General features: G+C 60.6%; 49 protein-coding genes (2 of these 49 running past the window's edge). 38 read left to right on the plus strand and 11 right to left on the minus strand.

Annotation, left to right across the window (positions count from 1 at the left end):
- From mltG to nusB, 8 genes are all read left to right on the plus strand, one after another.
- Positions 1-341: the 3' portion of an endolytic transglycosylase MltG gene (mltG, locus tag ABIB48_RS12280; protein WP_354213127.1), read on the plus strand. Its footprint begins 1,009 nt before the window's first position; 341 of the gene's 1,350 nt are visible here — the last part of the coding sequence; its start codon lies beyond the left edge, outside the window; the stop codon is at positions 339-341.
- The gene (locus ABIB48_RS12285) at positions 329-1,252 is read left to right on the plus strand and encodes a shikimate dehydrogenase (RefSeq protein ID WP_110106409.1); all 924 of its coding nucleotides are present in this window, start codon (positions 329-331) and stop codon (positions 1,250-1,252) included. Before mltG ends, ABIB48_RS12285 begins: the two co-directional genes overlap by 13 nt.
- A gap of 5 nt (positions 1,253-1,257) precedes the next feature.
- A complete protein-coding gene (aroC, locus tag ABIB48_RS12290; protein ID WP_315913689.1) occupies positions 1,258-2,457 on the plus strand; it encodes a chorismate synthase in 1,200 nt (399 codons plus the stop codon).
- On the plus strand, positions 2,457-3,029 hold the full coding sequence (locus ABIB48_RS12295) for a shikimate kinase (protein WP_110106411.1): 573 nt from the start codon (positions 2,457-2,459) through the stop codon (positions 3,027-3,029). Before aroC ends, ABIB48_RS12295 begins: the two co-directional genes overlap by 1 nt.
- A 3-nt stretch (positions 3,030-3,032) precedes the next feature.
- Positions 3,033-4,157 (plus strand): 3-dehydroquinate synthase, encoded by a 1,125-nt coding sequence (aroB, locus tag ABIB48_RS12300; protein ID WP_110106412.1) that lies wholly within the window; start codon positions 3,033-3,035, stop codon positions 4,155-4,157.
- A 1-nt stretch (position 4,158) separates the two neighbouring features.
- Positions 4,159-4,659, plus strand: a complete 501-nt coding sequence (locus tag ABIB48_RS12305) for a tetratricopeptide repeat protein (protein WP_110106413.1) — start codon at positions 4,159-4,161, stop codon at positions 4,657-4,659.
- 237 nt (positions 4,660-4,896) lie between these two features.
- Complete coding sequence (efp, locus tag ABIB48_RS12310; RefSeq protein ID WP_110106414.1) at positions 4,897-5,460, plus strand: elongation factor P; 564 nt, start codon at positions 4,897-4,899, stop codon at positions 5,458-5,460.
- A complete protein-coding gene (gene nusB, locus ABIB48_RS12315; RefSeq protein ID WP_110106415.1) occupies positions 5,460-5,900 on the plus strand; it encodes a transcription antitermination factor NusB in 441 nt (146 codons plus the stop codon). Before efp ends, nusB begins: the two co-directional genes overlap by 1 nt.
- Before the next feature lie 66 nt (positions 5,901-5,966).
- On the opposite strand, the gene ABIB48_RS12320 is transcribed toward nusB, so the two are convergent.
- Positions 5,967-7,358 carry a PrsW family intramembrane metalloprotease gene (locus tag ABIB48_RS12320; RefSeq protein ID WP_354213128.1) on the minus strand — a complete coding sequence of 464 codons (1,392 nt, stop codon included), beginning with the start codon at positions 7,356-7,358 and terminating at the stop codon, positions 5,967-5,969.
- A 147-nt stretch (positions 7,359-7,505) separates the two neighbouring features.
- On the opposite strand from ABIB48_RS12320, the gene pyrR reads away from it, so the two are divergent.
- The 13 genes from pyrR (at position 7,506) to ABIB48_RS12385 (ending at position 22,760) form a co-directional block, all read left to right on the plus strand.
- Positions 7,506-8,117 carry a bifunctional pyr operon transcriptional regulator/uracil phosphoribosyltransferase PyrR gene (gene pyrR / locus ABIB48_RS12325; RefSeq protein ID WP_110106417.1) on the plus strand — a complete coding sequence of 204 codons (612 nt, stop codon included), beginning with the start codon at positions 7,506-7,508 and terminating at the stop codon, positions 8,115-8,117.
- Positions 8,114-9,124: an aspartate carbamoyltransferase catalytic subunit gene (locus tag ABIB48_RS12330; protein ID WP_354213129.1), complete on the plus strand. Its 1,011-nt coding sequence runs from the start codon at positions 8,114-8,116 to the stop codon at positions 9,122-9,124. Before pyrR ends, ABIB48_RS12330 begins: the two co-directional genes overlap by 4 nt.
- Complete coding sequence (locus ABIB48_RS12335) at positions 9,121-10,446, plus strand: dihydroorotase (RefSeq protein ID WP_354213130.1); 1,326 nt, start codon at positions 9,121-9,123, stop codon at positions 10,444-10,446. The genes ABIB48_RS12330 and ABIB48_RS12335 overlap by 4 nt, the downstream gene beginning before the upstream one ends.
- Entirely contained in the window at positions 10,446-10,970 is a 525-nt protein-coding gene (locus tag ABIB48_RS12340; RefSeq protein ID WP_245932194.1) for a PH-like domain-containing protein, read from the plus strand. The genes ABIB48_RS12335 and ABIB48_RS12340 overlap by 1 nt, the downstream gene beginning before the upstream one ends.
- A 17-nt stretch (positions 10,971-10,987) precedes the next feature.
- Positions 10,988-12,184 carry a glutamine-hydrolyzing carbamoyl-phosphate synthase small subunit gene (gene carA / locus ABIB48_RS12345; protein WP_245932195.1) on the plus strand — a complete coding sequence of 399 codons (1,197 nt, stop codon included), beginning with the start codon at positions 10,988-10,990 and terminating at the stop codon, positions 12,182-12,184.
- Positions 12,184-15,495: a carbamoyl-phosphate synthase large subunit gene (gene carB / locus ABIB48_RS12350; RefSeq protein ID WP_354213132.1), complete on the plus strand. Its 3,312-nt coding sequence runs from the start codon at positions 12,184-12,186 to the stop codon at positions 15,493-15,495. The genes carA and carB overlap by 1 nt, the downstream gene beginning before the upstream one ends.
- On the plus strand, positions 15,485-16,399 hold the full coding sequence (pyrF, locus tag ABIB48_RS12355; RefSeq protein WP_110106422.1) for an orotidine-5'-phosphate decarboxylase: 915 nt from the start codon (positions 15,485-15,487) through the stop codon (positions 16,397-16,399). The genes carB and pyrF overlap by 11 nt, the downstream gene beginning before the upstream one ends.
- A gap of 121 nt (positions 16,400-16,520) precedes the next feature.
- Positions 16,521-16,841, plus strand: coding sequence for an integration host factor, actinobacterial type (gene mihF / locus ABIB48_RS12360; RefSeq protein ID WP_110106423.1), 321 nt, complete (start codon positions 16,521-16,523; stop codon positions 16,839-16,841).
- Positions 16,838-17,452 carry a guanylate kinase gene (gene gmk, locus ABIB48_RS12365; RefSeq protein ID WP_110106424.1) on the plus strand — a complete coding sequence of 205 codons (615 nt, stop codon included), beginning with the start codon at positions 16,838-16,840 and terminating at the stop codon, positions 17,450-17,452. The genes mihF and gmk overlap by 4 nt, the downstream gene beginning before the upstream one ends.
- Positions 17,453-17,520: 68 nt before the next feature.
- The gene (gene rpoZ / locus ABIB48_RS12370) at positions 17,521-17,778 is read left to right on the plus strand and encodes a DNA-directed RNA polymerase subunit omega (RefSeq protein WP_038462701.1); all 258 of its coding nucleotides are present in this window, start codon (positions 17,521-17,523) and stop codon (positions 17,776-17,778) included.
- 26 nt (positions 17,779-17,804) lie between these two features.
- Positions 17,805-19,169: a bifunctional phosphopantothenoylcysteine decarboxylase/phosphopantothenate synthase gene (locus ABIB48_RS12375; protein ID WP_354213148.1), complete on the plus strand. Its 1,365-nt coding sequence runs from the start codon at positions 17,805-17,807 to the stop codon at positions 19,167-19,169.
- Between the two features lie 80 nt (positions 19,170-19,249).
- Positions 19,250-20,452: a methionine adenosyltransferase gene (metK, locus tag ABIB48_RS12380; protein ID WP_354213133.1), complete on the plus strand. Its 1,203-nt coding sequence runs from the start codon at positions 19,250-19,252 to the stop codon at positions 20,450-20,452.
- A 136-nt stretch (positions 20,453-20,588) separates the two neighbouring features.
- Positions 20,589-22,760: a primosomal protein N' gene (locus ABIB48_RS12385; RefSeq protein ID WP_110106426.1), complete on the plus strand. Its 2,172-nt coding sequence runs from the start codon at positions 20,589-20,591 to the stop codon at positions 22,758-22,760.
- Positions 22,761-23,339: 579 nt separating this feature from the next.
- Here ABIB48_RS12385 and ABIB48_RS12390 read toward each other — a convergent pair.
- Genes ABIB48_RS12390 through ABIB48_RS12410 form a run of 5 tightly spaced genes read right to left on the minus strand, consistent with a single transcriptional unit; the run spans position 23,340 to position 29,816 of the window.
- A complete protein-coding gene (locus tag ABIB48_RS12390) occupies positions 23,340-25,844 on the minus strand; it encodes a hypothetical protein (RefSeq protein ID WP_354213134.1) in 2,505 nt (834 codons plus the stop codon).
- Positions 25,841-26,899 carry a glycosyltransferase family 4 protein gene (locus tag ABIB48_RS12395; RefSeq protein WP_354213149.1) on the minus strand — a complete coding sequence of 353 codons (1,059 nt, stop codon included), beginning with the start codon at positions 26,897-26,899 and terminating at the stop codon, positions 25,841-25,843. The genes ABIB48_RS12390 and ABIB48_RS12395 overlap by 4 nt, the downstream gene beginning before the upstream one ends.
- 53 nt (positions 26,900-26,952) lie before the next feature.
- Positions 26,953-27,969: an alpha/beta fold hydrolase gene (locus ABIB48_RS12400; protein ID WP_354213135.1), complete on the minus strand. Its 1,017-nt coding sequence runs from the start codon at positions 27,967-27,969 to the stop codon at positions 26,953-26,955.
- Between the two features lies 1 nt (position 27,970).
- Positions 27,971-28,804 (minus strand): aldo/keto reductase, encoded by an 834-nt coding sequence (locus tag ABIB48_RS12405; RefSeq protein ID WP_354213136.1) that lies wholly within the window; start codon positions 28,802-28,804, stop codon positions 27,971-27,973.
- A gap of 49 nt (positions 28,805-28,853) precedes the next feature.
- Positions 28,854-29,816: a sugar-binding transcriptional regulator gene (locus ABIB48_RS12410; RefSeq protein ID WP_110106431.1), complete on the minus strand. Its 963-nt coding sequence runs from the start codon at positions 29,814-29,816 to the stop codon at positions 28,854-28,856.
- Between the two features lie 167 nt (positions 29,817-29,983).
- Between ABIB48_RS12410 and ABIB48_RS12415 the strand changes: the two genes are divergently transcribed.
- The 8 genes from ABIB48_RS12415 (at position 29,984) to holA (ending at position 42,099) form a co-directional block, all read left to right on the plus strand.
- Entirely contained in the window at positions 29,984-31,780 is a 1,797-nt protein-coding gene (locus ABIB48_RS12415) for a glycerol-3-phosphate dehydrogenase/oxidase (RefSeq protein WP_502914133.1), read from the plus strand.
- Positions 31,781-31,865: 85 nt separating this feature from the next.
- Positions 31,866-32,609: an MIP/aquaporin family protein gene (locus tag ABIB48_RS12420; RefSeq protein WP_110106433.1), complete on the plus strand. Its 744-nt coding sequence runs from the start codon at positions 31,866-31,868 to the stop codon at positions 32,607-32,609.
- Between the two features lie 48 nt (positions 32,610-32,657).
- Complete coding sequence (glpK, locus tag ABIB48_RS12425) at positions 32,658-34,172, plus strand: glycerol kinase GlpK (protein WP_110106434.1); 1,515 nt, start codon at positions 32,658-32,660, stop codon at positions 34,170-34,172.
- A 234-nt stretch (positions 34,173-34,406) separates the two neighbouring features.
- A complete protein-coding gene (gene leuS, locus ABIB48_RS12430; protein ID WP_396334212.1) occupies positions 34,407-36,911 on the plus strand; it encodes a leucine--tRNA ligase in 2,505 nt (834 codons plus the stop codon).
- A 184-nt stretch (positions 36,912-37,095) separates the two neighbouring features.
- The gene (locus ABIB48_RS12435) at positions 37,096-38,097 is read left to right on the plus strand and encodes a DegV family protein (RefSeq protein WP_354213137.1); all 1,002 of its coding nucleotides are present in this window, start codon (positions 37,096-37,098) and stop codon (positions 38,095-38,097) included.
- 60 nt (positions 38,098-38,157) lie between these two features.
- The gene (locus ABIB48_RS12440) at positions 38,158-39,072 is read left to right on the plus strand and encodes a helix-hairpin-helix domain-containing protein (RefSeq protein ID WP_354213138.1); all 915 of its coding nucleotides are present in this window, start codon (positions 38,158-38,160) and stop codon (positions 39,070-39,072) included.
- Positions 39,069-40,967 (plus strand): ComEC/Rec2 family competence protein, encoded by a 1,899-nt coding sequence (locus ABIB48_RS12445; RefSeq protein ID WP_354213139.1) that lies wholly within the window; start codon positions 39,069-39,071, stop codon positions 40,965-40,967. The genes ABIB48_RS12440 and ABIB48_RS12445 overlap by 4 nt, the downstream gene beginning before the upstream one ends.
- Positions 40,968-41,091: 124 nt before the next feature.
- Entirely contained in the window at positions 41,092-42,099 is a 1,008-nt protein-coding gene (gene holA, locus ABIB48_RS12450) for a DNA polymerase III subunit delta (protein WP_354213140.1), read from the plus strand.
- 1,577 nt (positions 42,100-43,676) lie between these two features.
- On the opposite strand, the gene rpsT is transcribed toward holA, so the two are convergent.
- Entirely contained in the window at positions 43,677-43,937 is a 261-nt protein-coding gene (gene rpsT / locus ABIB48_RS12455; RefSeq protein WP_110106440.1) for a 30S ribosomal protein S20, read from the minus strand.
- 178 nt (positions 43,938-44,115) lie between these two features.
- On the minus strand, positions 44,116-44,703 hold the full coding sequence (locus tag ABIB48_RS12460) for a type II toxin-antitoxin system PemK/MazF family toxin (protein ID WP_315913702.1): 588 nt from the start codon (positions 44,701-44,703) through the stop codon (positions 44,116-44,118).
- Positions 44,704-44,889: 186 nt separating this feature from the next.
- On the opposite strand from ABIB48_RS12460, the gene lepA reads away from it, so the two are divergent.
- Both lepA and hemW read left to right on the plus strand, forming a co-directional pair.
- Entirely contained in the window at positions 44,890-46,746 is a 1,857-nt protein-coding gene (gene lepA, locus ABIB48_RS12465) for a translation elongation factor 4 (RefSeq protein ID WP_179442422.1), read from the plus strand.
- Positions 46,743-47,972, plus strand: coding sequence for a radical SAM family heme chaperone HemW (gene hemW, locus ABIB48_RS12470; protein ID WP_315913703.1), 1,230 nt, complete (start codon positions 46,743-46,745; stop codon positions 47,970-47,972). The genes lepA and hemW overlap by 4 nt, the downstream gene beginning before the upstream one ends.
- Positions 47,973-48,051: 79 nt before the next feature.
- On the opposite strand, the gene ABIB48_RS12475 is transcribed toward hemW, so the two are convergent.
- Positions 48,052-48,480, minus strand: coding sequence for a DUF4870 domain-containing protein (locus tag ABIB48_RS12475; protein ID WP_110106443.1), 429 nt, complete (start codon positions 48,478-48,480; stop codon positions 48,052-48,054).
- Positions 48,481-48,500: 20 nt separating this feature from the next.
- Positions 48,501-49,349, minus strand: coding sequence for a DUF3097 domain-containing protein (locus ABIB48_RS12480; RefSeq protein ID WP_110106522.1), 849 nt, complete (start codon positions 49,347-49,349; stop codon positions 48,501-48,503).
- 329 nt (positions 49,350-49,678) lie between these two features.
- On the opposite strand from ABIB48_RS12480, the gene hrcA reads away from it, so the two are divergent.
- Genes hrcA through ABIB48_RS12495 form a run of 3 tightly spaced genes read left to right on the plus strand, consistent with a single transcriptional unit; the run spans position 49,679 to position 52,668 of the window.
- Complete coding sequence (gene hrcA / locus ABIB48_RS12485; RefSeq protein ID WP_110106444.1) at positions 49,679-50,692, plus strand: heat-inducible transcriptional repressor HrcA; 1,014 nt, start codon at positions 49,679-49,681, stop codon at positions 50,690-50,692.
- A gap of 33 nt (positions 50,693-50,725) precedes the next feature.
- Positions 50,726-51,868 (plus strand): molecular chaperone DnaJ, encoded by a 1,143-nt coding sequence (dnaJ, locus tag ABIB48_RS12490; RefSeq protein ID WP_110106445.1) that lies wholly within the window; start codon positions 50,726-50,728, stop codon positions 51,866-51,868.
- A gap of 5 nt (positions 51,869-51,873) precedes the next feature.
- Complete coding sequence (locus ABIB48_RS12495; RefSeq protein WP_110106446.1) at positions 51,874-52,668, plus strand: 16S rRNA (uracil(1498)-N(3))-methyltransferase; 795 nt, start codon at positions 51,874-51,876, stop codon at positions 52,666-52,668.
- A 224-nt stretch (positions 52,669-52,892) separates the two neighbouring features.
- Here ABIB48_RS12495 and ABIB48_RS12500 read toward each other — a convergent pair whose 3' ends face one another.
- The gene (locus ABIB48_RS12500; protein ID WP_110106447.1) at positions 52,893-53,894 is read right to left on the minus strand and encodes a GerMN domain-containing protein; all 1,002 of its coding nucleotides are present in this window, start codon (positions 53,892-53,894) and stop codon (positions 52,893-52,895) included.
- Positions 53,895-54,235: 341 nt separating this feature from the next.
- Between ABIB48_RS12500 and ABIB48_RS12505 the strand changes: the two genes are divergently transcribed.
- The 4 genes in view from ABIB48_RS12505 to era are tightly spaced (each overlapping or abutting the next) and all read left to right on the plus strand, a layout consistent with a single transcriptional unit that may run on beyond the window.
- Positions 54,236-55,309 (plus strand): PhoH family protein, encoded by a 1,074-nt coding sequence (locus ABIB48_RS12505; protein ID WP_110106448.1) that lies wholly within the window; start codon positions 54,236-54,238, stop codon positions 55,307-55,309.
- Complete coding sequence (ybeY, locus tag ABIB48_RS12510) at positions 55,306-55,779, plus strand: rRNA maturation RNase YbeY (RefSeq protein WP_110106449.1); 474 nt, start codon at positions 55,306-55,308, stop codon at positions 55,777-55,779. The genes ABIB48_RS12505 and ybeY overlap by 4 nt, the downstream gene beginning before the upstream one ends.
- On the plus strand, positions 55,776-57,134 hold the full coding sequence (locus ABIB48_RS12515; protein WP_354213143.1) for a hemolysin family protein: 1,359 nt from the start codon (positions 55,776-55,778) through the stop codon (positions 57,132-57,134). The genes ybeY and ABIB48_RS12515 overlap by 4 nt, the downstream gene beginning before the upstream one ends.
- Positions 57,127-57,671, plus strand: the 5' portion of a protein-coding gene (era, locus tag ABIB48_RS12520) for a GTPase Era (RefSeq protein WP_110106451.1). 421 nt of this gene lie beyond the right edge of the window; the window shows 545 of its 966 coding nt (coding positions 1-545); its start codon is at positions 57,127-57,129; its stop codon lies beyond the right edge, outside the window. Before ABIB48_RS12515 ends, era begins: the two co-directional genes overlap by 8 nt.

The following is a 57,671-nucleotide window of genomic DNA, read 5'->3' on the forward strand; positions in this document are numbered from 1 at the left end:
ACCCTGACGGGGAAACTGGTGGACGGATTGAATCCGATGCCACCGTGACCTATGGTCTGGGCACCAAGTCTTACCACTTCACGGCAGCGCAAAAGGCTGACAAGTCCAATCCGTACAACACGTATGCGAATCCGGGGCTGCCTATTGGCCCCATCGGTTCCCCGGGCGCCAAGGCCATTGTTGCTGCCGCTCACCCCAAAGCGAATCCGTATTATTTCTGGGTGACCGTGAACCTTAAAACCGGAGAGACTCTTTTTGCGAAGACCTATGCCGAACATCAGGCTAACGTGGCGAAGTTCTCCGCATGGTGCGCAGCCAATGAAGGTGAATGCAACCAGTGACAGATAAGCTTTTCGGTGCGGTCTTAGGACACCCCATTGGGCACTCACAGTCACCGGCCCTGCACAACGCCGCCTACACGGCGCTGGGAGCCCCCTTCAACTACGTTGCCCGCGATCTCCAGCTGCCGGAATTGGCCGGCTTCCTGGCACAGGTGCGTGCTGACGGGAACTGGTACGGTCTCTCCGTCACCATGCCGCTGAAGAACGAGGCGGCCATGCTGGTGGATGAGCTCACACCTGTTGCTGCTGCCGTTGGTGCCGTCAACACCATTGTTCCTAGGCGGGACGGCACCGGAGGCACCCGCCTTGTGGGGGACAACACCGACGTCGCCGGGATTGTCAACGCCCTGCGCCACGCAGGCGTGGGACAGCGGCCCCGGGCGGCCATCCTGGGCGGTGGAGGCACGGCAGTTTCGGCCATTGCCGCCCTGGGGCAACTCCACGCCACGGACATCACGCTCTTTGTGCGTAACGCTCACAAGGCTGCTGGGACCCTCCATGTAGCAGCAGCCCTGGGTGTCGGCGTGGTGCTTGAATCCTTTGATGCTGCCGCCGGGAAACTGGCCGGCTTTGATGTCATCATTTCCACGCTGCCACCGCACGGTGCGGACGGGCTCGCCGGAGAGTTTGCGGGCATAGGTGCAACTGTGCAGGACGGGGCGTTGTTGTTGGACGTGGCCTATGATCCGTGGCCCAGTGCCCTGGCGCAGGTTTGGCAGGCTGCCGGTGGCACAGTTGTGGCGGGCATCGAAATGCTTTTGTACCAAGGTGTGGAACAAGTCAAACTGTTTTCAGAGGCCGGAGGGTTAGGTACCTTGGACACAGTGCAAATCGGGGACGTCATCAATGTGATGTGCGACGCAATTGGCGTCCACAGGCGCGATTCCCATGAACAGAACATGGCAGGATAGAGAGTATGTTGCGTTGGTTGACCGCCGGAGAATCACATGGCCCGGCTCTCGTTGGAATTATTGAAGGCGTGCCCGCCGGTGTGGAGCTCACGAGCGCCCACATCCAGGACGCCCTGGCCAGGCGACGTCTGGGCTATGGCCGCGGCGCCCGCATGAAGTTTGAGCAGGACGTGGTGACCATTTTGGGCGGCGTCCGGCACGGCTTGACTCAGGGTGGCCCCGTTGCCATTCAGATTGCCAACTCGGAATGGCCCAAGTGGGAGTCGATCATGTCTGCGGACCCCGTGGATGCTGCCGAGTTGGAGGGGCAGGCCCGCAACGCACCCTTGACGCGTCCGCGCCCCGGCCACGCCGATTTCACCGGTATGCAGAAGTACGGATTCAGCGAGGCCCGCCCCGTGTTGGAGCGTGCCAGTGCCCGCGAAACCGCCACACGAGTAGCCCTCGGTGCAGTGGCCGCGCAGATGCTCGCCGCCGTAGGCGTTGAACTGGTCAGCCACACGGTGCAAATTGCCGGCGTTGCCTCACCCGAAAGTGCCGCGCTTCCGGTGCTCTCCGACGTGGCCGCACTGGATGCCGATCCGCTGCGCTGCTTTGACGTAGCCACCTCAGCCGCCATGGTTGCGGAAGTGGATGCGGCTCAGAAACAAGGCGAAACACTCGGCGGAGTTGTTGAGGTCCTGGCCTACAACCTGCCTCCCGGACTGGGCAGCTATGTGCACTGGGACCGCCGCCTGGACTCACGCCTGGCCGGTGCCCTCATGGGTATTCAGGCCATCAAGGGCGTGGAGGTTGGCGACGGGTTCGCCACCGCCGCACGCCGAGGCTCCGCCGCACACGATGAAATTGTGCGCGACGAATCCGGGCGCATCATCCGCACCTCCAACCGTGCCGGCGGCATTGAGGGTGGTATGAGCATTGGCGATGTGCTGCGTGTACGCGCGGCCATGAAGCCCATTGCCACCGTGCCGCGCGCCCTGAAGACCATTGACGTTGCCACCGGTGAGCCCGCAAAGGCGCACCATCAGCGCTCCGACGTCTGTGCCGTTCCGGCTGCCGGCGTAGTGGCGGAAGCCATGACCGCACTTGTGCTGGCAGAAGCACTCGTGGAGAAGTTCGGCGGCGATTCCATTGCGGAGACCAAGCGGAACATGGACAGCTACCTGGCGGCCATCCCCGCCAATCTGGATACCCAGGACCACTGATGGGCACGGGCAGGGATCCGGTGGGGGCGCCGGACTTCACGCCCCAACAGCCCATTGTCATGATCGGGCCCATGGCTGTTGGCAAGTCCGTGATTGGGGCCGAGCTGGCGCGCGTGCTGGGACTGGAGTTCATTGACTCCGACCACAAAATTGTGGCCAAGCACGGGGCCATTCCTCGGATTTTTGCCGGCAGGGGCGAGCACCACTTCCGTCAGCTCGAGGCGAAGGCCATTGCCGACGTCCTAGATAGCCCCAGCCCCAAAGCCGTGGTCTTGTCTCTGGGCGGTGGCGCCGTCCTGGACTCCGGAACCCAGCAATTGCTGGCCCGGACCACCGTTGTTTTCCTGCGTGCAGAACTGGACACCGTCCGGGAGCGCATCACCCGCAACACAGGCCGTCCCCTGCTGTCGGCGGACCCCGTTGCCGCCTGGGAACGCTTGGCCGCCGTGCGCGGTCCTGTGTACGCCCGGCTGGCCAACATCACCCTTGATGTGGCCAATTCCAATGTGCCGCAGCTTGTTGAGCGGCTGATCCGCCTGTTGGCAGCAGAATCCAGAGAAGAGAATTCCTAAACCATGAACACCGTGAACCCAGAGACTTCCACAGAAGCAGCCACCCCCAACACCGTCATCAAGGTTACCGGCGTCTTGCCGCAGGAGAATTACGAGGTGGTTGTGGGCCGGGGGCTGCTGGCGCAGCTTCCGGCACTCTTGGGTGAGCGAGTCAAAAAGGTCTTGGTTATCCACCCGAGGGCGTTGCGCCTGACGGGGGATACCGTCCGGGATGAACTCGAAGCTGCCGGCTTCACCGCCCTCACGGCAGAGATTCCCGATGCCGAAGAAGGCAAGCACATTCAGGTGGCTTCTTTCTGCTGGGAAGTTTTGGGCAAGAATGATTTCACCCGCTCCGACGCCATTGTTGCCGTAGGTGGTGGCGCCGTGACCGATGTGGGCGGATTTGTTGCCGCCACCTGGTTGCGCGGGGTTAAGCTCGTGAATATTCCCACCTCCCTGCTGGGCATGGTGGACGCCGCTGTTGGTGGCAAAACAGGGATCAACACGGCAGAGGGCAAGAACCTGGTGGGCGCATTCCACCCGCCGGCCGGCGTGCTCGTTGACCTGGATACCTTGGCCACTCTGCCCCCCAATGAACTGATCTCCGGGATGGCCGAGGTGATCAAGTGCGGCTTCATCGCCGATCCCGTGATCCTGGATTTGATCGAGGCCAACCCGGAAGCCGTCAAGGACCCCGCCTCCGCTGTGCTGCGCGAACTCATTGAGCGTGCCATAGCTGTGAAGGCTGCCGTGGTTTCGGCAGATTTGAAGGAGAGCGGTCAGCGTGAAATCCTCAACTACGGACACACCCTAGGCCACGCCATTGAACTGGTTGAACGCTACTCCTGGCGCCACGGTGCCGCTGTGTCCGTCGGCATGATGTTCGCGGCAGAACTGGCCCGCAGTGTAGGCCGGCTCAGCGATGCCGATGCTGACCGGCACCGCACCATCTTGGATCTTTTGGGACTGCCGTTGAGCTACCGCAGGGACCGCTGGCAGGCACTGCTCGATGGTATGAAGCGGGATAAAAAGACTCGCGGGGACCTGCTGCGTTTTGTGGTTCTTGACGGCATTGGCCGGCCCGGGATCTTGGACGTGCCCGATCAGTCCCTGCTCTTTGCCGCCTACCAGGAAATAGCTTCCTAGCATGGGGTTAAAAGATTGGCCCTCAGCCGGATTCCCAGGAACAGCCGTCAACCCCGAGACGCTCCTGCCGGAGGTGGTGGATGAAGAGGCCTGCGAGTTGGCACTGGAAGAGTCAGGCGATGCCGCGGATAGGGTCTTTGTTCTGCTGGCTCGAGGGCTGACGGCCGAGGCAGCCGATGCTGCTGCCACCGCCCGGCTCAGCGATCCTGGATCATTGCGGTTGCAGGTCCTGGACGCTGATATTCTGCGGGCCAGCAAGCATTTTGACAGGGCCGAGAAGATCCTGCGGGCCGTTCTGCCAGAGGTGGCAGGAAAACCCATGGAAGCCTGGGTTTTTCAGCAGCTCGGCAAGGTGTATTTCAGCAACGGTGCCTTTGAAACGGCGGCGAAAACCTTCGCCACCGCCCTTGAGCTGCGGGTGGTATCCGGCTCCGACGCCTCAGCAATATACTCGGCCACGGTGTCCCTGAAACGGGCCCTGGACCTGGCCGAACGCGAATAACGCCTTCACCGGGTGGATTCCAGGTCCGCGCATCCGGATAATCCATCGATCCGTGAGAAAAGGTCGCTTTGGCGGTTCTAAACGACCTTTTCTCACGGATCGATGTTGTGAGGGCCGCCGTCGTGCTTGCCGGTGAGGTGTCCAGCCATGGTGGTAGAAATCATGCGGCGGCGCAAAGCAAGGTGCGGTAGTATGGTCAATGGATTTTTGAAAATACTTATACGCTAAGAGGCTACTGTGGCAACGACAAACGACATTAAGAACGGCACCGTTCTCAAACTTGAAGGACAGCTCTGGAACGTCATTGAGTTCCAGCACGTCAAGCCAGGCAAGGGCGGGGCGTTTGTCCGCACCAAGATGCGCAACATCCTCTCCGGCAAGGTGGTTGATAAGACCTTCAACGCTGGTTTGAAGATTGAAACCGCAACGGTTGACCGCTCAGACTTCCAGTACCTGTACCAGGACGGCGAAGACTACGTCTTCATGGATCTGGACAACTACGATCAGCTCACCGTGTCAGGCAAGACCATTGGTGACGCCACGAACTACATGCTCGAAAACATCAACGTGACCATCGCGTTGCACGAGGGCTCACCCCTCTACATTGAACTGCCCCCGAGCGTGCAGCTGCGTATCACCTACACCGAGCCCGGACTGCAGGGTGACCGCTCCTCCGCCGGTACCAAGCCCGCAACGGTTGAGACCGGTCTGGAAATTCAGGTTCCCTTGTTCGTTGAGAACAACACTCTCGTCAAGGTTGATACCCGTGACGGCAGCTACTTGGGACGTGTCAGCGAGTAGTGGCAAGCACTAAGGACAGCAACAAACCGAATTCGGCACGTAGCAAGGCCCGCCGCCGCGCCCTAGACATTTTGTTCGAGGCCGAGCAGCGCGAGGTCAGCGCCATGTCGGCTTTGACGGCACGGCGTGAAATTGCCGATCAGATCATCAACGTCTACACCGTTGACCTGGTTGAAGGCGTGACAGCAATGGCCGAGAGTATTGACGAATTCCTGGCGACCTACTCACAGGGCTGGACGCTTGAGCGCATGCCCGCCGTGGACCGGATTATCCTGCGCATCGGCACCTGGGAGCTGCTCTACAACGACGACGTCCCGGATGCAGTCGCCATAAGCGAAGCCGTGGAATTGGCAAAAATTCTCTCAACTGATGAATCTCCCCAGTTCATCAACGGCCTGCTGGGACGTTTGCAGCAGATCAAGCCGACTCTGCTGGCCTAGAAGCCGCCTGGAGCCCACCCGCAACGAGAACTGACCGGCAGCCAAGAGCTGCGGGTCAGTTCTCGTTTAAGGCTGTTGCCAGGGCTGATGCTGGGATTGAAAATGCTGGGCTTGCATCTGTTGCGCTTGCATCTGTTGGGACGCCAAGTTTTGGGCCTGCCACACAGCCTGTGAATGGCGCCCTAGCAGTTCGCTACGCACGGCGGTGCTCCTGTTGAGCAATCCGAGTTCTAGTTCCTGGTTCGCGGCGAAGCGTGTTCTTGACCCTTTGCTGGCGCCCCGGGCATCAACTAGCAGCCGCTGCCGGGTGAATGCCAGGCGCGTGGCCAGGCGGATGAACTCCTTCATGATGGGTGCCGCCGCAAAGGTCCTAGCCCATGTTAAAGCACGACGCCGGCCTGCACCTGTTGCGAGCATCGGCACCTCTTGTTGGGTGAACCAGCCAGACGGGACGTAATCGGATAGACGCCGGCGGGTGAGTTTCGCCTCAGAGCGGCGCAATAAGATGATGCCCACAATGCTCAGGATGAACAAGGGGACCTGAAGCACCACGTACACAATGATGAAGTTGCCGCCCAAAAAGGCTGAACCGTTCCAAAGCCCATGCAGGAGCATGGCCGGGACAAGGCCTACCACCCAAGCGCCCAGGACCATGAGGGTGCCACCGTTGCGGGCTGCATAGCCCACACAGACGCCCAGCATTGCGGTAAACATGACATGGGCAAACGGTGACATGAGCCCTCGCAGGATGAAGATGCTGGCCAGGCCGCCCACGGCGCCGTCCGCATCTGAAAGCGCCTGGCCGAAATAGAGGATATTTTCCGTGAAGGCGAAGCCGGCAGCGATCATGCCCGCATAAACCACCCCGTCTATGGGACCGTCGAAGGTGCGCCGGCGCAGGAAAAAGAGCAACAGCAATCCGGCACCTTTGCAGAATTCCTCCACTAAGGGTGCCTGAATTACGGCCCCCACCATATCCGCGTCCGCGGCAGGGTTGGGGCTCATGAGTAGGGGCTGGACCCAGCTACCCACAACAAGGGTGGTGACAACAGCCATCCCGGCACCCCAGCAGAAGCCCAGGATCAAGGCCGCGAGGGGCTCCGGTTCCCACCTGTCAATCCACATCAAGGCGGCAATACAGATAACCAAAGGGATCAGTGCCAACGCCCCGCAGATCAAAAAGACGTTGGCGCCAATGGAAATGGCGAAGAAGGCCAAGGTCACCAGTGTTACTAGAATCAGCACGCTGAGCAAAATGATGTTGGTCACTTTGACGCCCGTGCCCCGAGGCTTTCGTTTGGTTTGCACCGGGGCCGGATGCGCCCAATAGTCAGGCCGGTAGCTCAGTGCCGAGCCGGGCCCGGGCCCCTGCACCTGTGGCAGTGGTGCTTGGGCGTAGTGCGGTTGCGCCAGAGGCGCACCTGCGGCGGGATCTTGCCAGTGGCCAGGTTCAGTCATGTTCTCAAGCGTAGGGCCACCGCGTGCCCGCTCCAAGGTGCCGCGCTGGGCCAGCGCGTGGGCGTGGCGGTGCCTGTGGTAGTTTGAGTTGTACGCATTCAACCTTTTAATTCCGTCCTGTGAGGCGGGGAAAGGGGACGCGAGAAAATGACGAATTCCTCTGCAGAGTATGAGGCAGTTCAGCAAAACTCGGCACCGCTCACTGTGTCCCGTGTGGTTCTCAGCGCCGGAGATATTGAACGGGCGCTAACTCGTATCGCCTATGAAATTTTGGAATCCAACAAGGGCAGCGCCAATCTGTTGCTTTTAGGCATTCCGCGCCGCGGTTACCCACTCGCCCAGCGACTGGCCGCGAAACTGGCCGCCAGTGATCCAGGCATAGACCCCGCCGCCATTGTTGGCCAGCTCGATGTCACCATGTTCCGTGACGATCTCGCCCAGCATCCCACCCGCGCCCCGCAGCGCACCGAACTGCCCGTATCCGGTATTGACGGTAAAACAGTGGTCCTGGTTGACGATGTGCTGTATTCCGGGCGCACCATCCGTGCAGCCTTGGATGCGCTGGTTGATTTGGGCCGCCCCCGCGTGGTGCGCCTGGCCGTCCTGGTGGATCGAGGGCACCGCGAGCTGCCCATCCGTGCAGACCATGTTGGCAAAAACCTGCCCACATCCTCCACTGAAAAAGTGCGTGTGCGCTTGAGTGAAATTGATGGTGGCTCAGCCGCCGATGACCAGGTTGTTATCGAGGCTGGCGCATGAGGCACTTACTTTCCACCGAACAGCTCAGCCTCGAAAACGCCATCCAGATCCTGGACACAGCCCAGGAAATGAGTGCCGTGGGCGAGCGGGAAATCAAGAAGCTGCCCGCCCTGCGCGGACGCACCGTGGTGAACTTGTTCTTTGAGGACTCCACCCGCACCCGCATCTCCTTTGAAGCCGCAGCCAAGCGCCTCTCCGCAGACGTCATCAACTTCAGCGCCAAGGGATCCTCCGTCTCCAAGGGTGAATCCCTCAAGGACACCGCCCAAACCCTGGAAGCCATGAGCGCTGACGCCGTGGTCATCAGGCACTGGGCCTCCGGGGCGCCCGCTCAGCTGGCCAACTCCGGCTGGATTGATGCCGCCGTCATCAACGCCGGTGACGGTACCCACGCACACCCCACCCAGGCACTGCTGGACGCCTTCACCATGCGAGCCCACTGGGCTAAACTTGCCGGCACCTCCTCCGTGGGTGCGGACCTGAGCGGCATGCGCGTGATCATTGTTGGCGACGTGCTGCATTCCCGCGTGGCCCGCTCCAACGTGTGGCTGCTCCGTACCCTGGGTGCTCACGTGACCTTGGTGGCGCCACCCACCCTTCTGCCGGTCGGCATCGAGCACTGGCCCTGCGAGGTCAGTTATGACCTGGACGCGGCCCTGGAAAACGGTGTTGACGCGGTCATGATGCTCCGGGTCCAGGCCGAACGCATGAACGCCTCCTTCTTCCCCTCCACCCGGGAGTATGCGCGCCGGTGGGGGTTCGACGACTCCCGCCTGGCCAAGTTGGATGCCCTGAACCTCAAGGACACCATCATCATGCACCCCGGGCCCATGAACCGGGGCCTGGAAATTTCCTCGGCCGCCGCTGACTCGCCACGCTCCACCGTGCTGGCCCAGGTGCGCAACGGTGTCTCGGTGCGCATGGCCACCTTGTACCTCCTGCTATCCGGGGAAATGCGTCAGAGCCACGCCCCCTCACCTCTGCCCTCAGTAAAGGACCCTTCATGACTTCTTCTGGTTACTTGATTCGTTCAGCCTCCCTATTGGGCAAGGAAACCGCCGATATCCTGGTCCGAGACGGGGTTATCGCCGCGGTGGGCCAGGACCTGAGTGCCGAGATTGTGGGACAGGCAACTGTTATTGACGCCACCAATCTGGTGGCACTGCCCGGCATGGTTGACCTGCACACCCACCTGCGCGAGCCCGGCCGTGAAGACGCCGAAACCGTGGAAACCGGCACCCGTGCCGCAGCCCTGGGCGGGTTCACCGCCGTGCACGCCATGGCCAACAGCTCACCCGTGGCTGACACCGCCGGCGTGGTGGAGCAGGTCTACACGCTGGGCCGTGAATCCGGCTGGGTGGATGTGCGCCCCGTGGGTGCAGTAACCGTGGGACTCGCCGGTGCACAGCTCGCCGAGCTGGGGGCCATGGCCGATTCCCGCGCCCGCGTCCGGGTCTTCTCCGATGACGGCATCTGTGTCAGTGACCCCGTCCTGATGCGCCGCGCCCTGGAGTATGTCAAGGCGTTCGACGGCGTGATCGCCCAGCATGCGCAAGAACCCCGCCTCACCGAAGGCGCCCAGATGAACGAGGGCGAAGTCTCCGCTGACTTGGGCCTGGCCGGCTGGCCGGCAGTAGCCGAAGAATCCATCATTGCCCGTGACGTGCTGCTAGCCCAGCATGTGGGTTCACGCCTGCACGTGTGCCATGTGTCCACAGCCGGATCGGTGGAGATCATCCGCTGGGCCAAGGAACGCGGTATCTCTGTCACCGCTGAGGTCACCCCGCACCACCTGCTGCTGACCGAAGAACTGGTACGCAGCTACAACCCCGTCTACAAGGTCAACCCGCCGCTGCGCGCCGACGCCGACGTTCACGCACTGCGTGCCGCTCTGGCTGATGGCACCATTGACATTGTTGGCACCGATCACGCCCCGCACCCTAGCGAAGCCAAGGAATGCGAATGGGCCGCCGCAGCCATGGGTATGACGGGATTGGAAACAGCCCTGTCAGTGGTGCAGGAAACCATGATCGAAACGAACTTGATGACCTGGGCGGACTTTGCCCGCGTCACCTCCACCACGCCGGCACAGATTGGCCAGCTGGCCGATCAGGGCTGTCCCTTGGAAGTGGGGGAGCCGGCCAACATTGTGCTTGTGGACCCCGCAGCGCGTTGGACCGTTGATCCCTCCGCCATGGCAACCAAGGGCCGCAACTCACCGTTCGCCGGCCTGCAACTGCCGGGCAAGGTCATTGCCACCTTCTTTAACGGACACCCCACAGTGTTAAGTGGCATGCTCAACACCCCCTACCGCCATGGAGCCAACTAGTGGATGAACGGATTCTTCCCGGCATCCTGACCCTACTGCTGGTTGTGGTGGTGTTCGCCCTCATGGGATGGGGCTGGCGGAACAAGCTCAAGCGGCAAAGTGATGTTGCTCAGCTTCCCGCGGTGCCCACCGATCTGGGTGAGGCAGTGATCAGTGTCCCCGGCATGTATGTGGTCACCACCTCGGGCGGGGACTGGCTTGACCGGCTGGCCGTTCACGGCTTGGGCATCCGGACCACCGCCGTGGTCCATGTTTACCCGTCAGGGATCCTGGTGGAGCGCACAGGGGCACAAGAGATTTTCATCGCCGCGCAAAAACTTACCGAGGTCAGCACCGGCTCCGGCATGGCGGGTAAATTTGTGGAAAAGGATGGACTGGTTGTTATTGGCTGGTTGCTGGAGAATACCCAAGTAGACACGGGCTTTAGAACCACAGAAGCTGGCGCTAAACGCCCCTTGATTCACGCATTACAGGCACTGTTGCCTGAAGACAGCGATACAGAGCGCAACGGAAAGAACAATTGAGAATGAGGGAAACAACCATGCCTGTACAGGCACTTTTAGTCTTGGAAGATGGCCGCACTTTCCGTGGCAGCAGCTACGGCGCACAGGGGACAACCTTGGGCGAGGCTGTCTTCACCACTGGCATGACCGGATACCAGGAAACCCTGACGGACCCGTCCTACGCCCGCCAGCTGATTGTCCAGACCGCACCCCACATTGGCAACACCGGTGTGAATCAGGCAGATAATGAATCAGCCAAGATCTGGGCTGCCGGTTACATTGTCCGCGACGCCGCCCGCCGCCCCTCCAACTGGCGCAGCGAGGGCACCCTTGACGCGGAACTCATCTCCCAGGGCATTGTCGGCATCCAGGGTGTAGACACCCGGGCCATCACCCGCCACCTGCGCGAACGCGGTTCCATGAAGGCCGGCATCTTCTCCGGTGAAGCTGCAGCACGCTCCGAGGCCGAGATGCTCGCCGAGGTCAAGGCCCAGCCGTCCATGGCTGGCCTGCGCCTGGCCGAAGAGGTCAGCACTAAGGAAGCGTACGTCGTTGAGCCTGCCGATCACGGCTGGACCGGGGAAACCCTATTCACCATTGTGGCCCTGGACCTTGGCATGAAAGCCATGACCCCGGCCCGCTTCGCCGAGCGCGGTGTGCGCCTGCACGTGCTACCCGCCAGCACGTCCTTTGAGGATGCGATGGCGCTGAACCCGGACGGTGTGTTCATCTCCAACGGCCCAGGGGACCCCGCCACCGCTGATGCCCAGGTGGCCTTTGTGCGCGCTTTCTTGGACGCCGGGGTGCCCTACTTCGGCATCTGCTTCGGCAACCAGATCCTAGGCCGTGCCCTGGGCTTTGGCACGTACAAGCTGCGCTACGGACACCGCGGCATGAACCAGCCCGTCATGGACCGCAGCACCGGCAAGGTGGAAATCACCAGCCAGAACCACGGCTTTGCCGTGGACGCCCCGCTGGAGGGACCCACACAGGCCCCCGAGGAGCGTTTTGGCCGCGTTGAGGTCAGCCACATCAGCCTCAACGATCAAGTGGTTGAAGGTCTCTCCTGCCGCGACATCCCCGCCTTCTCGGTGCAGTACCACCCCGAAGCGGCAGCCGGCCCGCATGACGCCGCGTACCTGTTTGACAGGTTCATCAATCTCATGACCAATTACCAGGGTGCACAGAGCCAGAGTGCAGCCAGCCAGAGCACACAGAGCCAGGAAGATAAGTAATGCCAAAGAGGGAAGATCTTAAATCAGTTTTGGTCATTGGCTCCGGCCCGATCGTGATTGGCCAGGCTGCCGAGTTTGATTACTCCGGCACCCAGGCGCTGCGTGTTTTGAAGGAAGAGGGCCTGCGGGTCATCCTCGTCAACTCCAACCCGGCCACCATCATGACCGATCCCGAGTTCGCGGACGCCACCTATGTTGAACCCATCACCCCCGAGGTGGTGGAGAAGATCATCGCCAAGGAACGCCCCGACGCCATCCTGCCCACCCTCGGTGGCCAGACCGCGTTGAACACGGCCATCGCCTTGGATAAGAATGGTGTTCTGGCCAAGTACAACGTGGAGCTGATCGGTGCGAACATCGCCGCTATCGAACTCGGCGAGGACCGCGAAAAGTTCAAGGGTGTGGTGGAGCGCTGCGGTGCCGAATCGGCACGCAGCCATATCATCCATACTCTGGATGAAGCCTTCGAGGCGGCCAAGGACCTTGGCTACCCCATGGTGGTCCGCCCCTCCTTCACCATGGGTGGGCTCGGCTCCGGCCTGGCCTACACGCCCAAGGACTTGGAGCGCATTGTGGGTCAAGGCCTGCAGTACAGCCCCACCACCGAGGTTCTGCTCGAAGAGTCCATCCTTGGCTGGAAGGAATACGAGCTGGAAATGATGCGCGACAAGAACGATAACGTCGTTGTTGTTTGCTCCATTGAAAACTTTGACCCGGTAGGCGTCCACACGGGTGACTCCATCACCGTGGCCCCGGCCATGACCCTGACGGACCGCGAATACCAGAATCTGCGCGACATCTCCATTGCGGTGATCCGCGAGGTTGGCGTGGACACCGGTGGCTGTAACATTCAGTTCGCGATCGAACCTGACACAGGGCGAGTGGTGGTCATTGAGATGAACCCGCGCGTTTCACGCTCCTCGGCACTGGCTTCGAAGGCAACCGGCTTCGCTATCGCCAAGATCGCTACCAAGCTGTCCTTGGGCTACACCCTGGATGAGATCCCCAACGACATCACCCAGAAGACCCCGGCCTCCTTCGAGCCCGCGCTGGATTACGTGGTTGTCAAGGTACCCCGCTTCGCGTTTGAGAAGTTCCCGGCAGCGGACCCCACCCTGACCACCACCATGAAGAGCGTTGGCGAAGCCATGGCCATGGGCCGCAACTTCACCGAAGCCCTGCAGAAGGCGCTACGCTCATTGGAACAGAAGGGTGCAAGCCTGGAATTCCACAGCGTCAACGCCCTGGACGTGCCGGAACTCATGGAAGCGTCCAAGCGTCCCACCACGGAGCGTCTTGGCCAGGTTCAACGTGCCCTGCTCGGCGGTGCCACGGTGGAGCAAATGTATGAGGCAACCGGCATTGACCCTTGGTTCCTTGATCAGCTGGTGCTACTCAATGAAGTCTCGGTAACCATCCGCAAGTCCACAGCCTTGAGCCCGGAAATGCTCAAGCTGGCCAAGCGCCACGGCTTCTCTGACGCCCAGATCGGTGCCTTGACCAATAACTCCGAGGCAGTGGTTCGTGGCGTCCGCCAAGCATTGAACATCCGCCCTGTCTACAAGACGGTGGATACCTGCGCCGCGGAATTCGCCGCGTACACCCCGTACCATTACTCCACCTATGACGAGGAGGATGAGATTGCGCTCCATGAAAAGCCCTCCGTCATCATCCTCGGCTCAGGGCCCAACCGTATTGGCCAGGGCATCGAGTTTGACTACTCCTGCGTGCACGCCTCCATGGCGTTGCGCAAGGCCGGCTACGAGACCGTCATGGTCAACTGCAACCCGGAAACCGTCTCCACTGACTATGACGTCTCCACCCGCCTGTACTTTGAGCCGTTGACACTCGAGGACGTGCTGGAAATCATCGCGGCTGAAGAGCGCACCGGCGGCGTGATGGGTGTCTTTGTTCAGCTGGGCGGGCAGACGCCCCTGAAGCTGGCACAGGAACTGGCCGACGCCGGTGTGCCCATCTTGGGTACCTCCCCGGAAGCCATCGATCTGGCCGAGCACCGCGGCATGTTCTCCCGCGTCCTGGATGAGGCCGGCTTGATCGCCCCGAAGAATGGCACGGCCGTGTCCTTCAACGATGCCAAGAAGATTGCCGATGAGATTGGCTACCCCGTGCTGGTCCGTCCCTCCTACGTCCTGGGCGGCCGCGGCATGGAGATTGTCTATGACGAGGCCAACCTGTCCCGCTACATCAAGAACGCTACCGAGATCACCGAGGCGCACCCGGTCCTAATCGACAGGTTCTTAGAAGACGCCATTGAGATTGACGTGGACGCCCTCTTTGACGGCAAGGACATGTACCTTGGCGGCATCATGGAACACATTGAAGAGGCCGGCATTCACTCCGGTGACTCCGCCTGCGTGCTGCCTCCCATCACCTTGGGCAAGGACGTCCAGGAGCGGGTCCGTGCGGCCACCCGCGCCATCGCCGAAGGCGTTGGTGTGCGTGGTTTGATCAACATCCAGTTCGCCCTGGCTGCGGACATCCTCTACGTGCTTGAAGCCAACCCGCGGGCCTCCCGCACCGTACCGTTTGTCTCCAAGGCAACCGGTGTGCAGATGGCCAAGGCAGCTGCCTTGATTGGTGTGGGTGTCTCCATTGCCCACCTGCGCAGCGTCCACCACATCCTGCCCGAGGTGGGAGATGGCGGGAACTTACCTGACAACGCCCCGGTTGCTGTGAAGGAAGCTGTGCTGCCCTTCAACCGTTTCCGCACTGTTGAAGGCCACGTTGTTGACTCCCTGCTGGGGCCGGAAATGCGTTCCACGGGTGAAGTCATGGGCATTGACAAGCACTTTGATACTGCCTTCGCCAAGAGCCAGGCAGCTGCCAACGGCGCCCTGCCGGTGGACGGAACGGTGTTCGTCTCGGTGGCCAACCGTGACAAGCGCTCCATCATCATGGCCGTCAAGCGCCTCGTTGACCTGGGCTACAAGATTGTGGCCACAGGCGGCACCGCAGATGTCCTGCGCCGCAACGGCATCGCCTCCACCACTGTTCGCAAGATCAGCCAGGAGAGCGGTGGTTCGGATGATCAGAGCATTGTGGATCTCATCAACAACGGTGAGATTGACATGATCTTCAACACACCCTCAGGCGGCCAGGCTCGCGGGGATGGTTACGAGATCCGTGCGGCGGCAGTTTCCAACGGCCGCCCCTGCATCACCACGGTGGCTGAATTCAACGTGGCTGTTCAGGCCATGGAAGCATTGCGCTCCTACGAATGGGACGTCACCAGCTTGCAGGAGCACGCAGTGGTCCTGGCAGCAGGCCAGGCAGCGCAGAATGCCAAGTAGTATCCCCAGCGGCTCCCTCGGAGCCGGGGGGCCCCGCAGCGGGCCCCCCGCCGCAGAGGGCCCAGACGGCGGCCGGGTCTCGTTCGGCGCACGCCTCGCCGCCGCCATGGAGGCCCGCGGTGCCCTGTGTGTGGGGATTGACCCCCACCCGGGCCTGCTGGCCGCATGGGGCCTGGCGGATGATGTCCAGGGCCTGCGCACCTTTTCCCAGACAGTGCTGGAGGCCGTGGCTGCGCTGGCGGCAGCCATCAAGCCGCAGGTGGCGCTCTATGAGCGCCACGGCTCGGCCGGGTTGGCAGTCCTTGAGGAGTTGCTGGCCGCGTCCGCGCAAGCGGAGGTGCTCACTATTGCTGATGCCAAGCGCGGGGACATTGGTTCCACCATGGCCGGCTATGCCGATGCCTGGCTGCGTGAGGGCTCAGCGCTGGCGGCAGATTCGGTGACGCTGAGCCCCTACCTGGGCTTTGAATCCCTGCGGCCGGCACTGGATCTGGCAGCAGCCAACGGCCGGGGTGTTTTTGTCCTGGCACTGACCTCCAACCCGGAGGGCGCGTCCGTCCAGCATGTCGGTGGCAGCGAGTCCGTGGCCAAACGCATTGTGCAGGCGGCCGCGCAAGAGAATCAGCGCTACGCGGCGGCTGCTCTCGGCTCGGTAGGGCTTGTGGTGGGTGCCACCGTAGGCAATGCGCTGCGCGAGCTGGACATTGACCTAGCCGCTGTCAACGGCCCTATTCTGGCTCCGGGGCTTGGCGCCCAAGGAGCCACTGGGGCGGATATGCGGGCTACGTTTGGGCCCGCATACCCTGCGGTTCTGGGTACCTCCAGCAGAGGCATCTTGGCAGCAGGGCCGGACATTGCCGCCCTGCGGGCTGCTACGGTGGAAACACTAGCCAGCCTGAAGTAGTCCCGAATGTGGTGGGGATGCCTCGCCGCAGATTGATTTGCTTCCCCGGTGCGGATAGGTTCGAAATAAATACCGTGTTCGCCATCCGCATCGGGGACAGCCATCATCAGGGAGCTTTTTCGTGAATTTGCCGCACCTCTCGCAGGAACAACGCGCAGACGCGCGGGTTAAGGCCGTTGCTGCCCGGGCGGTCAGGTCCCAGGCGAAGCAGGATTTGAAAACAGGACAGCTCAGTGTGGGCGCTTTGCTTTCCGCGGCGCTCGATGAGCCAGCCCTGGACAGGCTCAGAGTCAGTGATTTATTGGAAGCCCTCCCGGGCATTGGAAAGGTACGTGCAACTGTGATCATGAGCGAGCTGGGGATTGCCCCAACCCGCAGGGTGCGTGGGCTGGGCGTGCATCAGCGCCGCGCCCTCATTGACTACTTGGGAAAGAAGTCATGAGCGGGTTCAACGTACCGTCCGAACTCACCCACCGGAGCAAGCCACGCAGTGGTGTCACTGTCTTGGCGGGTCCCACCGCTGTTGGCAAGGGCACCGTGTCCACGTTCATCCGGGACAACTACCCGGATGTGTGGCTCTCAGTTTCCGCCACCACCCGTGTGGCCCGCCCCGGCGAGGAAGAAGGGATTCACTACTTCTTCAAGTCAGCAGAGGAATTCGATTCACTGGTGGCAAAGGGTGACTTGCTGGAGTGGGCCACTGTCCATGGTGTAAACCGGTACGGTACCTTGCGCAGCACCGTGGCGGCGGCCGTGGCTGCCGGAAAGTCAGTGCTGCTGGAGATTGATTTGCAGGGTGCGCGCCAAGTTAAAAAAGCCATGCCGGAGGCTGATTTCGTGTTCCTGGCACCGCCTAGTTGGGATGAATTAGTGCGCCGTTTAGTGGGACGCGGCACAGAAACGCTTGAAGAACAGCACCGCCGCCTAGAAACCGCTAAACTGGAACTTGCTGCCGCGCCGGAATTTGATTACGTCATTGTCAATGACCAGGTAAGCCGGGCTGCAGCCGCGCTTGTTGAACTGATGGGGCTCACCCCCCATCACACTGCTTGAGCCGGCATTTGTTGGAACGCAACAATGCTGGAACTGCAAGACACCCTTTCGATTTTTTGGAGAAGTAATTGACTACACAACCCGAAGGCATCATCAATCCCTCGATCGATTCGCTGCTTGAAGCTGCGGATTCGAAGTACGGACTGGTCATCTTTGGTGCCAAGCGCGCACGCCAGATCAACGCCTACTACGCTCAGCTGCACGAGGGCCTTTTCGAATATGTTGGCCCGCTGGTTGACACCAAGCTCAATGAAAAGTCCCTCTCCATCGCTTTCCGTGAAATCGACGAGGGCCTGCTGGTTTCCACTCCCGTCGAGACTGTCTAAAGCGCGTTTGAGCCACGGTGTCTAAGCTGAACATTGTTTTGGGGGTAGGTGGCGGTATCGCCGCTTACAAGGCGGCCCTGTTGTTGCGCCTCTTCACGGAGGCGGGGCATCAGGTCACGGTCATTCCTACCGACGCGTCCACCAATTTTGTTGGTGCCGCTACATGGGAGGCCCTGAGCGGGCGGCCCGTGACCAACAATGTCTTTGACGCCGTGGACCAGGTCAACCACGTGAGGATCGGCCATGAGGCCGATTTGATCGTGGTGGCTCCGGCCACCGCCGATCTTTTGGCCAAGGCCGCCAGTGGGCAGGCCAATGACTTGCTCACCACCACCTTGCTCATGGCTCGAGGCCCGGTGCTTTTTGCCCCCGCCATGCACACAGAAATGTGGGCCCATGCGGCAACGGTGGCCAATGTGGCTACGTTGCGATCTCGTGGCGTGCACGTCCTGGACCCCGCAGTTGGCCGCTTGACGGGCGCCGACTCGGGTCCGGGCCGGCTGCCGGAGCCGGAAGACATCTTTACTGCCGCCCTGAGTCTGGTTGAGCATTCCGCCAAACGCCACGCCGCGTCCCCGGCACCCGCTGCATCCGCAGCTTCTGCGGGGGAAGCGTTGGGGACCGAACCTGCAGCTTCTGCGGGGGAACAAGCGGGCGCCGAACCCGGTGAGCTGGCGGGCCGCCATGTTCTGATCACCGCTGGTGGCACCCGAGAACCACTTGATCCCGTGCGTTACTTGGGCAACAAGTCCTCAGGTAAGCAGGGAGTGGCCTTGGCCGAAGCCGCCCTAGCGGCAGGAGCACAGGTCACCTTGATCCACGCGCCCTTGGACGTTGCTCCTCCGGCAACCGCCCGGCTCCAGCCAATCGAGACTGCCCTTGAACTGCGGGCGGCAACCCTGGCAGCGGCGGCCACCGCCGACGTGATCATCATGGCCGCTGCCGTGGCTGATTTCCGTCCGGCCACTATTTCTACCGGAAAAATCAAAAAACGCGACCATGGTGAGGATCCCGTCATCACCTTGGTCCGCAACCCGGACATTCTGGTTGAATTGGTGGCCCACCGTTCCGCGCAAAACCAGCAGCAGCTCATTGTTGGGTTTGCCGCCGAAACTGGTGACGACGAGGCTGATGCACGCACTTATGCGCAGGCTAAATTGCGCCGCAAGGGCTGCGATCTTTTGGTGGTCAACGAGGTTGGTCCCGGCGAAAGCGGCAGCGAGCGGGTCTTTGGCCAGGATAACAACCACGTTGAGATCTTGTCCCTGGACGGTTCCAGCCCTGTGCAATCGGCGGGCAGCAAGCGCCAGGTGGCTGACGTCGTCGTGCATCTTATTGCACAGAAGCTAGGCAAGAACTCGCAAGAACTAGGAAGAATTAGCAAGTATTAGCCGCGCGCCGGCACATACTATAGATGACAAACCGTGTCTCGCAGCAATGGGTGGCGCGCTATCCCCAGTAAAGTAGAGACGTGACTTCAGTAAACCCCCTGCGCCTATTTACCTCCGAATCCGTGACGGCAGGTCATCCCGATAAGATCTGCGACCAGATCAGTGATGCCATTCTTGACGCGCTGCTGGCCGAAGACCCGGATTCCCGTGTTGCCGTGGAAACCATGGCCACTACGGGTCTGGTCCATGTGGCCGGCGAGGTGACAACTAACGCCTATGTGGAAATCCCGCAGATTGTACGCAACACCATCCTGGACATTGGCTATGACTCTTCAGCCAATGGTTTTGACGGCGCACGCTGTGGCGTTTCGGTCTCCATTGGCCAGCAGTCCCAGGACATTTCCGATGGCGTGTTTAACGCCTTGGAGGTCCGCGAGGGTACTGCCGTTGACAAATATGACACCCAGGGCGCCGGCGATCAGGGCCTCATGTTCGGCTACGCGAGCAACGAGACCGCCTCTTACATGCCCACCCCTATTTTCTTGGCGCACCGCCTCTCGGAGCGCCTGACCAATGTGCGCAAGTCCGGGCTGCTTGAATACCTGCGACCCGATGGCAAAACCCAGGTGACCATTGGGTACGACGGCGAAAAGCCCGTATCAGTGGACACCGTTGTCATCTCCAGCCAGCATGCCGAAGGCACTTCCTTGGAGAAGTTGCGCGCGGATTTGGCGGAATTTGTCATTGCCCCCGTGATGGAGGCGTCAGGCCTGGATGTTTCCTCCGTCAAGACATACCTGAACCCTGCGGGCCCGTTTGTTGTGGGCGGACCCGTAGGTGATGCCGGCCTGACGGGCCGGAAGATCATTGTGGATACGTACGGTGGCATGGCCCGTCACGGTGGCGGCGCCTTCTCCGGCAAGGACCCGTCAAAGGTTGACCGGTCAGCTGCCTACGCCATGCGGTGGGTTGCCAAGAACGTTGTTGCCGCCGGGCTAGCTGCGCGCGCTGAAATCCAGGTAGGTTACGCCATTGGTGTGGCCCGCCCCGTGGGCGTGTACGTGGAGACGTTCGGCACCGAGACGGTGGATCCACGCCGCATCGAAGACGCCATTGCGGCCATCTTCGATCTGCGCCCCATGGCCATCATCGACAGCCTTGACTTGAAACGCCCCATCTACGCCAAGACGGCCGCACACGGCCACTTTGGCCGTGACGATCCCGACTTCACGTGGGAGAACCTTGACCGCGTGGATGCGCTCAAGGCGTACTTTAACGCCTAACGGCTTTAGCTATCCACGTTTGCTTATCCACAGCCGAGCACGGCCCGCCGACACTTTGTCAGTGGGCTGTGCTTAGCTTGTTTTAGGGGCCGGTTTTACGCGGCCCGAACCGCACCACGCACCCTGGGAGGACGTCATGGATGAACCGCTGAACCATGAGGGGCCGGCCGAAGGCGTGCAGTTGAGCCTTCTCAGTGGCTTTGTCGCGAAGCAGCGTGTGGCAGATCCGCACAGCGGAGTGGTGCTGGCCCGCGAGTTGCCTGTTGCCCACGTAGTCATTGATTCCCCGCTGCCACACCTTGACAGGGTCTTCGACTACTCCGTGCCGCTTGAACTCGACGCCCAGGCACAGCCGGGTGTGCGTGTGCGGGTCAAGTTTTCTGGTCAGGACCTCAACGGTTTCCTGGTAGCCCGGGCAGCCGAATCTGAAAGCGAACGGCTGGTGCCGCTGACACGGGTGTATTCCCCCGTGCAGGTCCTGACCCCCGCCGTGCTCCAGGCGGCCCACAAGGTGGCTGCCCGTTACTGCGGAACCGTAGCGGACGTGCTCCGTGTGGCCGTGCCGCCCCGGGTGGCAAGCCTTGAAAAGGTGTATCTGAAAAAGGCTGCGGAGCTGGTGGAAGCGGAAGCTGCAGGAGAAGCTCCTGCAGCAGCAGGGCCGCCCGCCAAGCCTGGGTATCCCCTTTTTGCCGATTACCAGAACGCCGAAGAATTCTTGACCCGGCTGGCAATGGGGGAGAGCCCCAAGGCCGTGCTGGGTTCCCTCGCCGGTTTTGGGCCGCATTCCTGGCAGCGCCAGTTGGCCCAGATTGTTGCCTACTGTGCGCAGTCAGGTCGTGGCGCCATCGTGGTTGTTCCAGATCTGCGGGACTTGGAGCTGTTGGAGCAGGCTTTTGCCGAGGTCCTAGCGGAGGGCAGCTTTGTGAAGCTCACCGCGGATGACGGCCCTAACCTGCGCTATGCCAACTTTCTTCGTGTCCTTGCCGGGGATGTGCGGATTGTGATTGGTACCCGTTCAGCCGCCTATGCCCCCGTCACCAACCTTGGGCTGGTTGTGTGCTGGGATGACGGCGATGAACTCCATATTGAACGCCGCGCGCCCTATCAGCACAGCCGTGACGTCCTGCTGTTGCGCTCCGAGGTAGAGGACACGGCTGTCCTCATGGCAGGGCACAGCCGTAGCAGCGAATCCCAGCGCCTCGTAGCCACCGGTTGGGCACAGGAGATCGTTGCATCCCGCCCGGCCGTGCGAAAGGCCACTGCCAGGGTCATCAGCACTTCCGATTCTTTTGAACAGGAACGGGACCCGGCCGCAGCGTTGGCCAGGCTGCCGCACAGGGCTTGGGCAGCGGCGAAGGATGCCCTGAAATTTGGGCCTGTCCTTGTTCAAGTTGCCCGCACCGGCTACGCGCCGGGGCTGGCCTGCCAGCGGTGCCGGGAGGTTGCACGGTGCAGGCACTGCACGGGGCCGCTGATGCAGTCCAGGGCGCCAGGATCCACCCTAACCATGGTCACCTGCAAATGGTGCGGTACGGCCGAGACTGCCTTTAGCTGTCCCACCTGTGGGTTCAATTTGTTGCGTGCTATTTCCGTGGGTGCTTTGCGGACCGCGGAGGAGCTGGGGCGGGCCTTCCCGTCGGTCCCTGTCATTTCCTCCTCAGGAGAGAACATCAAGACAACGGTGCCGGACCGGGCCGCCATCGTTGTGGCAACTATTGGGGCTGAGCCTGTTGCTCCGCACGGCTATTCGGCGGCTCTGCTGCTCGACGGCGATTCCATGCTCCGGCGTGAATCGCTGCGTGCCGGCGAGGAGACTCTGCGGCGGTGGCTGAACGCTGCGGCACTGGTCCGGCCCGCGCAGGAAGGCGGCGTTGTTGTCGTCACTGCTGAGGAGTCTGTTGAAGTGGCGGCTCTAGTTAGGTGGGATCCGGCCGGCCATGCCGAGCGGGAGTTTGCGCTGCGGCACGAGTTGGGTCTGCCGCCGGCCATGCGCCTGGCGTCCCTGACGGGAAGCGAGGCCGATGTTGCGGCGTTCGTGGCTGCCCTGGATTTGCCACAGGCTGTCCGCACCATTGGCCCGGCTCCTCTTGCGTTCGGTGCCCCAGGGGCTGGCGGTGCTGCTGGCGGCGCCGCCGGTGCAGCAGGAACTGCCGCTGACCAGGCCCCGGACTACAGGACTATTCTGTTGTTTCCCTACAGCATGGCTGGCAGCGTCACCGCTGCCATGCGTTCACTGAAAGCCGCCAATGCTGCCCGGCGGGTTGGCTCTCCTGTGCAGGTTCGCTGCGACGGTTTGGACGTCTTGTAGCCCACCCGTGCGCAGGCGAACAAGGCTAAACTGAGCTCCATCTGGGCCCACTGTTGGCGCGGTTCTGGGAGCTGCCGATGCCAGAATTGGGCCGCAGAATTGACTATCCTCCCGAGAAAGTTCGGTCAAAACATGAGGGAATGGCTCTGGCAGCACGCGAGGGCAGTCATTGCGCTGCTGATCGCACTGATGGCTGTGGGATCACTTCTGATCTACAGAACCAGTGGAAATGGGTGGTCAATAGGGATCTTCTCAACCTTGTTTAATCTCCTGGGCTGGTGGCACTGCCGCATGTCAGCCGCACCAAATCCTCTTCCAAGAGGTCATGTCCGGCTCGGAAGTCCCCTTGGGGCAGCAGAAAATATTGGATGTACTGAGTGTTTCCGGCCCTCCACAGCGTGTCTCTGGTGGCAAGTCGGGGCATGTGCCTGCGGGGTTGATGGTGCTGACGCTATCCCTGCCGGATAGCACCGTAGAGATCGCCGCCGAACCTTCGGTTCTAGAAAAGCTACAACAACAAGTGCTCCGAGGCGGCCCACCCTCAGGTCGGCGCGGATACAGCCCTCCAGGCTCTCGGCCTTAGCCCGTATGCCCTGAATTTTTCGGGAACTTGCTCCTGCCAAAGGTTGCATCGAGCAGTTGCTGGGTACGGCGTTTAACATCGTTCTCACGCAGTCCCAAAGCAGTCACAATAGTTTCAAGGTGATCGATTTCTGCCACGTAGCCAGCGTCCAGACGTCCTGAGAGCGGCCGGGAAGCGAGATCCTCGGAAATGCGCCAGGCCATGGCCAAGGTGCGCTCGTAGATGCGCTGGTCGGATTCAGCGACCGTTCCAGGAGTCTTGGAGTCTGTTGGAGAGGCGCCAAGGCCGGCAACCGCGTTGAGTCGGGAGTCGTCCAGGCCTAGGGCCAAGGCGTCGAGTTCATCACGTAGGCGGCGCAACGTCCGGGCGTTGCGTCCGAAGAGTCCCAGCCTCATCGAAACGCTGCCGCCGTAGCGGATCACGAGGAGCAGGGTAATGCTGGATAGTCCAAGGCTTAGAGTCAGCAGCACGAAGAGCCAGAAGCCATTGATTTCAGGTTCACTATAGTTGTTGCTTTCCAGCCCTAGGGACAGCTCTTTGACGGCGGAGATCACTTGGTTTTCCGCATGGTCGGAAACAAAGTAGCTGCCGTATTCCCAGTCGAAGGTGCCAAGGTGGGAACGTCCGCCTAGGTTTACCGCGCCAGAGATGATGGCGGGGATCGTTACGTATTCCGAGTTCACACGCCACACGGGAATGATTGTATGGTCACTGCGGAGCTCAGCAGTTGCCGGATCAAGAAGCCCCGGGAACTCACTCTTGAGCCTCCACAACGCATCAACGAGGACTTGCGGTTCATAGAATTCGCTGGTCAGTGTGTCACGAACGTACGGACCGGTTGGCCAGTTCAAGTAGTCTTCGGCGCTGCGCACTACTACGGTGACATCAACATCCTCAGTGAAGTGGTTCGGAAGATAGCGGCGAATCTCACCCTGATCAATGCCGCCCAGATCCCCGTCGAAGTGGAGCGAGCGCAGTGGCTTGCTCCCAGAAGCCTCCTCGCTGGGAGCATGGGGTCTTTGGGCTACCACCACACTACTGACGGTGACCGAGAGAATCGTCAGTGCAATGCCTGCCAGCACCAACCATAGTTTGCTGCCCGGACCAGGCAGCAGCGTCCACCAGCTAAAATCGGGCAGCGCCAAGGGGTCTTCATCTGTTCCCGGCAGAGGACCAAAGCGTGAGTGGGCGGCCGCGTTAGCCTGATCGAGTGTAGTGAGCAGCACTTCTGATCCAGAGAGTCCCATGCCCACGCGAAGCGCCGAGAGGTTCTCATGGTGTCCTCGTCCACCGGGAAGCATATGGCGGTGGCGTAAGGAACGGTTGATGGCCTGCGCTGTGCGTTGAAGATCGGCCTCCGCTCTGGTCCACGCGGTGAGCGTCGAAGCGCTGCCGTGGCCACCTGCCGCCACGGCAAGCAACGCATTGAGTGCCTTCCTAAAATTTTGTACCCGCCGTGTTGTTACTGTCCCGGGAGGCCGAGCATCAAGACGTGCCAGCAGTTCACGGCCGGCAAAGGACACAGGCGCGGCTAAACGGTCCAGCACACCTTGGCCGCCAGCAAGCTCACCCAGTACTGACCCGGCCCCCATGAGAGCATCCGCCTGTGCGGTTATCTCCGCAGCTTTGCTTTCAAAAATTTCCACCAGTTTCGCCGCTTCTGGTTTTAGTGCGGTACTGGCGGTGTAAACGGCCTCCATGACGGCGTCTTCCGAGCGGGCCAGGGCCAGCGAAGCATTGCGGATACTCGTCCAAGTTGACGTGTACCCTGCTGTCCGCAGTTTCTCCGGCGTGCTGGCGTAGGTCACCTCGAGTCCTTCGAGTTCAAGAACCACGCCAGCCAATTTGCGTTGGGCGCCGGAAAGCCGCTGATATAGCCGTTCATGGCGGCGTCGGCGGGATAACGAGTGAGTGAGAGTCACAACCGTCAGCCCTAGCCCAATGACAGTCCCCGCCCACCAGAACAGAGGCGGGAGCAAGGGGCCCTCATCGAGCAAGTCTGCAGATCGAAGCGCTGCCGCCGCTACGGATTGGGGGCCATGGCCAAGCCCAACGTTGTCCAAATACGTCTGGGTGATGTCACGGGCGTGGCTTAGCCGCTGGCCGTGTTCTCCTTCAGGCTGATAAACGCCGGCGCCCAGGAAGCCCTGTTCACCTGAAAAGGTGGTGGTATCGCTGTCAATGGCCGTACTCAGAATGACATCGGCACCCGGATCGCTCCGGCCTGTTTTCTCATCGGAGCTGAGCAGCCGGTCTGTAACCAGAATACGGATGGGGCGCCACGTGGCAACCGGGCCGCCCAGAACCTTAGTGACGCTTTCTTGGGAAATATTGAACGGATGGGCACCCTCCACCACAATCTCAAGATGCTCACCGGGGGTGGCTGTGACGATTTGGATTCCCAGAAAGGCGAAGCTGCCCGTGGTCAGCCCCAGTAAAAGGGCAAGCCAGGGGAAACAGAATCGGGGCTTGGCCCGAGCCTGGATTAATCGCGTACTCATGAGGTGGCGCGTAGCTCCTGCGCAATGGCTATCAGCTCCCGTGCGGAGGCATCCCAGCTGAAGGTGCCCGCCTGGGCCACGGACGCCGTCGAACATGCCGCCCAGATACCCGGGGCGTCCAGTGCGCGGACGGCCTGGGCAAACTCCGTTGGTGAATCGGCTGGCACATACCGTGCAGCCTCCCCGCCCACCTCCCGAAAAATAGGGGTGTCCGCAACAATCACGGGAGTCCCCAACGCCATGGCCTCCACGAGCGGCAGCCCGTAACCCTCCGCCTTGCTCAGTGTGACCAGCGCGGTAGTACGCAGCAGCAACTCGTCATACTCGGCGTCACTCACGCCATTGTGGAATACCACGGTAGCCCGGGCAGGGATCAGCTTCACAAGTTCGGCCCGGCGTTCAGGGGTGATCCGGCTCAGCAGGTTCAAAGTGAAATCTGGCAGCTCGGCCATGCCGCGAATGAGCGTTTCTACGTTCTTGTATGGCATGAAGGAACCCATGTAAGCCAGCGACTTCTCCGGAACCACAGCAGGGTCCCGCGGGGTCCTCTCACCCTGGGGTGCGTTGCCAATGATCCGGATGGGCCGCTTGGTGAGCTGGTGTTTGCGCATCAGGGCCAGCGTGGTCTCACTGATGGTGGCCACCACGTTGGCCCGGTTCAAGAGCATCCGCTGCGGCCAATAAGCCTTGTGGTACAGCCGCCACAGCACCCGCACCGGGGCGGGAAGGAAGCCGGGAGGGGCCGGGTGCTCGTAATAAATCAGATCGTGCAAGGTCAGTACCAGCGGATACTTTCGCCCCCAGCTGCCCATGGTCTGCATGGGGCAGAACACCAGATCCGCCCCCAGCTTGTTCACCTGGCGGGCCACAAAGAGTTCTCTCGGGGAGAGGGGTGAGCTGATTTTCACCCACGGCAGATCCGGCAGCAATGCCAGCTGACGCTCGTCGTGAATGAGCATGGTGACGTCGGCAAAGGGGGCCACGGCGGCCATGAGGGATGCGCCGTAACGGCTGATCCCATCATGGTGATCCATCCGGGTAAAACGCGCATCCATGACGATTCTTGGCTTGCTGGCGGGGGCCGGGGTGATGGCCGCATTCGTGGTGCTCAAGGGGCTGGATGCCTTTCAAGGAAATCGGTGATGGCGGCTGCTGCCGGTTCGGGTGTTTCGTAGTGGATCAAATGCCCCACCCCAGCAATGACCACCAGCTCGCCATCGGGGAGGCGTTCTAGGAGTTTGTGCTGATGGGGCAGTGGGGCAATTTCATCGAGTTCCCCGGCAATCAGGAGGGTAGGCAGCGTCAGTAACGCGGCCACCTCACGGACCGTGCCACCGGCGGACGCCTGAAAAGCCTCCAGGAGCATGTCCCGGTTGGCGAAACCGCTGAAGTAGGCGTGGTGCTGGCCATGGATGAAAGTCAGCAACTCCTTGTCCCGCGTCTTGGCCATGGTCACACTCATGAGATGGACAATGACTTTGCTGCGCAGCAGGGCGTTGCCCAGGGCATCGGGGAGTTTCGCCGCGGCCCAGTAATAGAACACCGCCAGTTTGGTCATGATTCCTTTGGGGCCCTCCAAGGCGGGGGCGGCAATAGGGTTGACCAAAATCAGGGGGTACACCCGGCCCGGGTTGGCCGCCACAAAGTGGCTCACCACAATGGATCCGAAAGAATGGCCTAACAACACGGTCTCGGGCCCCAGCTCCAGTTGATCAAGGAAGCCGCCCAGGAATGCACTGTAGCCGGGGATGTCATGGCCGCCACCGGAGACGAACGCCGGTGAGCGTCCAAAGCCGGGCAGATCAGCCATGATGATCCTGGCGTGGGGCAATAGCTCCACCACACGCTCCAGCCCATGATGGTCGCCTCGGAAGCCATGGACCATCACAATGGTCCGGACAGGAGAAGCGGCAGAGGCAGGGACAGGGGCAGGCGCAGCCACAGCATCGGTCGTAGCGGCCGGGACAGCCGCAACGTCGGCGGCAATCGCAGGGGAGCCAACCGCCGCGTACTCCCAATAATGTACGGAGGTGCCGGCGATCTCCACCACGTGTGTCCTTTCCCGCCCGGCCAGGTCAACTACAAGAGGTGCGGCTGGCGCCGTCGTACTGATCTTGGCGGACATCTCAGTTCACGTCCTTTGGATTGGAACCGGAACGGCGCTCCCTATCCAATCCGTCAATGATGCTCATCTGCTCCGGGGACAAAGCAAAGTCAAAAACGTGAAGATTCTGAGCCATGCGTACGCCGGAACTGGCCTTGGGGATCACCAAATGACCGGACTGGACATGCCACCGCAACACAATTTGGGCCACAGTGCGCCCGTGCGTTCCCGCAAGTTCCACCAGCGCCGGATCGGAAAGAATGGTGCCCCGGGCCAGCGGACTCCACGCCTGGGTGGCAATACCCAGCTCGGCATGAAGCGCTCGCAGGCGTGTCTGGGTCAGCCAGGGATGGAGTTCAATCTGGTTGACGGCGGGGACCACCTCGCAGGAATCCAAGAGCTGCTCCAGATGTTCCGGCTCGAAGTTGCTCACGCCAATGGCACGCACACGCCCCTCGCCATACAGGGTTTCCAGCGCCTTGTAGGTAGGGATGAAGAGTTCCCGTTCGGGGCATGGCCAGTGGATCAAGAACATGTCCAGCACGTCAAGGCCAAGCCGCTCCATGCTGGCATCGAAGGCGGCCAGTGTGGCGTCGTAGCCGTGCTCTGTATTCCACACCTTGGAGGTCACGAACAGTTCTGCACGGGCAGTACCGCCATCCACGGCATTGCGGATGGCCTGGCCTACGCCCTCCTCATTGCCGTAGAGCGCGGCCGTGTCTACAGTCCGGTAACCGGTATCGAGGGCGGTGGAGACCAAATCCGCGCACTCCTGGGCCGGAACCTTATAGACGCCGTAGCCGAGCTGGTCAATGTCTACACCGTTGTTGAGCGTGTGTTTGGGGGAGCGTTGCATATCCACGACTTTACCCAGTCCATGCCTCGGCACGGTATTGGGGCGCGGCCTACAAGCCATCCAGGCCGTTGAGGAAGCCAAAAATGGGATCGTTGGAGGGGCTGGACAATTCCACCAATTCCCGGGCCGTGGATTCATCCAGGATCAAATCAGTGACCAAACCGGCTGCGAGGGCCCCGCGCAGTCCCGTAATTTTCTTCGCGCCAGAGACCACACAAATACGACGCCGGACCTTGCGCAGGCTTTCCAAGTCAGGTCCGCTGGAGCGAGAGTTGAGGACAATGCCGTCATCGGATCCATCGGAGCGGAAGAACACTGTTGCCACATCTCCGGCTACGCCGCTGGCTTCTAGCGCGTCCAAATCCGTGGAATCCAGATAGCCGCCGGAGTAGACGTGGCTGGGGATTTCGGCATCCATGGAGCCCACGCCGAAGATGGCAATGGTCATGCGGTCCTGCAGGTCAAGGATGCGCCGTACGCTGCGTTCTTGCCACATCATGTTTTTGGTCTCTGCATGGTCAAAGAAGGCAGGGACCGGGAATTGTTCCACTTTGGCACCATAGGCTGTGCCGAAACGACGGACGATTTCCGAGGCGTAAGTGATGCCGGAGGTTTGGGTGTTTCCGGCGCCGTTGAGTTGGACAATGGTGCTGCCGTGCGTGGTTTTGCGGGTCAGATGGCGGCTGACGGTACTGACAGTAGATCCCCACGCCACCCCAATCACAGCATTGGAATCAACCAATGGGCCAATGGTGCGAGCAGCTTGCATGCTGACCCGCTCCAAGACTTCAACCTCACCGAGCATGTCTGAAACGGGAACAACATGGACTTCCACCCGGTAGCGCTTGCGAATAGCGCGTTCTAGTTCCGGAGCACGGTCCGAGGGAGTCTTGATTTGGATCTGCACCAGTCCGCTGTCACGGGCTGTGGAGAGCAGCCGGGACACCGTGGAGCGGGAGGTTCGCAGCTCCCTGGCAATGGCATCCATGGTTTGGTCCTGCAAGTAGTACATTTGTGCAGCTCGGAGGGTGTCCTGCTGTTTTATCCGCTTGGAACTCACGGTTCACACACCCTTTCTGCACGTTTGTGCAGGTCTGTTGACTATATTGTTCATTTGCTCCAACAATAAGGGTACGAGGCGCGTAGAGCGCAATTAAACTGGACTCGAAAGAGGTCGATGTGGGACACCACGGCAACGCTGGCAAGAACAATGCACCCGAAGAAACGCAAGCAGTTGTGCGTGCCCAGGTTGAGGCTCTGAAGCAGCGTCCGCGTGCCAGTGTCCTGATCATTGGTGGCGGCATCAACGGTGTGGGCACCTTCCGGGATCTAGCCCTTCAAGGTATTGATGTGGCGCTCGTGGAACGCGGCGATTACTGCCAGGGAGCCTCCGGCGCGTCCTCACACATGATCCACGGCGGCATCAGGTACTTAGAAAACGGCGAATTCCGTCTGGTCAAGGAATCCGTGGTGGAGCGCAATGGGCTGCTCAAGATTGCACCTCACTACGTCAAGCCGCTGCAGACCACCATCCCCATCTTCAGCACCTTCTCCGGAATTCTTAGTGCCCCCATCCGCTTCCTGACTCACAAGCAGGGCAAGCCCCAAGAGCGCGGCGCCTTCCTGATCAAGGCTGGCCTGACACTGTATGACGCGTTCTCCCGTGACGGTGGCACGGTACCCCGCCACGATTTCAAGGGCCGCAAGAAGGCTCTGGCCGAGCTGCCCCAGCTGCATTCGGGCATCAAGTACGCGGCAACTTACTACGACGCTTCCGTGCACAACCCGGAACGGCTAACTTTGGATGTCCTGCAGGATGGCGAAAAGGCCGGGCTTCCCGTCTCCGGTGCAGCCGCGGCCACGGCTGCCCAGGCCAAGGCCCGCGCCACCAACTACCTGGCCGTCACAGCTGTTGCTGAGGACGGCGTGGAGCTCACCGATCAGCTCACCGGCGAAAAGTTCACCTTCACTGCCGATGTTGTGGTCAACACCACGGGTGCCTGGGTGGATATGACCAACACCGACATGGGCTCACCCACCCGCTTCATGGGTGGCACCAAGGGCTCACATATTGTCCTTGACCACCCCGGTCTGCTGGCGGCCTGCAACGGCCGTGAAATCTTCTTTGAACACACTGACGGCCGGATTGTGCTGATCTACCCCATGGGAGACAGAGTCCTGGTGGGTACCACAGACGTCAACGCTGATATGACGGCGGATGCCGTGTGCACGGAAGATGAAATTGACTACTTCTTCGATCTCATTGGACACGTCTTCCCCAACGTCCTGGTCACCCGCGAGGAGATTGTTTACAGCTTCGCCGGGGTCCGCCCGCTGCCGCGCCACGATGAAACGGCGCCCGGGTTTGTTTCCCGTGACTACCGTATTGAGCGGGCCGAGCACAGTATCGGCGGCAAAACAGTGCCGGTGCTGAGCCTGGTTGGTGGCAAGTGGACTACGTTCCGGGCCTTGGCAGAGCACATGAGCAATGACGTTCTGGCCATTCTTGGTGCACCGCGAAAGCGGTCCACCGCCAAGCTGCCCATTGGTGGCGGCGTGAATTTCCCGGATAGCACCGCCGGAGTGGAAGCCTGGATTTTGGCCCACACCAGCGACTCGGTGACCGCCGCACGGGCAGGAGTTCTTCTGACCCGTTACGGAACGCGCGCTGAAGAAGTTCTGGCGTACCTCGGGGAAGGGATTGATACCGTCTTCAATTCCACCGACGAGCTCAGTGACCGGGAAGTTGCGTTCATGGTGGAGCACGAACAAATTGGACACCTCATCGACGTTATGATCCGCCGCACCTCCTTGGCCTTCCGGGGCTTGGTTACCAGTGAACTGTTGGCCGAGACGGCAGCAGCGCTGGCTGGACCGTTGGGATGGAATGCAGCAAAGGTGGCGGAAGAAATCAGCCACAGTGTCGATGTGTTGGCACGCTTCCACGGCGTCCACGTACAAAGCTTGATTGCCTAAGCCCCAGGGGGGCAAAGGGGGCTCAAGAGGAGCAACCAATAAGGGTTGATCTTTTCATGTAAAAACTAGCCATTTGGAGTCAAAGATGTCTCTTGGAATTGTGTTCGCATCCGAGGTGATGGGAACGATGATGCTCACCCTGTTGGGTTGTGGTGTTGTTGCAAACGTTGCCCTGAAGGGAACCAAAGGCAATGCCGGCGGGTTTCTTTTAGTTAACTGGGGCTGGGGCCTGGCAGTCTTTGCCGGTGTCTTCGTCGCTGCCAAATCGGGCGCCCACCTCAACCCTGCAGTAACAGTCGGAATCCTAGCCAACGGTAAGGCTGAATATGCTCCCGATGTGGCCGTGAACTTCGGCTCCACCATGACGTACTTTGGTGGCGAGATGGTGGGTGCGTTTATAGGTGCCGTTGTGTGTTGGGTGGCCTACAAGCAACACTTCGATGGTGAGCCGGATGCTGCCACGAAGCTGGGTGTGTTCTCAACCGGTCCGGCCATCCGCAGCTACGGCTGGAACGTAGCCACCGAAGTCATCGGCACCTTTGTTCTTGTCTTTGTCATCTTGCACTTCGCCAACGGTCCGGCCGAACTCGGGGCACTGCCCGTGGCCCTGCTTGTTGTTGGTATCGGTGCATCCCTTGGTGGGCCTACCGGCTACGCCATCAACCCTGCCCGTGACTTGGGGCCGCGTATTGCCCACGCCTTGCTACCCATCAAGGGCAAGGGTTCCAGTGACTGGTCCTACGCTTGGGTTCCCGTGGTGGGCCCGCTCCTTGGTGGCGCCTTGGGTGGTGCCGCTGCACAGTGGCTGCCGCTGGTAGTAACTGCCTAAGTACCTGCTGTTTGTTCTTCACATGAATCACGAGCAAAGGAAACAAAGATGTCTCAGTATGTAATTGCCATTGATCAGGGCACCACCAGCAGCCGTGCCATCGTTTTTGACCATGACGGCAACATCGTCTCTACTGGTCAGCTAGAACATGAGCAGATCTTCCCGAAGGCGGGCTGGGTTGAGCACAACGCCACCGAGATCTGGAACAACACCCGCGAGGTCATTGGTACCGCTCTTGCCCAGGCGAACCTGACCCGTCACGATATTGTTGGCGTGGGCATCACTAATCAGCGTGAAACGGCGGTTGTCTGGGACAAGAACACCGGCGTCCCGGTTTACAACGCCATCGTGTGGCAGGACACCCGCACGCAGAGCATCGTTGATGAACTGGCTGCTGACGGCGGCGTGGAGCGCTTCAAGCAAAAGGTGGGCCTGCCCCTGGCCACCTACTTCTCCGGCACCAAAATCAAATGGATCCTTGACAACGTTGACGGCGCCCGCGCCAAGGCGGAAGCTGGGGATCTGCTATTTGGCAACACGGACAGCTGGGTCACCTGGAACCTGACCGGCGGTGTTGACGGTGGAGTGCACATCACCGACGTCACCAACGCCTCCCGCACCATGTTCATGGATCTGGAAACCCTGGCCTGGGATGACGAGATTTTGGCTGTCTTTGGTGTGCCGAAATCCATGATGCCGGCCATCAAGTCCTCTTCCGAGGTCTACGGGCACGTGCACGGCAGCCAGCTGCTGCGTGAAGTTCCCGTGGCCGGAATCCTCGGTGACCAGCAGGCAGCCACGTTCGGCCAGGCCGCGTTTGAAGCAGGTGAGGCCAAGAACACCTACGGCACCGGTTGCTTCCTGATCTTCAATACGGGCGAGGAAATTGTTCACTCGAAGAACGGGCTGCTCACCACGCTTGGCTACAAGCTAGGCGACGCAGCCCCGCATTACGCTCTGGAAGGCTCCATTGCCGTCACCGGATCCCTCATCCAGTGGCTGCGCGATAACATCGGCATGATCAAGTCAGCACCAGAGGTGGAAGAGCTCGCCGCTTCGGTAGAGAACAACGGTGGCGTATACATTGTCCCAGCCTTCTCCGGCTTGTTCGCCCCGTACTGGCGTCCCGATGCCCGTGGCGCCATTGTGGGCCTGACCCGCTTTGTGAACAAGAGCCACATTGCCCGGGCTGCACTGGAAGCCACCGCTTTCCAGACCCGCGAAGTCTTGGACGCCGTCAACGCGGATTCCGGCGTTGACTTGACGGAATTGAAGGTCGACGGCGGCATGGTTGCCAATGATGCCCTCATGCAGTTCCAGGCGGACATCCTTGGCGTACCCGTGATCCGCCCCAAGGTCACCGAGACCACGGCGCTCGGCGCAGCTTACGCGGCAGGTCTGGCAGTGGGCTTCTGGAAGGGCTTGGGCGAGCTTTCGGCGAACTGGTCTGAGGACAAGCGCTGGGAGCCCAACATGGACGCCGCTGAGCGTGACCGTCAGATGCGTTTGTGGAAGAAGGCCGTCACCAAGTCCATGGACTGGGTTGACGAGGACGTGCTGTAACAGCACTGCCAAACAGCAGTGAAGTACGACGGCGGGAGCCCACCTTTTCCCCAAAGGCGGCCTCCCGCCGTCGTACTTTTTGTGCGCTAAAGTAGAGACGTGCATAAATTTCTCCTCCTTAGCTAGCCGCAACCAGAAAATTCTCGTTGCGGTGAGCCCCTTGCTATGTCGAGGGGCTTTTGTGTGTAAGGAGTGAGGTGCAAGAAGCCAATGATGAATGAAAAGGCAGGGTACGTGAGCGTGCAGTCCCAGACTGAAGAGAACAGCGAAGAGGGCGTCTACAGTTTCGCCTCAATAGAGGCCAAATGGCCTGCCGTGTGGGATGAACTCAATGTTTTCGCCCCGCTTGACGACGGTTCCAAGGAACGCCGCTACGTCCTTGACATGTTCCCGTACCCCTCGGGCGACTTGCACATGGGCCACGCTGAAGCGTTCGCCATGGGTGATGTGGTGTCCCGCTACTGGCGCCAGCTCGGTTATGACGTGCTGCACCCGATCGGCTGGGATTCCTTCGGGTTGCCCGCAGAGAACGCCGCCATCAAGCGCAACGCCCACCCCAGCGAGTGGACGTACACCAACATTGACACGCAGGCGGAATCTTTCAAGCGCTACGCCATCTCCGTGGACTGGTCGCGCCGCCTGCAGACCTCTGACCCCGAGTACTACCGGTGGACGCAGTGGCTGTTCAAGCGCTTCTATGAGCGTGGCCTGGCCTACCGGAAGAACTCTCCCGTTAATTGGTGCCCGACGGACCAGACCGTGCTCGCCAACGAGCAGGTTGTCAACGGTGCCTGTGAGCGTTGCGGCTCGGTTGTTACCAAGAAGTCACTGAACCAGTGGTACTTCAAGATCACCGACTACGCGGACCGCCTACTCGATGACATGGATGCGTTGAAGGGCCTCTGGCCGGACCGCGTGCTGGCCATGCAGAAGAACTGGATTGGCCGCTCTGAGGGTGCTCATGTCACCTTTGTGATCGAAGCCGCTGGCGAGGAAAAGCCGGCGCAGGAGCTGACGGTCTTCACCACCCGCCCCGACACACTGTACGGGGCCACGTTCTTTGTTGTGGCAGCCGATGCCCCGTTAGCCGTGGATCTGGTCACTGCCCAGCACGCCGAGGCGCTCAGCGATTACCGCGAGCAGACCAAGGCGCTCAGCGACATTGAACGCCAGTCAACCGAACGCCCCAAATCGGGTGTCTTCACGGGCCGCTACGCCATCAACCCCTTGACCGGTGAGAAGCTGCCCGTCTGGGCCGCCGATTACGTCCTGGCGGACTACGGCACAGGTGCCATCATGGCCGTCCCCGCCCATGACCAGCGTGACCTGGACTTCGCCAAGGCGTTCGACCTGCCAGTCCGTGCAGTCCTGGACACCGGAGGCGAGGACCCCGCCGAGACCGGCATCGCCACCACCGGCGAAGGAACCCTGATCAACTCCGGCGAGCTCAACGGCCTGTCCAAGACCGAAGGCATCCCGGCCGCCATCGAAATCCTGGAGAAGCTGGGCACGGGCGAGAAGTTCGTCAACTTCCGCCTGCGTGACTGGCTGCTGTCCCGCCAGCGCTTCTGGGGCACCCCCATCCCGATCATTCACTGCGCCGATTGCGGCGAAGTCCCGGTGCCGGATGACCAGCTGCCCGTGCGCCTGCCGGAGAACCTGCGCGGCGAGGACCTGTCCCCGAAGGGCACCTCCCCGCTGGCTGCTGCAGCCGAATGGGTCAATGTGGCCTGCCCTTCATGTGGTGGCGCCGCCAAGCGTGACACCGACACCATGGACACCTTTGTGGATTCCTCCTGGTACTTCCTGCGCTTCGTTTCCCCGCAGTTCACCGAGGGCCCGTTCGATCCGGCCAAGGTCAACGAGTGGATGCCGGTAGGTCAGTACGTGGGCGGTGTGGAGCACGCCATCTTGCACCTGCTGTACGCCCGCTTCTTTACCAAGGTCATCCACGACATGGGCATGCTCGAGGCCACCGAGCCCTTCAGCGCCCTGCTGAACCAGGGCCAGGTCCTCAACGGCGGCAAGGCCATGAGCAAGTCCCTGGGTAACGGTGTGGACCTGGGCCAGCAGCTGGATAAGTACGGGGTGGACGCCGTTCGCCTCACCATGATCTTTGCCGGCCCTCCCGAGGACGACGTCGACTGGGCGGATGTTTCCCCGTCCGGCTCGGCCAAGTTTCTGGCCCGTGCATGGCGCCTGGCCCGCGATGTGGACAGTGCGCCCGGCGCCCCCGGTATTGGTGGCGACGCTGCGTTGCGGTCATTGACCCACCACACCATCCATGACGCGAAGGCGCTCTTGGAAGGGCACAAGTTCAACGTTGTGGTGGCTAAGTTGATGGAGCTGGTCAACGCCACCCGAAAGGTCATTGACTCCGGCGCCGGTGCAAGCGATCCGGCAGTACGTGAAGCCGCTGAAGCCGTGGCCATTGTGCTGAGCCTGTTCGCACCGTACACGGCCGAGGACATGTGGGAGACACTAGGGCATCCGGCTTCCGTTGCCAACGCCGGATTCCCTGCGGTGGATGAGGCACTCTTGGTGGCACAGAGCGTGACGGCTATTGTGCAGATCAAGGGCAAGGTCAAGGACCGCCTCGAAGTGTCCCCGGACATCACCGAGGATGAGCTGCGCGAACTCGCACTGACCTCGGAAGTCATCAAAAAGGCTCTGGATGGGGCCAGCATCCGCACAGTTATTGTGCGGGCGCCTAAGCTGGTCAATATTGTTCCTGCCTAGATTTTTGCTGCCTAGATTTTTGCTGCCTAGACGCGACACGCTGTAACCAACGGAAGAATCCGTGCGAAAGTGTCCTGGCCCTGCCCGGGGCAGGACACTTTTGTGTTGTGGTTGGGTAGCTTTGGCACTACTGAGCCGAAAAGACTGAGTCCGGCACCACTGAGCTAAAGAGGGGGAGGGCACCGTGAATGAAGCATCAGCAGCACGTGCCTGGCTACGGACACAGGTAGGGCGGATTCGACCTAAATCCACCGAGATCGCTGCGGTGCCAGCTGGTTCGGCTGCGCCTCCTGCTCCTACGGTAGCCATCGTCACAGACTCTGCGGCCGCCTTACCGCCGGAATGGATTGCCCGGATTGGCTGCGCCGGACTCCTGACGGTGGTACCCATCCCCGTCATCATTGGTGAGAACGTCTTTTCCGATGATGATGCGGAACTGGAGGCCCACATGTCACTGGCGCTTGCTTCCGGTACGTCTGTCAAGACCTCACGGCCCTCACCGGGGCAGTTTGAACGAGCCTACAAGGCGGCTGCGCAGGCAGGTTTTACGAATATTGTCTCCTTGCATATGTCCGCCAAACTCTCGGGAACTTTTGAGGCCGCAGCGTTGGCTGCGGACCGCTCACCCATCCCCGTTTACGTGGTGGACTCCGCAACAGTGGGCATGGGCCAGGGCAGGGGCGTGCAGGCTGCCGTGGAGTCGGCGCTACGAGGTGAGGAGGCTCCAGCCATCATTGCTGGTGCCAAGGCGGCTTTTTCTGCCACGGAGATATATTTTTATGTTCCCAGTTTGGAGCAATTGCGCAGGGGCGGACGGATTAGCTTGGCCTCCTCATGGCTGGGGACAGTGCTGGATATCAAACCGATTCTCGGGATCAAGGACGGGGCCATTGTCCCGCTGGAAAAGATACGGACGGCGGCTAAGGCCATTGCTCGGCTGGAGGCACTGGCTGCAGCGGATATTGCAGCACGCGGTGCCGCCGGAACCCAGATCAGCGTGCACCACTTCGGGAATGAGGCGCAGGCCAGCACGCTTAGCGAGTCCTTGGAGCGTGGCTCGCCGGGCTTGGACGATGCCACGCTGACCCGCCTACCGGCTGTTTTGGCAGCCCATGCCGGCTTGGGCGTACTTGTAGTGGTTGTTGCTGGTGCCAAGATTCCTCCACAGCCTGACACTAAGCCATAGCCCGTCACAGACGCCTCAAACTGCCGTACCTACGGTATCTGCTGGGCCTACTGTGGGTCCATGAAAGAGCACAGCACCACATTCCACCGCGAACAGGTCAGGCAAGCTCATCGCGGTGCAGCGTGGACTGGCGACGAGGCCCCCAATGGCCCCAGTGTTGGGGCTCGTTGGCAAAAGCCAAGGTGGATCGTTTCTGTGCGCTCCCTCGTGGTGGTGCTGGCCATGGTGGCTGCCGTGCTGGGGGTCCTGTGGATCGAGTCAGCGAGCGTTCAGAATGCTTCTGCCCAGCTGGCTGCCGAGACAGCCGGGAAAGTGGCCGTGCCACCATTGGCTGCGGAGGCGGGAACAGTGCCGTCGGGTCCTGGTAGTCCGGGCCCTCCCGGTCAGGCAAGCCGTCCGGCAAGCACCGCCAGCGCAGTGAAGTCCATCCCTGACGGCAGTGCCGCTGCAGCCTCCGACGGAACTCGGGATCCCGGAAGTAGTGTACCGGGGAGTGTTGAGCCGGGAACATTGGTGGTTCATGTGGCCGGGGCTGTTAAATACCCGGGAGTATTTCTGCTGCGCCCCGGCAGCAGAGTCTTTGAGGCGGTAGATGCGGCCGGAGGAGCGCTGCCGGCAGCGGAACTCTCAGCACTGAATTTAGCTGCCCCGCTGGCGGACGGTTTGCAAGTGTTTGTGCCCACCAAGGAACAGGCAGCCAGAATGCTGCCAGCTCCGGGAGCGGTGCTGCAACCGGGCCCGCCGCAAGGGGTACAGGGTAGTAGCGGTGGGGGAGCAGCGGGACTGCTCAATCTCAACACTGCCACGGCCGGAGAACTGGATACTTTGCCGGGAGTTGGCCCAGTTCTGGCCGAACGAATAGTTGCGTGGCGTACCGAGCATGGTCCCTTTGCCACGGTTGACGGGCTCGATGCCGTGGCAGGGATTGGCGCAAAGCTGTTGGCGGGTCTAAGAGATTTGGTGAGCGTCTCATGAGGGTTCGTGAACCGCGCTGGGCCCGCTTCGCAAAAGCCGCAGTGGGGGAGACGGCACCAACTCCTCCGCAGCCTCTGCGAGCCCGCGTGATGCTGCGCCTGAGCGATCTTCAGCGCCGCATTGCCGACGCCCAGGCGGCGCGGGCCCAGGAGAGGGGCCGCAGGAGAGCCGATATCAGGCTCCTACCCGCCGTCCTTGGCAGCTGCGCTGCGGCAGCAGCAGCCACAACTCTGCCCAAGGAAATAGTGGGTGCTTGCGTGCTCCTACTCACCACGCTCTTGTTCGCGGCGGTCCTGAAGTCAGTTCTTGTGCCCATGAGTATCCGTGCCATAAAGCTGCGGAACCTCTCCCTCTCCCGATCCCGCTCCCATTCCCGCACCCGCTCCGGAAGCAACTCCCGAACCCTCACTCTGAGGTATTCGCGATGGACGGCACTGTTCGCCAGGGCGGGGCCCACCATGGCTCTGATGGCCATCTGCGTTTTGGCCGTTCTGGGCTCGGCGTCCTTGCGCACCGGGGGTGCGGGCACGTCCCCCCTGCATCAGGCCATAGCGCGTGGTGGGGACTTTGTACTCACCCTGCAGCTTGAGAGCGCACCGAGGCTTTTGGCTGCAGGGAACGGGCCACCCAGGGTTGCCTTTGAGGCGTTGGTTATCAGCATCCGTGCCGGGGGAGAAGTTTTCACAGGCACAGTGCCGGTCCGGGTTGTGGCTGGGTCCTCGTGGGCCGTGCTCATGGACGGAGACCGTGCGGTCACGGCCGGCACCATCAGCACAACGCACGGCAGTGGCACGGTTGCCGGGTTCTTACGCACCACCACTGCTCCCCAAGAGGTGATCGCCGCCGCAGGCGGTCCGGGTATGGCAGTCACCAAGATCAGGAACTCGTGGATTGCCGCCGTCCAGAACGTGTGGACGGGGCGCTCGGAGGATACCGCAGGACTCCTGCCGGGGATGGTGATGGGGGATCGCGGCGGCATGGGTAGCGGCCTAGAAGAGGCCATGAAAACTGTTGGCCTGACCCACCTGACAGCTGTCAGTGGAGCCAACTGCACATTGGTGCTGGCCAGCATCATGCTGGGGCTGCGCTCCCTGCGTATCACGCCCAGTGTCGCCTTTGCGCTGTCAGGAGCAGGGCTGCTTGGTTTCGTCATGGTGGTAGGGCCGGACCCGAGCGTGCTGCGGGCTGCTGTCATGGGATCCATCGGGGCCATGGCTGTTCTGGGTGGGCGGCCCAAGCGGGTGGGTGCGCTACTTTGCGTGACCATCGTGGCCTTACTGGTGGCCAACCCCTGGCTCGTCGCGGATTACGCGTTCATTCTCTCGGTTCTGGCCACGCTTGGGCTGCACCTGATTGGCCAGCGCTGTGTGCGCTGGCTTGGCGCCATGCTGCCGCTGTGGCTCGCACAGGCAATTGCCATTCCTTTGGCGGCCCAGTTGTTTTGCGCACCCGTGATTGTTCTGTTGCAGGCCCGTTTGACGCCCTACACCATCCCGGCGAACATGCTTGCGGCACCTGTGGTGGCACTCGTGACCACTGTGGGGACGCTGGGGATGGTGATGGCGGCACTTATCCCGCCTGTTGCGGCGCTGTGTGCTGCGGTCAGCGGGGCCGGGGCCTGGTGGGTGGCAACGGTGGCCCGCACCATGGCTGCCCTGCCAGCGTCAAGCGTGCCCTGGCCCGCAGGGTTCGAAGGATTCATGCTGATGTCAGTATTGAACGGGGCAGTACTTGCTGCACTTTTTGCCGTAGTGGAGAAGGAACGTGCCATCGCCTTGGCAGGGCGGTTGCGCGCATTGCTGCCAGCGCGCTGGCGTGGACACGAATTTGGGGTCACTGTGGGGCTCGTCATGGCGGCGACTGCCTGGTGGAGTGCGGCGGTACTTCTCTCATGAGTGGGGCTTGGATGCAGAGATTGGGCCAGGGGCAATGGTACGGGTTGGGATTCAAGGATAGGGGTGGCACAGTAGAGGCTGTGGATAATGCATGGACAGGAACAAAACGGACAGGAACAAGGCAATGAGCCCGGCCCCAAGATCTTCCCAGCGGCCTTCCGGCGGTGCCGACTGGCGCGATGTTCCCTTGGCTCCCGTGGTGCTTCTCTTTGGCCCCGAGGACTTCATTGCGAGTAGGGCCTTGGATAGTGTTCGTGGGAAACTGCGCTCACAAGACCCGGCCACGGAACTGACAAGCCTTGATGCGAGCCAGTACACGGCAGGTCAACTGGGGCTCGTTGCCAGCCCGTCCCTTTTTAGCGAACCCAAGCTCATTGAAGTGTCCGGTCTGGCCACCATGAATGATGACTTCCTCCAGGACGCGCTGGCGTATCTGTTGGATCCGGCCCCTGATGTGACACTCGTGCTGATCCACAATGGCGGTACCCGCGGGAAAAAACTCCTTGATGCTATGAAGGCGCTCGGTGTGCCTCGCATTGAGTGCCTGCCGTTGAAGAAGGATGCCGAAAAGACACAATTTGTTAGCGCGGAATTTACTCTGAACAAGCGGCGGATTGATGCACAGGCGATCCGCGCCTTGGTCGCGGCCGTGGGCGCCAACTTGTCGGAACTTGCGGCAGCCTGCTCCCAGCTGATCGCAGATACCACGGGCATGGTCAGCACCGACGATGTTGATAAATACTACGGAGGCCGTGTCGAGGCCACTGCCTTCCGGGTGGCCGATGCGGCCCTCGCAGGAAACGGGCCCGTAGCGTTATCTACCCTCAGGCATGCCCTCGCAACGGGCGTGGATCCGGTGCCACTGGTAGGGGCCCTGGCCATGAAGGTGCGCCAGATTGCCAAAGTATTTTCGCTGCGCGGAAGCTCTGCCCAGCTGGCCCGTGACCTCGGCATGAGCCCTTGGCAGGTGGACGCTGCACGCCGCGATGCCGGGCACTGGAGCGGGCCTGCGCTCGTGACCGCCATCAAGGTTCTGGCTGAAACTGACGCCCAGGTGAAGGGTGAGGCGAAAGATCCTGTGTATGCCGTCGAGCGGGCTGTCATAGTGATTGCCACCGCCGCGCGCCGCTAGCTAGCTGAGCCCTGTGCCAGAGGTCAGTGCCTGTTGTCATTGCCTTGCGTTCTTCGGGCCAGCTCGCGTCTGAAGGTATGCGGGCTCGCTCCTGGACGCGGCTTCTGCCAAGAAGATCAGCGCACCCATCGGTGACACACCCGGTCGGGCACAGTGTGATCATCGCCCTGACATAGACTGACCACCCATATTCAGCCTCGTGAGTGATCCGTGATCATCCGTTGTGACTGGCCAATTCACAAGGTCCATATTCATGCCGATATCCGGTGCAGCTGAGACTTCTTGTACGTACTATCGCTGCACAATTCGCTTCCATACAGGACCGGTGAGAGGGACTATGTGTTCTTCTGCCTTTATGGTGATTTTGGTTAGCCGCCACTGCCACAATGCAGCCAGTTAGGCGAGCATTCCAGGAATCCTAGACGTTCGGCCATGGGCTGTGCACTGGCTTGACGGTCATCGGCGTGGGTGCTAAGACCGGAATATGGACAGGTCGAGTTTGAGGGTGCAAGCGGTCATCCTATTGTGGCTCTTCGGGCTGGCGTTTATGGCCGGCATGGTCCTTAACCTGTTCGTCGTGCTACCAACAACTCATCTAGGCTCCGGCGGGGAGTATTTCCCCAGTTCCTGGAGAAGCCTCCTTTGGTCTTTGGGCGGCGACGGTGGCGATGGCCCAGCGGAATTGCCGCAGTTTTTACTCTGGCAGCCTTCTTCAACGGACTCAGTTTCGCAGACTACGGCGAGGATTTCAGCTCGTTGATCATGGCTTCATGCTGGTTGATCGCTGTGGCCCTGGTGGTCTTCTCGCTAGCCCGGACGCGGCCCCAACCCGCCATCGACCCCCGGCGAAAGCGCCACCACGGTTAATGCTCTCGAAGCCCTCAACGAGTGGCTTTATGATGAGTACACATCCGGCTTAGGCATGGAGTATAGACGCCCGTTCAAGGTGCGGTTTTCGGTGGTTACAGTAGTCGTCCAGTGCCCGCGAGGGGTTTGCGGGTGCCTACTCGCTCTTGGCTTCGGTGAGAGTGAGCCGCGCTGCTCTGATCATGCACTATCCGAATGCGCTGGTGACGCAGGCACTTCCGACACCGAAGATGCCCCAGACTGTGGTCCATGGTGTTTGTGTTGAAGTCAACACAGGCCCGGCTAGTGCGAGCGTGAGCATGAGCATGAACGATCAGAGATACTAATCGATGGTGCGCCCGAACAGTAACGCCATGAAGAAGATGTGCAGAGCAACGATGCTGGCAACGATCGGCAAAATCCACTGAGCTAGTCCAAGGACCGATAGCAAGAGCATCGCAGTGCTGACTAAGATGAGCCCCCACGGCTGTGGCGAGGAGGTATGGTGACCAGGCGAGTGCCACCGCGAAGAAAACGGAACCTGGCAGTGGCCAGGCAAAGAGCGCCCAAATCACGTAAACGGGAGTGAATAGAATCCAGGCATAGGGATGAGTCCGGCTACAACTCAAGGGGCGCACCCTGTGCTCAAAAAAAGAACTGTGCTTAAAAAAGGTAGGACCCCCACCAAAGTGGGGGTCCTACCTTTGAGTTGCGAAGCGGGTCAGCTTCTCTTAGAGGGCGTTAACCTTCTTGGAGATGGCTGACTTGCGGTTGGCAGCGTTGTTGGCGTGCAAAACGCCCTTGCTGACAGCCTTATCCAGCTTACGGCCGGCATTCACCAGTGCGGCTGTTGCGCCATCCTTGTCGCCTGCGGCCACAGCCGTGTTTACTGCACGGACAGCGGTCTTGACGCCTGAACGAACAGCGAGGTTGCGCTGACGCGACTTCTCGTTGGTCAGGATGCGCTTCTTCTGAGACTTGATATTAGCCACGTTGTATAACTCTCTTTTGATACGTAAATTCGGTCGTAGAGGGCGTAGCTTGACCGTTGACAGCGGCGTGGGGATGCTCGAATTATGGTGAACGTCTGGCCAAGCTGTTGCATCCGCCGACCTGCACGGATACACACAATCAAAAAGTTTATCAGATGGCGGGCCTAGTTTGGGGCGCCTATTTCCAACCGTGTCGCTGGCGCAGACCGGTAGCTACGGCAGCAAAACGTTTTTTATCGAGAATTGAGCCTTCGCGGCGCATGTCACTGGCGGAGATTTGAAGCACCCGGTCCAGTTTCACTTCACTCTCTCGGCCCTGTTTGTCCCAAGTACCGGTGCCAATATCGATGTAGTCGTTGTCCCCGCGGTGGTCATCGCTGTGGTCCTTGCTGGTCATCATCAGAGCCAGCAAGCGTTTGCCGTTCCGCCCCACAATGAGCACAGGCCTATCCTTGCCCTGGCTGTGGTCTTCCTCATACGGCACCCAAGTCCACACAATTTCGCCCGGGTCCGCCTCGCCGTCGGGCTTGGGAGCGTAGCTAACGGTTGCCGTGCCGCGGAAGTCCCCGGGATAGGGTGCGCTCAGGGTGTTGGTGGGCCCGCTCGACGCCGGGCGGGCAGCCGGGCGGGAGGCTGGCCGTGTTGCTGGGCGCGAGCGCGTCTTATCGGAGGGTTTAGTGGAGGGTGGGGACGCCTCCCCTGAGCCGAAGAGTGAGCCTGCCAGGGAGCGGAGGAACTTGAAAATGCGGTCGGAAGTTGATGCCATGATTTCTAGGGTAGCTAATATGGGCCACTTCTAGGTGGCTTCCACGCGGCGGGTTCTCTGGTGGCGGGGTAAACGTGGGAGACTTGGTGGCAATGAGTGTGCGGCGTGTACTACGCCGGCGCAACCCCTGCACGGTTCGGCGCATCAGCCGCAATCCCTGCGTCCAGGCAACAGTAAGGAACCCTAGTGTCACCCATGGCCCGCACTGCCCCGGTGCCCGCCGCCACCGATCCGGCGATCATCAGGAACTTCTGCATCATCGCGCACATCGACCATGGTAAATCAACCCTGGCCGATAGGATGCTCCAGCTCACTGGAGTGGTTCAGCAGCGTGATATGAAGGCGCAATATCTTGACCGCATGGACATTGAGCGCGAACGCGGCATCACGATCAAGTCCCAGGCCGTGCGCATTCCGTGGGAAGTTGACGGTACCTCGTACTGCCTGAACATGATTGACACCCCGGGCCACGTGGACTTCACCTACGAGGTTTCCCGTTCCCTCGCAGCCTGTGAAGGTGCCATCTTGCTGGTGGACGCTGCCCAAGGCATTGAAGCGCAGACTCTGGCTAACCTGTACCTGGCCATGGAGAACAACCTCACCATCATCCCGGTGCTGAACAAGATTGACCTGCCGGCCGCGCAGCCTGAGAAGTATGCCGCTGAGCTGGCCAACCTCATCGGTGGCAAGCCGGAAGATGTTTTGATGGTCTCCGGCAAAACAGGTGTTGGTGTTGAGGAACTCCTTGACCAGATTGTCCGCGACCTCCCGGCGCCCCAAGGCGATCCCAATGCCCCTGCCCGTGCCATGATCTTCGACTCCGTGTACGACACTTACCGCGGCGTAGTCACCTATGTCCGTGTTATTGACGGCAGCTTGAGCCCGCGCGAAAAAATCCAGATGATGTCCACGCGCGCCACCCATGAGCTTTTGGAAATTGGTGTCAGCTCACCCGAGCCCAAGCCGTCCAAGGGCCTGGGTGTTGGTGAAGTGGGCTACCTAATTACGGGTGTGAAGGATGTGCGCCTGTCCAAGGTGGGCGATACCGTCACCACCTTCCACAAGCCGGCCACGGAAGCGTTGGCTGGTTATCATGACGCCAAGCCCATGGTGTTCTCGGGTCTGTACCCGCTGGATGGTACCGACTATCCCGTGCTGCGTGACGCACTGGAAAAGCTGATGCTCAATGACGCGGCTCTGGTCTACGAGCCCGAAACTTCGGCCGCACTGGGCTTCGGCTTCCGTGTGGGCTTCCTAGGTTTGCTGCACTTGGAAATCACTCGTGAGCGTCTGGAACGCGAACACAACCTTGATTTGATCTCCACGGCCCCCAACGTGGAGTACGAGGTCACGCTCGAGGACAAGAAGGTTGTCCACGTGACTAACCCCAGCGAATACCCCACGGGTAAGATCGCCGAGGTCCGCGAACCCATGGTTGCCGCAACCATCTTGGCTCCTACCGAATTTGTTGGCGCCATCATGGAACTGTGCCAGACCCGGCGCGGCATTCTCGGCGGCATGGACTACCTCTCCGAGGACCGGGTGGAGATCCGTTACCGCCTGCCCTTGGCCGAGATTGTGTTCGATTTCTTTGACATCCTCAAGTCCAAGACCCGCGGCTATGGCTCGTTGGACTGGAAGGCAGACGGCGATCAGGTTGCCGATCTTGTCAAGGTCGACATCATGCTTCAGGGTGAGCAAGTGGACGCTTTCAGCGCCATCACCCACCGCGACAAGTCATACGCCTACGGTGTCATGATGACAGGCAAGCTGCGCGAACTTATTCCGCGCCAGCAGTTTGAGGTGCCCATCCAGGCCGCCATTGGTGCCCGCATCATCGCCCGCGAAAACATCCGCGCCATCCGCAAGGACGTTTTGGCCAAGTGTTACGGCGGCGATATTTCGCGTAAGCGCAAGCTGCTCGAAAAGCAGAAGGAAGGCAAGAAGCGCATGAAGATGGTGGGCCGTGTGGAGGTTCCCCAGGAAGCCTTCATCGCTGCACTGTCCTCCGAAGAGCCGGTAAAGGACAAGTCAAAGAAGTGACCCCCAGCGTTTTGCCCCTCGGGGACCCGGCCCCGGCCGATGGCGTCCTGCCCGCGCAGGCCGCCATCGGTGCAGCAGATCGCAAGTTCAGCCTGTACGTGCACATCCCTTTCTGTGCCGTGCGCTGTGGCTACTGCGATTTCAACACTTACACGGCAACTGAATTAGGTGGCGGGGCCTCCCAGGATGCCTACGCCGAAACCGCTGTGCGTGAGGTGGAGTTTGCGGCCCAGGCCATGAGTGCCTCCGGGCTTCCGGAACGCAAGCTGAGCACTGTCTTCTTTGGTGGTGGAACGCCCACCCTGTTAGCTGCCGGCGATCTCACCCGCATCTTGGCTGCCGCCGTGGCCCGCTGGGGACTGGAGGACGGCGCCGAGGTCACCACCGAGGCTAACCCTGATTCGGTCACCCGGGAATCCCTACAGCAACTATTCGACGGCGGATTCACCCGCGTGTCCTTCGGCATGCAGTCCGCGGTCCCGCACGTCTTGAAGGTGCTGGACCGCACGCACAACCCGGAGAGGGTGCCACAGGCGGTTGCCTGGGCGCGTGAGGTTGGCCTGCGGGTCAGTGTGGACTTGATCTACGGCACGCCAGGGGAGAGCTTCGCGGACTGGGAAACATCCGTTCGCACAGCGTTGAGCTACGAGCCGGATCACATCTCCGCATACTCGCTCATTGTGGAGGAGGGAACCAAACTGGCCGCCCAGATCCGCCGCGGCCAGGTCCCGAACATTGACGACGACGATCACGCCGCGAAATACGAACTAGCAGACCGGCTCTTTCAAGAAGCTGGCCTGTCCTGGTATGAGGTCAGCAACTGGTCGCGGACCCCCCAGGACGCCTGCCAGCACAACCTTGCATACTGGCGTGGAGATGACTGGTGGGGGATTGGCCCCGGAGCGCACTCCCATGTTGGTGGGGTGCGCTGGTGGAATGTCAAACACCCCACGGCGTACGCGAATCGGCTTGATAAGGGTGAATCCCCGGCCGCCGGGCGTGAAACTCTTGATGCGCAAACCCGAGAGCTGGAACGGATCATGCTGGTGTCCAGGTTGTCCGAAGGGCTGGCTGTGGACACACTCTCGCCCACGGCACGCAAAGCCATTGCCGGGCTCATCGCACAGGAACTGGTGGACCCGCTCAAGGTTTTCGCCGGCACTTTGGTGCTCACGCTCAAGGGCAGGCTCCTGGGCGATGCCGTGACACGGGCGCTCTTAGACTAACCGTGGCTAAGGCCGGCTAAAGCCACTTCCGGGCTAGCTACCCGTGCAATCTGGTGCTGTTTTTCAGTTACTTGATCAGTTACTTGATCAGCCGCGGGTTGAGCGGGTAGCGGTAGGGCTGGCCACTGTTGACACGTACGGCGCCGATGATGGAGAACACCGTCAGGAAGGCCCAGATCAGCAGCGCCAGCAGGGAAAAGATGGTCCCGCTTCCTGGGCTGATCGCGTGGGCAATGATAGCCACAATGTTCAGCAGGACAGCCAAAGCTGTCGGGATCAAGGTGAAGTTCAGGGCTTCCTTGGACTCCTGTGCTGTAAATCGGCCGCGGGCAGCCAAGAATTTATAGATCAGCAGCGAAGGTACACACCCAAGAATTCCGCCACAGTGGGACATGAAAGCCCACTGCTTATCTTCGGAGGGGGTGAGGGGCTGCTGGGGTGCAACATTGCTCTGGTTAACCGGGTGGTTCACAATCTCAGGCCTTTCAGCATGCGCAACTACGGGCATGGTGGATTATTGCCCTCACTCTAGGATACGGGTGCCGTCAAAAAATCAATGACCTCTTCGACCCGGCCCAGCAGGGACGGCTCCAGATCTGAGTACGAACCCACCCGTGACAGCAATCTCGCCCAGCCCAGTCCAATGTCCTCAGCGGTAGTGTGGGGCCAGCCGAAGGCCTTCAGGATGCCCAGCTTCCACTCCATTGTTCTAGGCACTACAGGCCATGCCGGGATGCCCAGAGTAGCAGGCTTGATAGCCTGCCAGACATCTACATATGGGTGTCCCACCACCAGCACGTTCTTGGATACCCCGGGCTTCTTCATGAGATTGCCCACAATGCGTGTTTCTTTGGAACCGGGCACCAAATGGTCCACCAAAATGCCCAACCTGCGCTGGGGTCCCGGGCCAAAATCGGCCACCGCGGCGGCCAGGTCATCGATCCCTCGGAGAGGTTCTACTACGATCCCCTCCACCCGCAGATCGTCTCCCCAGACCTTCTCCACCAGTTCGGCGTCGTGCTTGCCCTCCACCCAAATCCGACTGGCCTTGGCCACCTTGGCGCGGTCCCCCATAACTTTGACGGAGCCAGATGCGGTACGCAGGGCCTTCTTGGGTGCGGCTGTGGTAGGTGCGATGAGCTCAATCGGCTCACCCTCGTACAGAAAGCCAAATCCCAGCGGGAAGGCGCGGATCTTTTCGCGCCTGTCGGCGAGTTCCACAATGTGCATGCCGCCGGACTTTTCCAGACGGACCACCGCGCCCACCCAGCCTGTTTGCACGTCCTCTACAACAAGGCCGGAACGGGCTTCAACCTTGCGCAGGATTCGGGGCGGCGGGGCACTGAGGTCCTGGGGACCCCACTGATGGTGGGACACGTCACTGAAATGCATGCAAAAACCTGACTCTTGACGCTCAGGGCAACGCTCATGGCGAACGCTGCAGGATGAAAAGCCATGCTATCGCGTGCCGGGGCCGCTCTTGAGGGGGCACACTTACGCGGTTCATAGTGCGTGTCTGCGGAGCGTGTCGAGAACGTGGCGGGAACCGGTTTGCCATGGGGGTGCCGTGGAAAGGTATTAGACTTAGCACTTGGTTGGGTAGAGTGCTAAAAGTTGTTTTCTAAAAGATGTTCTGACATTCCCGCCTAGTCAAGAGTCCAAGGGGATATGGGTGCAGAGCGTAAGGCTGAAAGGAGGTGCCGGGCATGAGTGAACCACGTAAGTTGGAAGTTCTGCGGGCCATTGTCGAAGACTATGTGCATTCACGGGAACCCGTCGGCTCCAAAGCACTCGTGGAACGGCACCATCTGGGAGTTTCCAGTGCCACTATCCGCAATGACATGGCCGCGCTGGAAGAAGAAGGGCTGATCACGGCCCCGCACACCAGTTCCGGGCGCATCCCCACTGACAAGGGCTACCGGCTCTTCGTGAATCAGTTGGCCTCCGTTAAGCCACTTTCAGCCGCTGAACGCCGAGCCATCTCTGTGTTGTTAGATGGGCCCACCGATCTGGATGACGTCCTCGAGAGGACAGTGCGGACCCTGGCCCAGCTGACCAACCAAGTGGCGGTTGTCCAGTATCCGCGCACCACGGCGGCCACTGTGCGCCACATTGAGTTTGTCTCCTTGGCAGCGCATCAAGTGCTAGTGGTCCTGATCTTGGCTTCTGGCAAGGTAGAACAAAACGTCATCGATATTGGTGCCGCCGTTGATGATGACATCCTGGCCGGATTGCGCAAAGTGTTTATGGCCAGTTTGAACGGACTCACTGTGGCCCAATTGCCCAGCGCTGTCTCCAAAGTTCCCCTCGATGTCCCCTTGGGAGAGCATGCTGTGGCTGCACGCTTGGCCCAGGGTTTGGCGCTATTGGCGCACAACGCCCGTGAAGACCGGATTGTCATGGCAGGCACCGCCAACCTGGCCCGGTCAAACAATGACTTCCCCCTGAGCATCGGGCCCGTCCTTGACGCACTGGAGGAACAAGTGGTGCTACTGAGGCTGCTTGAAGCCATGGCCCAAGACTCCTTGGGTATGTCTGTGGTGATTGGACGGGAAAACCCGCACGATTCCCTCGCGGAAGCCTCAGTGGTGGCCACCAGCTACGTCCGTGGTGAGAACGCCAAGCTTGGTGTGGTGGGTCCTACCAGAATGGATTACCCCAACACCATGGCCAGCGTTCGCGCCGTGGCCCAGTACCTTTCGAGAATTTTGGCCGGCTAAGCGGCCACCGTTTCAACAAAAGAGAGCATTACTTTGAGTAACCATTACGATGCATTGGGCGTCTCCCGCGACGCAACGGCCGAGGAAATCAAGAAGGCCTACCGCAAGCTTGCACGCAAACTCCATCCGGACGTCAATGACGCCGCGGATGCCCAGGATCGCTTTAAGGCTGTAACACACGCCTATGAGGTCTTGTCTGACCCGCAAAAGCGCCGCATCTATGACACCACGGGTAACGAAAACGGCAATGACGCAGGTGGCGGTGGCGGCGGCTTTGGTGGCGAGGGCTTCGCCTTCCAGGACATCTTTGAAACCTTCTTCGGCGGTGCCGGTGGCGGTGGCGGCGGAGGGCGTGGTCCCGCATCACGTATGCGCCGCGGCCAAGACGCCCTCATCAGCGTGCGCGTGGACTTGCGCGAGGCCGTCTTTGGCGTCAACAAGAAGCTTGAAATTGACACCGCCATCACCTGCCCCACCTGCGAGGGCAGCTGCTGCCGCCAGGGAACGGCACCCACCACCTGTGACATTTGCCATGGCAGTGGCCAGATTCAACGCCCCATGCGCTCCATCTTGGGCAATGTCATGACCCTGGCTACCTGCAACTCCTGCCAAGGCTTCGGCACCATGATCGTGGACCCGTGCAACGAGTGCATGGGCGAAGGCCGTATCCGCGATCGCCGCACGCTGACCATCAAGGTCCCTGCAGGAGTGGGCACCGGGACCCGGATCCAACTCGCCAACCAGGGCGAGGCCGGACCGGCAGGTGGCCCCTCAGGCGATCTGTACGTGGAGATGAAGGTCAATAACGATCCCAGCTTTGTGCGTGAAGGCGATGACCTGCATGCCACACTCAGCGTCCCCATGACCGCTGCCGCACTGGGCACAGAGCTGAACTTCGAGACCTTCGATGGTGAGCAGCCCATCAGCATCAAGCCCGGCACCCAGGCAGGGGAAGTCATCAACCTGCGCAGCCTGGGGGTGACCCACCTGCGTGGCTTTGGCCGTGGAGACTTGAAGGTACACATTCACGTGGAGACACCCACCAAGCCCGACGCCGAGCAGGAAGCCCTCCTGAAGCAACTGGCAGCCCTGCGCGGGGAGACCTTCACCGAAGGGAAACTGGTCTCCAGTGGCGGCATGTTCGCCAAGCTGCGTGATAAGTTCGGCAACAACTAAACCTCATGAGTAACCCAGTCTTCTACGCCAACCCTGCAGAGCTCTCCGGGTTGCTGCCCGGCGCACACTTCACCCTAGGTGGGGATGAGGGCCGGCATGCCACTACGGTCAAACGTCTCGCCTCAGGTGAGCCGGTGGACATGTGCGACGGCGCTGGGTTGCGTTTGTCCTGCACCGTCAGCAGCGCTGAAAAGGGTTTGTTGACGGTGCAGGTCAACAGTGTGGAACAAGAACCAGCCCAGCCGTTGCGCTTTGTCTTGATCCAGGCATTGGCCAAGGGTGACAGGGATGAGCTGGCCATTGAAATGGCTACTGAACTTGGCATCGACGCGGTGGCACCCTGGCAGGCTGAACGCTCCATTGTGCGGTGGAAGATGGACAAGGCCACTAAGGGGCCGCAGAAGTGGCGTCAGGTGGTCGCGGCGGCCGCGAAACAGGCGCGCCGCTCAACCATACCCACCGTCGGATCACTGCTGGGCACCGCCGGGGTCTGCGAAGAAATCGCTGCCGCCGGGCTAGCCCTGATATTGCACGAGGACGCCTTAGACTCAGTCGCGGAGGTGGCCCGGAACTGGCAGGAATCAGGCGCTGCCGGCGGGTATGCTGCGCCCACAGGAGAATCAGCAAGTACCACGGTGCTGATGATCGTGGGTCCGGAAGGCGGTATGAGCGCCACAGAAGTTCAAGCGTTCAAGGACGCTGGCGCGCTGACGGCCCTGTTGGGCCACAATGTGCTGCGCTCCTCGACTGCCGGAGGCGCCGCTGTGGCAATTCTTAGCCAGCAGCTCGGGCGCTGGTAGTCCCCACACCCTCCCCCTCCTCGCAAGCTCGGCAGCGGGTCCCTCGGGAGTGGGGGCCCACCCACGGCCTCCGTTTCACGCGCAAGCTCGGCAGCGGGTCCCTCGGGCGTGGGGGCCCACCCACGGCCTCCGTTTCACGCGCAAGCTCGGCAGCGGGTCCCTCGGGCGTGGGGGCCCACCCACGGCCTCCGTTTCAGCTTTGAGAGGCCTACTTTTTTGGCCGGTTACGGGCTGCCGGTGATGGTGACAATCTTGGTGTCGATGCCAATTTTGCGGCCCGGCAGCAGGGGGTTGTCGATGAAGACGGAGAGCTGGTAGCTGCCGTTTGGTGGAACCAGATTGAAGGTGAACTCACCCAACTCGTTGGGACCCTGGGGAATATTGACGGTTCCGCTGAGATACTCGTCAGCGACTTTGCCCTCACTTACGTGAGACAAAGACCACGCCAGTGTCCCTGTCGGGGAGACGCCTTGGCCCGTCACCTTCAGTGGGAGATGCTTGTATGTTGAGCCGTTGGCCGGGTCAATGATCCAAACAGGGGCTATATAGGCAGGGTTACGGGTCAGCGGCTTATCCAAGGGGACATGTCCAAAGGCGCTATAACCGGTATGTCCGTCAACAAGAACGGAGACCTGGATGGGGGAGCTGGTGTCAACGAGCCCGGCCATGGCGGCCGCAGCAGTGGCTGTGTACACCAGCTGGGAAACGGAACGCTCAGCCATTCCGGCGTCCGCTTTTTGACTGAAGGCGTCCGCCGACACATCCACCGTGATGACATTCTTAGCGGAAATGGAGGCTCCGAGCCGGGACGGGGCACTCCACAAGGTGAAGTAATCGGGGTCCAGTGCCTTATTGCTCATCATGATGCGCAATGCGGTGACAATGGGCTCATCGAGGGCGGTGGAAGCGCGGAATTCCCTGTACAGGAAAACATCGCTGTTGCTGCGACCTAGCCAGTAAACGGGCAGGGTCTGCGAGGCTGTGGCAGTTTCCAGGGGCGCACTTGTCACTAGCCCGGTGGACGAGGACGCCGCCGTGGCTGGCATTGACGAGTCAGGGTTCTGGGTGTTGGCAGAGGTACAGCCGCCCAAAAGAAGTGTCAGTGACAGGGCCACAATGGCAACCTTGTCTACGGTGCGCAGCCTCTCGGCCGTCCGCTGCCCCCTAACATCCGGGATGGCAGCGGCGCCAGTCCGGGGTGTTGGCACAGGGGGGAAGGCGTCCATGGGGAGTTGTCTCGCAGTTTCTTTGTCAAAGTGTGCTGGTTGAAGGCCCAGTCCATGATGGATGCGCCTGCTCCAAGCATCCCCACAAGGCTTGGAACCGTACCTAGCTTGGCACAGGAGAATGTGCGGAAGAGCTCGAATTGGCTGGTTTGGGTGAACTGAAACCGTATCGAAACACTTTTCCGCAGTTTGGGACAAAGATGCACATCGGCGGCGAAGCGTATATGAGCGGCGTTGCTGAGCAGTGCACTAGAATTGATGATAAGGAGAAATAGCAGGCGTTCCGGGAATTAAAACCGGTAAACCCAAGGAGAGATTTCAGGCCTGGACGGGCCGGACTTATGGCAGAGACAACAGCACACCAAAGCGATCACAGCGCAGAAGAAGGTCAGGGCGGGCACTTCCCCCATTCAGTGGACGGGACCCGCACCGAACTGGTGTATTTTCGCTCAACCGAGCAGATGGTTGCCACCTTGGGTGCCGAAGACGAGGGGCTGCGGGTTGTTGAAAAACTCTATCCGGGGATTTCCTTCCTAGCTCGTGGCAATGTGCTCACCATCACCGGCCCTGTTGGAGTAGTGCCGCGCATCATGCACTTGATGGAGGAAGCCCGCGGCATGGTGGCCCGCGAGAGCACCATGAGTGCTGCCATCTGGGAACAGCTGGTAGTCATGCTCAAAACCCGTCCTGAGGTCTCTGTGGTGGACATCCTCAGTCACGATATTCTCTCCAGCCGTGGCCGGACCATCCGGGCTAAGACCGCGAATCAAAAGGACTATGTAGACGCCATTGACCGCAACACCGTGGTGTTCGGTATTGGCCCCGCCGGCACAGGAAAAACCTATCTGGCCATGGCAAAAGCAGTTCAGGCTTTGCAACACAAAGAAGTCAGCCGGATCATTCTCACCCGCCCTGCCGTTGAAGCAGGGGAACGGTTGGGCTTCTTGCCCGGAACCTTGAACGATAAAATTGATCCTTATCTGCGCCCGCTCTATGACGCACTGCACGACATGATGGATCCGGAAACCATTCCAAGGCTCATGGCGGCAGGAACCATTGAGGTGGCTCCGCTGGCCTACATGCGTGGGCGCACCCTCAACGATGCGTTCATCATCTTAGATGAAGCCCAGAATACAACCCCGGAGCAAATGAAAATGTTCCTGACTCGGTTGGGTTTTGGATCCAAGATTGTTGTCACGGGAGACATCACGCAAGTGGATCTGCCCACGGGAACGCGGTCTGGCTTGCGGGTAGTCAGGGAGATTCTCGAGGGCGTTGATGACATCAACTTCTCCATACTCGACGCCACGGATGTGGTGCGCCACCGTTTGGTGGGTGCCATTGTCAGCGCCTACAACAGCTGGGATGAAGCTCATCCCAGCCCCACAAAACCGAAGGACAGCACGTCACGATGAGCATCGAAATTAACAATGAATCAGGCGTGGAGGCACCCCAGGAAGAGCTCGTCAAGCTGATCCGTCACATCCTGACGGCCATGCATCTGCACCCGCAAACGGAAGTTTCGGTCATTTTGGCGGATATTGAAACCATGGAAAAGCTTCACGTGGAATGGATGGATGAGCCCGGCCCCACCGATGTGCTCTCCTTCCCCATGGATGAGCTGCGCCCCGGCACGGCTGCCGAGCCCACCGCACCAGGATTACTGGGAGACATTGTTCTTTGCCCCGTTGTGGCACAGGAGCAGGCGGTGAGTGCAGGGCACTCCATGGAGGAGGAACTATTGCTGCTCACCACACACGGCATGTTGCACCTGATGGGATACGATCACCGTGAACCGGAGGAAAAGGAAGAGATGTTTGGCATCCAGCGTGAATTGCTCTCCAGCTTCCTAGGCCGGGAAGCTCCGCGGGAGACCACGCAGTGACGCTTGTTCTCTTGCCGGTCCTGGGGATTCTCTTCACGGCCATTGCCGCTTTTTTGACGGCCATTGAGTCAGCGTTAGGGTTCTTTCCCCGCCACGACTCGGAAAGCATTGCCTTGCACAGCCGTGGCGTATCCATGGATAAGGTCCTCGCTGAACCTCAAGCGCACTTGAATGCGCTGAAGTTTTGGCGGGTCTGGTTTGAAATGGCTGCCGCCGTAGCCGTGGCCCTTTTTCTAGTGCGGCTGCTGGACAACGAATGGCTCGCCGGGCTGATCGCCACCGTCATCATGGCCTTTTTGGGGTTCATGATGGTGGGCGTGTCCCCGCGACGCCTGGGCCGCCTTCACGCGGCTGCTCTTGTAGGCCGAACGTCCTGGCTGGTGCACTTTCTACGGCGCGTTCTGGGCCCCATCCCGGAATGGTTGAACCGTCTGGGCGCCGCCCTCACCAAGGACGCACCAGCTGCCGATGAAGGATTTGTCAGCGAAGAGGAATTCCGTGAATTCGTTGATCGCGCCAGTGAAGCGGACATGATTGAGGACAATGAGGCTGAACTCATCCACAGCGTGATTGACATGGGTGAAACCATGGTTCGGGCCGTTATGGTTCCGCGCACTGACATCATGAGCATTGGCCAAGATTCCACACTGGAAGAAGCACTCGAGGCTTTTCTGTCTTCGGGGTACTCGCGCATTCCAGTAATTGGGGAAAGTACCGACCATATTCTGGGGATCCTGTACCTCAAAGACCTGGTGGCTACCCTGTACCGCAACAATGGTGCCCGGGGCAGGCCCAGCGTGGAGCAGCTAACACGAACTGTTCGTTATGTTCCCGAGTCCAAGCCGGTGGACGCCCTCCTCAAAGAACTCCAGCTGGAATCAACACATGTGGCCATTGTGGTGGATGAGTATGGCGGAACGGCCGGTCTGGTGACACTCGAGGACCTCCTTGAGGAAATTGTTGGAGAAATTGAGGACGAATACGATTCCGTGTCCCCAGATGTGCAGACCCTTGCAGAAGGGTGCTTCCGGATTCGGGCCCGGTTGGCCGTTGACGAACTCGGTGAGCTTTTCGATAAGGACATGGACGACGACGAGGTGGACACGGTGGGCGGCCTCCTTGCCAAGCACTTGGGGCGGATCCCCATGGTGGGGGACATTGTGGAGATCTCCGGGGTGATCTTGCAGGCTGAGCGCAAGGAACCCCAACGCAACAGAATTAGCCACATCATCGCCAGCCGTAATATTGCCAGCAGCCGGTCCGGGACGGACATTGGCATAAGAGATTCAAAATTAGCTAATGCGCCTTGGATTGAGGCGACCATTGATCAAAACACTAGGAGCAACCATGAGTAAGTCGAACAAGAAGCTGGCCATGCCTGCTCCCAAGGCCGAGGGTTTCCGTGCAGGTTTCGCCGTCCTGGCCGGCCGGCCCAATGCAGGGAAATCAACACTGACCAACGCCCTTGTGGGACAAAAGGTAGCGATCACCTCGGCCAAGCCGCAAACCACCCGGCACACCATTCGTGGGCTAGTGCACAGGGACACATTCCAGCTTGTTCTGGTGGACACCCCAGGGCTGCACCGCCCCCGAACACTCTTGGGTAAACGCCTCAACGATCTGGTGGCGGATACTCTGGCTGAAGTTGATGTTATTGGTTTCTGCTTGCCGGCCAATGAAAAAATTGGTCCCGGTGACAGGTTCATCGCCCAGCAATTGGCCAACGTAGGCAAAAAACCTGTCATTGCCATTGTCACCAAGACAGACACGGTGGACCGCCAAGCGGTCACAGACCAGCTCATAGCTGTTGACAAGCTGGGCCGGGATGTCTTCGGCGAGACTGGCTTTGCCGCCGTCGTACCTGTTTCCGCTGTGGAAGACTTCCAAGTTGA

Origin of the sequence: Arthrobacter sp. UYCu511, from assembly GCF_040547105.1 — a bacterium.
In the GTDB taxonomy this organism is placed as follows: Bacteria; Actinomycetota; Actinomycetes; order Actinomycetales; family Micrococcaceae; genus Specibacter; species Specibacter psychrochitiniphilus.

Bases quoted from the DNA above. Each gene is read 5' to 3' on its own strand.
- ABIB48_RS12445 (WP_354213139.1), top strand. From the start codon at position 39,069: ATGAGGGTTCGTGAACCGCGCTGGGCCCGCTTCGCAAAAGCCGCAGTG.
- pyrR (WP_110106417.1), top strand. From the start codon at position 7,506: ATGACGAATTCCTCTGCAGAGTATGAGGCAGTTCAGCAAAACTCGGCA.
- ABIB48_RS12320 (WP_354213128.1), bottom strand. From the start codon at position 7,358: ATGACTGAACCTGGCCACTGGCAAGATCCCGCCGCAGGTGCGCCTCTG.
- ABIB48_RS12395 (WP_354213149.1), bottom strand. From the start codon at position 26,899: ATGGATGCGCGTTTTACCCGGATGGATCACCATGATGGGATCAGCCGT.
- ABIB48_RS12420 (WP_110106433.1), top strand. From the start codon at position 31,866: ATGTCTCTTGGAATTGTGTTCGCATCCGAGGTGATGGGAACGATGATG.
- aroB (WP_110106412.1), top strand. From the start codon at position 3,033: ATGAACACCGTGAACCCAGAGACTTCCACAGAAGCAGCCACCCCCAAC.
- pyrF (WP_110106422.1), top strand. From the start codon at position 15,485: ATGCCAAGTAGTATCCCCAGCGGCTCCCTCGGAGCCGGGGGGCCCCGC.
- aroC (WP_315913689.1), top strand. From the start codon at position 1,258: ATGTTGCGTTGGTTGACCGCCGGAGAATCACATGGCCCGGCTCTCGTT.
- ABIB48_RS12400 (WP_354213135.1), bottom strand. From the start codon at position 27,969: ATGTCCGCCAAGATCAGTACGACGGCGCCAGCCGCACCTCTTGTAGTT.
- ABIB48_RS12410 (WP_110106431.1), bottom strand. From the start codon at position 29,816: ATGTACTACTTGCAGGACCAAACCATGGATGCCATTGCCAGGGAGCTG.
- carB (WP_354213132.1), top strand. From the start codon at position 12,184: ATGCCAAAGAGGGAAGATCTTAAATCAGTTTTGGTCATTGGCTCCGGC.
- gmk (WP_110106424.1), top strand. From the start codon at position 16,838: ATGAGCGGGTTCAACGTACCGTCCGAACTCACCCACCGGAGCAAGCCA.
- holA (WP_354213140.1), top strand. From the start codon at position 41,092: ATGAGCCCGGCCCCAAGATCTTCCCAGCGGCCTTCCGGCGGTGCCGAC.
- ABIB48_RS12385 (WP_110106426.1), top strand. From the start codon at position 20,589: ATGGATGAACCGCTGAACCATGAGGGGCCGGCCGAAGGCGTGCAGTTG.
- ABIB48_RS12335 (WP_354213130.1), top strand. From the start codon at position 9,121: ATGACTTCTTCTGGTTACTTGATTCGTTCAGCCTCCCTATTGGGCAAG.
- ABIB48_RS12500 (WP_110106447.1), bottom strand. From the start codon at position 53,894: ATGGACGCCTTCCCCCCTGTGCCAACACCCCGGACTGGCGCCGCTGCC.
- ABIB48_RS12505 (WP_110106448.1), top strand. From the start codon at position 54,236: ATGGCAGAGACAACAGCACACCAAAGCGATCACAGCGCAGAAGAAGGT.
- hrcA (WP_110106444.1), top strand. From the start codon at position 49,679: ATGAGTGAACCACGTAAGTTGGAAGTTCTGCGGGCCATTGTCGAAGAC.
- ABIB48_RS12495 (WP_110106446.1), top strand. From the start codon at position 51,874: ATGAGTAACCCAGTCTTCTACGCCAACCCTGCAGAGCTCTCCGGGTTG.
- ybeY (WP_110106449.1), top strand. From the start codon at position 55,306: ATGAGCATCGAAATTAACAATGAATCAGGCGTGGAGGCACCCCAGGAA.
- glpK (WP_110106434.1), top strand. From the start codon at position 32,658: ATGTCTCAGTATGTAATTGCCATTGATCAGGGCACCACCAGCAGCCGT.
- ABIB48_RS12440 (WP_354213138.1), top strand. From the start codon at position 38,158: ATGAAAGAGCACAGCACCACATTCCACCGCGAACAGGTCAGGCAAGCT.
- ABIB48_RS12305 (WP_110106413.1), top strand. From the start codon at position 4,159: ATGGGGTTAAAAGATTGGCCCTCAGCCGGATTCCCAGGAACAGCCGTC.
- ABIB48_RS12475 (WP_110106443.1), bottom strand. From the start codon at position 48,480: ATGCCCGTAGTTGCGCATGCTGAAAGGCCTGAGATTGTGAACCACCCG.
- ABIB48_RS12330 (WP_354213129.1), top strand. From the start codon at position 8,114: ATGAGGCACTTACTTTCCACCGAACAGCTCAGCCTCGAAAACGCCATC.
- carA (WP_245932195.1), top strand. From the start codon at position 10,988: ATGCCTGTACAGGCACTTTTAGTCTTGGAAGATGGCCGCACTTTCCGT.
- ABIB48_RS12295 (WP_110106411.1), top strand. From the start codon at position 2,457: ATGGGCACGGGCAGGGATCCGGTGGGGGCGCCGGACTTCACGCCCCAA.
- ABIB48_RS12460 (WP_315913702.1), bottom strand. From the start codon at position 44,703: ATGGCATCAACTTCCGACCGCATTTTCAAGTTCCTCCGCTCCCTGGCA.
- ABIB48_RS12285 (WP_110106409.1), top strand. From the start codon at position 329: ATGCAACCAGTGACAGATAAGCTTTTCGGTGCGGTCTTAGGACACCCC.
- ABIB48_RS12405 (WP_354213136.1), bottom strand. From the start codon at position 28,804: ATGCAACGCTCCCCCAAACACACGCTCAACAACGGTGTAGACATTGAC.
- ABIB48_RS12390 (WP_354213134.1), bottom strand. From the start codon at position 25,844: ATGAGTACGCGATTAATCCAGGCTCGGGCCAAGCCCCGATTCTGTTTC.